Annotated in this window: 43 protein-coding genes (1 of these 43 running past the window's edge); 21 read left to right on the plus strand and 22 right to left on the minus strand. The window is 62.1% G+C overall.

All coding sequences use genetic code 11. The features are described from left to right. Positions 1 to 278, plus strand: partial view of a chemotaxis protein CheD gene (locus tag ACYQ6J_RS03875; RefSeq protein WP_460182881.1) — the 3' portion only. It extends 226 nt beyond the left edge of the window; only the last 278 of its 504 coding nucleotides appear in the window; the start codon falls outside the window, past its left edge; it ends in the stop codon at positions 276 to 278. A gap of 320 nt (positions 279 to 598) precedes the next feature. Further along, positions 599 to 2056: an FAD-dependent oxidoreductase gene (locus ACYQ6J_RS03880; protein WP_460182882.1), complete on the plus strand. Its 1458-nt coding sequence runs from the start codon at positions 599 to 601 to the stop codon at positions 2054 to 2056. Here the strand turns inward: ACYQ6J_RS03880 and ACYQ6J_RS03885 are convergent. The 9 genes from ACYQ6J_RS03885 to ACYQ6J_RS03925 form a co-directional block, all read right to left on the minus strand. After that, a complete protein-coding gene (locus ACYQ6J_RS03885) occupies positions 2036 to 3169 on the minus strand; it encodes an MlaD family protein (RefSeq protein ID WP_460182883.1) in 1134 nt (377 codons plus the stop codon). The genes ACYQ6J_RS03880 and ACYQ6J_RS03885 overlap by 21 nt on opposite strands. Next, positions 3162 to 4028, minus strand: coding sequence for an ABC transporter ATP-binding protein (locus ACYQ6J_RS03890; RefSeq protein ID WP_460182884.1), 867 nt, complete (start codon positions 4026 to 4028; stop codon positions 3162 to 3164). The genes ACYQ6J_RS03885 and ACYQ6J_RS03890 overlap by 8 nt, the downstream gene beginning before the upstream one ends. Before the next feature lie 51 nt (positions 4029 to 4079). After that, the gene (locus tag ACYQ6J_RS03895) at positions 4080 to 4958 is read right to left on the minus strand and encodes an MlaE family ABC transporter permease (RefSeq protein WP_460182885.1); all 879 of its coding nucleotides are present in this window, start codon (positions 4956 to 4958) and stop codon (positions 4080 to 4082) included. 318 nt (positions 4959 to 5276) lie between these two features. After that, entirely contained in the window at positions 5277 to 6005 is a 729-nt protein-coding gene (locus ACYQ6J_RS03900; RefSeq protein ID WP_460182886.1) for an SDR family oxidoreductase, read from the minus strand. A gap of 81 nt (positions 6006 to 6086) precedes the next feature. Further along, positions 6087 to 6854: a 3-keto-disaccharide hydrolase gene (locus tag ACYQ6J_RS03905; RefSeq protein WP_460183306.1), complete on the minus strand. Its 768-nt coding sequence runs from the start codon at positions 6852 to 6854 to the stop codon at positions 6087 to 6089. A 188-nt stretch (positions 6855 to 7042) separates the two neighbouring features. Continuing rightward, the gene (locus tag ACYQ6J_RS03910) at positions 7043 to 8122 is read right to left on the minus strand and encodes a sugar phosphate isomerase/epimerase family protein (protein WP_460182887.1); all 1080 of its coding nucleotides are present in this window, start codon (positions 8120 to 8122) and stop codon (positions 7043 to 7045) included. 123 nt (positions 8123 to 8245) lie between these two features. After that, positions 8246 to 8905 (minus strand): hypothetical protein, encoded by a 660-nt coding sequence (locus ACYQ6J_RS03915; RefSeq protein ID WP_460182888.1) that lies wholly within the window; start codon positions 8903 to 8905, stop codon positions 8246 to 8248. 59 nt (positions 8906 to 8964) lie between these two features. Next, on the minus strand, positions 8965 to 9573 hold the full coding sequence (locus ACYQ6J_RS03920) for a sigma-70 family RNA polymerase sigma factor (RefSeq protein WP_460182889.1): 609 nt from the start codon (positions 9571 to 9573) through the stop codon (positions 8965 to 8967). A gap of 373 nt (positions 9574 to 9946) precedes the next feature. After that, complete coding sequence (locus ACYQ6J_RS03925) at positions 9947 to 10918, minus strand: twin-arginine translocation signal domain-containing protein (RefSeq protein ID WP_460182890.1); 972 nt, start codon at positions 10916 to 10918, stop codon at positions 9947 to 9949. Between the two features lie 276 nt (positions 10919 to 11194). Between ACYQ6J_RS03925 and ACYQ6J_RS03930 the strand changes: the two genes are divergently transcribed. After that, on the plus strand, positions 11195 to 12586 hold the full coding sequence (locus tag ACYQ6J_RS03930) for a sugar porter family MFS transporter (RefSeq protein ID WP_460182891.1): 1392 nt from the start codon (positions 11195 to 11197) through the stop codon (positions 12584 to 12586). Positions 12587 to 12678: 92 nt separating this feature from the next. Here ACYQ6J_RS03930 and ACYQ6J_RS03935 read toward each other — a convergent pair whose 3' ends face one another. Continuing rightward, the gene (locus ACYQ6J_RS03935; RefSeq protein ID WP_460182892.1) at positions 12679 to 14040 is read right to left on the minus strand and encodes a TrpB-like pyridoxal phosphate-dependent enzyme; all 1362 of its coding nucleotides are present in this window, start codon (positions 14038 to 14040) and stop codon (positions 12679 to 12681) included. 472 nt (positions 14041 to 14512) lie between these two features. On the opposite strand from ACYQ6J_RS03935, the gene hydF reads away from it, so the two are divergent. The 7 genes from hydF to ACYQ6J_RS03970 all read left to right on the plus strand — a co-directional run bounded on the left by hydF (position 14513) and on the right by ACYQ6J_RS03970 (position 23304). Further along, positions 14513 to 15781, plus strand: a complete 1269-nt coding sequence (gene hydF / locus ACYQ6J_RS03940; protein WP_460182893.1) for a [FeFe] hydrogenase H-cluster maturation GTPase HydF — start codon at positions 14513 to 14515, stop codon at positions 15779 to 15781. Between the two features lie 304 nt (positions 15782 to 16085). After that, entirely contained in the window at positions 16086 to 16694 is a 609-nt protein-coding gene (locus ACYQ6J_RS03945; protein WP_460182894.1) for a riboflavin synthase, read from the plus strand. Positions 16695 to 16725: 31 nt separating this feature from the next. Further along, entirely contained in the window at positions 16726 to 17697 is a 972-nt protein-coding gene (gene rsmA / locus ACYQ6J_RS03950) for a 16S rRNA (adenine(1518)-N(6)/adenine(1519)-N(6))-dimethyltransferase RsmA (protein ID WP_460182895.1), read from the plus strand. Between the two features lie 51 nt (positions 17698 to 17748). Beyond that, complete coding sequence (locus tag ACYQ6J_RS03955; protein WP_460182896.1) at positions 17749 to 18006, plus strand: hypothetical protein; 258 nt, start codon at positions 17749 to 17751, stop codon at positions 18004 to 18006. A gap of 400 nt (positions 18007 to 18406) precedes the next feature. Then, positions 18407 to 19582: a KpsF/GutQ family sugar-phosphate isomerase gene (locus ACYQ6J_RS03960; RefSeq protein WP_460182897.1), complete on the plus strand. Its 1176-nt coding sequence runs from the start codon at positions 18407 to 18409 to the stop codon at positions 19580 to 19582. A 165-nt stretch (positions 19583 to 19747) separates the two neighbouring features. After that, positions 19748 to 20293 carry a KdsC family phosphatase gene (locus ACYQ6J_RS03965; protein ID WP_460182898.1) on the plus strand — a complete coding sequence of 182 codons (546 nt, stop codon included), beginning with the start codon at positions 19748 to 19750 and terminating at the stop codon, positions 20291 to 20293. Next, on the plus strand, positions 20290 to 23304 hold the full coding sequence (locus ACYQ6J_RS03970) for a hypothetical protein (RefSeq protein ID WP_460182899.1): 3015 nt from the start codon (positions 20290 to 20292) through the stop codon (positions 23302 to 23304). The genes ACYQ6J_RS03965 and ACYQ6J_RS03970 overlap by 4 nt, the downstream gene beginning before the upstream one ends. 40 nt (positions 23305 to 23344) lie before the next feature. Here the strand turns inward: ACYQ6J_RS03970 and ACYQ6J_RS03975 are convergent, their stop codons facing one another. The 3 genes from ACYQ6J_RS03975 to ACYQ6J_RS03985 form a co-directional block, all read right to left on the minus strand. Next, positions 23345 to 25123, minus strand: coding sequence for a S41 family peptidase (locus ACYQ6J_RS03975; protein ID WP_460182900.1), 1779 nt, complete (start codon positions 25121 to 25123; stop codon positions 23345 to 23347). Between the two features lie 458 nt (positions 25124 to 25581). Beyond that, the gene (locus ACYQ6J_RS03980; RefSeq protein WP_460182901.1) at positions 25582 to 26604 is read right to left on the minus strand and encodes a Gfo/Idh/MocA family protein; all 1023 of its coding nucleotides are present in this window, start codon (positions 26602 to 26604) and stop codon (positions 25582 to 25584) included. A gap of 79 nt (positions 26605 to 26683) precedes the next feature. Then, a complete protein-coding gene (locus ACYQ6J_RS03985) occupies positions 26684 to 28180 on the minus strand; it encodes a rhamnulokinase (protein ID WP_460182902.1) in 1497 nt (498 codons plus the stop codon). A 248-nt stretch (positions 28181 to 28428) separates the two neighbouring features. On the opposite strand from ACYQ6J_RS03985, the gene ACYQ6J_RS03990 reads away from it, so the two are divergent. Beyond that, entirely contained in the window at positions 28429 to 29538 is a 1110-nt protein-coding gene (locus tag ACYQ6J_RS03990) for an A/G-specific adenine glycosylase (RefSeq protein ID WP_460183307.1), read from the plus strand. A 61-nt stretch (positions 29539 to 29599) separates the two neighbouring features. Here ACYQ6J_RS03990 and ACYQ6J_RS03995 read toward each other — a convergent pair whose 3' ends face one another. After that, positions 29600 to 30055, minus strand: coding sequence for a hypothetical protein (locus ACYQ6J_RS03995; RefSeq protein ID WP_460182903.1), 456 nt, complete (start codon positions 30053 to 30055; stop codon positions 29600 to 29602). A gap of 300 nt (positions 30056 to 30355) precedes the next feature. Here ACYQ6J_RS03995 and ACYQ6J_RS04000 point away from each other — a divergent pair, with 300 nt between their 5' ends. Both ACYQ6J_RS04000 and ACYQ6J_RS04005 read left to right on the plus strand, forming a co-directional pair. After that, complete coding sequence (locus ACYQ6J_RS04000; protein WP_460182904.1) at positions 30356 to 31276, plus strand: tetratricopeptide repeat protein; 921 nt, start codon at positions 30356 to 30358, stop codon at positions 31274 to 31276. 619 nt (positions 31277 to 31895) lie between these two features. Continuing rightward, on the plus strand, positions 31896 to 33326 hold the full coding sequence (locus tag ACYQ6J_RS04005) for a prenyltransferase/squalene oxidase repeat-containing protein (protein ID WP_460182905.1): 1431 nt from the start codon (positions 31896 to 31898) through the stop codon (positions 33324 to 33326). A gap of 82 nt (positions 33327 to 33408) precedes the next feature. Here the strand turns inward: ACYQ6J_RS04005 and ACYQ6J_RS04010 are convergent, their stop codons facing one another. Next, complete coding sequence (locus ACYQ6J_RS04010) at positions 33409 to 34563, minus strand: peptidylprolyl isomerase (protein ID WP_460182906.1); 1155 nt, start codon at positions 34561 to 34563, stop codon at positions 33409 to 33411. A 379-nt stretch (positions 34564 to 34942) separates the two neighbouring features. Here ACYQ6J_RS04010 and ACYQ6J_RS04015 point away from each other — a divergent pair, with 379 nt between their 5' ends. Then, on the plus strand, positions 34943 to 39295 hold the full coding sequence (locus ACYQ6J_RS04015) for a family 78 glycoside hydrolase catalytic domain (RefSeq protein ID WP_460182907.1): 4353 nt from the start codon (positions 34943 to 34945) through the stop codon (positions 39293 to 39295). An 81-nt stretch (positions 39296 to 39376) separates the two neighbouring features. Here the strand turns inward: ACYQ6J_RS04015 and pncA are convergent, their stop codons facing one another. Genes pncA through ACYQ6J_RS04035 form a run of 4 tightly spaced genes read right to left on the minus strand, consistent with a single transcriptional unit; the run spans position 39377 to position 44312 of the window. Continuing rightward, positions 39377 to 40012 carry a bifunctional nicotinamidase/pyrazinamidase gene (pncA, locus tag ACYQ6J_RS04020; RefSeq protein ID WP_460182908.1) on the minus strand — a complete coding sequence of 212 codons (636 nt, stop codon included), beginning with the start codon at positions 40010 to 40012 and terminating at the stop codon, positions 39377 to 39379. Between the two features lie 43 nt (positions 40013 to 40055). Continuing rightward, entirely contained in the window at positions 40056 to 40778 is a 723-nt protein-coding gene (locus ACYQ6J_RS04025) for an NUDIX domain-containing protein (protein ID WP_460182909.1), read from the minus strand. Between the two features lie 10 nt (positions 40779 to 40788). After that, positions 40789 to 42801: an NAD(+) synthase gene (nadE, locus tag ACYQ6J_RS04030; RefSeq protein ID WP_460182910.1), complete on the minus strand. Its 2013-nt coding sequence runs from the start codon at positions 42799 to 42801 to the stop codon at positions 40789 to 40791. Further along, entirely contained in the window at positions 42798 to 44312 is a 1515-nt protein-coding gene (locus ACYQ6J_RS04035; RefSeq protein ID WP_460182911.1) for a nicotinate phosphoribosyltransferase, read from the minus strand. The genes nadE and ACYQ6J_RS04035 overlap by 4 nt, the downstream gene beginning before the upstream one ends. A gap of 457 nt (positions 44313 to 44769) precedes the next feature. Between ACYQ6J_RS04035 and ACYQ6J_RS04040 the strand changes: the two genes are divergently transcribed. Both ACYQ6J_RS04040 and ACYQ6J_RS04045 read left to right on the plus strand, forming a co-directional pair. Continuing rightward, complete coding sequence (locus ACYQ6J_RS04040; protein WP_460182912.1) at positions 44770 to 46542, plus strand: NADPH-dependent assimilatory sulfite reductase hemoprotein subunit; 1773 nt, start codon at positions 44770 to 44772, stop codon at positions 46540 to 46542. A gap of 221 nt (positions 46543 to 46763) precedes the next feature. Continuing rightward, the gene (locus ACYQ6J_RS04045) at positions 46764 to 47306 is read left to right on the plus strand and encodes a hypothetical protein (RefSeq protein ID WP_460182913.1); all 543 of its coding nucleotides are present in this window, start codon (positions 46764 to 46766) and stop codon (positions 47304 to 47306) included. Positions 47307 to 47439: 133 nt separating this feature from the next. On the opposite strand, the gene ACYQ6J_RS04050 is transcribed toward ACYQ6J_RS04045, so the two are convergent. Further along, positions 47440 to 48813 (minus strand): peptidylprolyl isomerase, encoded by a 1374-nt coding sequence (locus tag ACYQ6J_RS04050; protein WP_460182914.1) that lies wholly within the window; start codon positions 48811 to 48813, stop codon positions 47440 to 47442. Positions 48814 to 49573: 760 nt separating this feature from the next. On the opposite strand from ACYQ6J_RS04050, the gene ispE reads away from it, so the two are divergent. Beyond that, on the plus strand, positions 49574 to 50485 hold the full coding sequence (gene ispE / locus ACYQ6J_RS04055; protein ID WP_460182915.1) for a 4-(cytidine 5'-diphospho)-2-C-methyl-D-erythritol kinase: 912 nt from the start codon (positions 49574 to 49576) through the stop codon (positions 50483 to 50485). Positions 50486 to 50511: 26 nt separating this feature from the next. Then, on the plus strand, positions 50512 to 51087 hold the full coding sequence (locus ACYQ6J_RS04060) for a SpoVG family protein (protein ID WP_460182916.1): 576 nt from the start codon (positions 50512 to 50514) through the stop codon (positions 51085 to 51087). A 9-nt stretch (positions 51088 to 51096) separates the two neighbouring features. Here ACYQ6J_RS04060 and hemE read toward each other — a convergent pair whose 3' ends face one another. Then, complete coding sequence (gene hemE, locus ACYQ6J_RS04065) at positions 51097 to 52116, minus strand: uroporphyrinogen decarboxylase (RefSeq protein ID WP_460182917.1); 1020 nt, start codon at positions 52114 to 52116, stop codon at positions 51097 to 51099. A gap of 327 nt (positions 52117 to 52443) precedes the next feature. Further along, the gene (locus tag ACYQ6J_RS04070) at positions 52444 to 53226 is read right to left on the minus strand and encodes a hypothetical protein (protein ID WP_460182918.1); all 783 of its coding nucleotides are present in this window, start codon (positions 53224 to 53226) and stop codon (positions 52444 to 52446) included. Between the two features lie 648 nt (positions 53227 to 53874). Here ACYQ6J_RS04070 and ACYQ6J_RS04075 point away from each other — a divergent pair. From ACYQ6J_RS04075 to ACYQ6J_RS04085, 3 genes are all read left to right on the plus strand, one after another. Next, positions 53875 to 54237, plus strand: coding sequence for a cupin domain-containing protein (locus tag ACYQ6J_RS04075; protein ID WP_460182919.1), 363 nt, complete (start codon positions 53875 to 53877; stop codon positions 54235 to 54237). Between the two features lie 545 nt (positions 54238 to 54782). Beyond that, positions 54783 to 55955 (plus strand): prepilin-type N-terminal cleavage/methylation domain-containing protein, encoded by a 1173-nt coding sequence (locus tag ACYQ6J_RS04080; RefSeq protein WP_460182920.1) that lies wholly within the window; start codon positions 54783 to 54785, stop codon positions 55953 to 55955. Positions 55956 to 56412: 457 nt separating this feature from the next. Continuing rightward, positions 56413 to 57663 carry a DUF1559 family PulG-like putative transporter gene (locus ACYQ6J_RS04085; protein ID WP_460182921.1) on the plus strand — a complete coding sequence of 417 codons (1251 nt, stop codon included), beginning with the start codon at positions 56413 to 56415 and terminating at the stop codon, positions 57661 to 57663. Positions 57664 to 57671 lie beyond the last annotated feature (8 nt).

Below are 57671 nucleotides of genomic sequence, written 5' to 3' on the forward strand. Positions count from 1 at the left end.
CCGCCGTCCCACACTTGGTGCGCATGTTGGAAGGCAAAGGCTGCAACCGAAGCGGGTTGACGGCCAAACTGGCGGGCGGAGCCTGCATGTTTCGAGGCGGCGGGCCGCTCCAGATCGGCGACGACAACATCGCGGCCTGCCAGGCCCAACTCCGTAAGCTGGGAATTCCCGTCGCCGCGGAAGATCTCGGCGGTACCAGCGGACGCAAAGTCACGATGGATTTCGCGAGCGGGCGATTGACCGTCGAAATCGCCGGCAAGGTAGCTCGCGTCATCTAATCCACAACAACCTCATCCCATAACCGCCTCGGTCGTGACCGCCGCGCACCGAACGAATCGGTGGGATGCGACTCCATCGCCGGTCGGCTGAGGCACACCGAAACGCCGCCTGCACCGAAGGGTCGTCTCCCTTTCTTCGTCCAATGCTGCAATCATTGGACGATTCTTCGGGTCAAGCTCCGGGGATGACCGGACCTTCCATCATCGAATACGGCAGCCCGATCCGTTTGCTGCTTGCAACGTCGTCCCCGGTCCGCAAAACTGAAACGTGTTTCGCTGCGGCGATCGTCCCGCAATGCACGTTTCGGATGGAGAAACCCATGCAACACTCTCCTTCACGACGCGATTTCTTAACCCGGACGACCGGTGGATTGGTCGGCGCCGTGGCTATCCGAAGCGGCGCGACCGCGGGTGAGATGGAGTTCGCCGCAAAAAGCGATGAGCCGGTGCCGCCCGGATTCTTTCGAGAACCTTCGCGGGACATTCCCATCGTCGAGACGGCAGACGTCGTGGTTTGCGGCGCAGGTCCGGCGGGGGTCAGTGCCGCCATCACCGCCGCCCGCGCCGGCGCCCGCGTCCGACTACTGGAGGTCCACGGGTGTCTGGGCGGCGTTTGGACGTCCGGGTTACTGTCATGGGTCCTCGACTACCGCAATAAGTCGGGCATCATGAGGGAAATCGCCGCGCGACTGGAGAAGCGGCAAGCCGCCGTTCGCTATCCCGAGGGGGCCGGCGCCGCCCTGGCCTATCGCCCCGAGGCCATGAAACTGCTGCTCGAAGAAATGTGCGAGGAATCCGGGGTGCAAGTGCAACTCTTCACGCGCGTTTGCGCAGCGGACGTCGATGAGAGCAAGGCACTGCGTCTAGTCGTCACCGAATCCAAGTCCGGTCGACAGGCCTGGCAAGGCAAGGTCTTCATCGATGCCACCGGCGACGGCGACCTGGCGCAATTGGCGGGATGCCGCTTCGATTACGGCGGAGAAAACGGCGGTCCGGCCCAGCCCATGAGCTTATTGGCGATTCTCACCGGGTTGGATCCCGAGCAGGCGGCCCCGTTCGTCCGCGGCTTGGCGGAACCCCTCGGTGAGCGGAACCCGAAGGCTAGGTTCCTTGCCGAGATTCGACGCGGGGGAGTCGATCCTTCGTACCAGGCGCCGACCCTTTTCTGCTTGGGGCACGGGTTCTTCGCCATGATGGCCAATCACGAGTACGGCGTATGCGGGTTCGACGCCGCCCAAGTCACGGCGGCCACGATCCGCGCCCGGCGGGAAATCCACCGGATCATCGACGCCCTGCGAACCTTGGGAGACCCTTGGAGCAACGTCGAAATCGCGGCCACCGCTGAACAAATCGGCGTCCGTGAAGGGCGTCGTCCCTACGGGCGATATCGTGTCACCGCTTCCGATTTGATCCGAGGCACCCGACACGAAGACGCGGTATGTACCGTCACGTTTCCGGTAGACATCCACTCTCCCGACCCGACCAAGAACAAGGCCATCGAAGCCCGAGGTTTTCGCGCGCAGCCCTACGACATTCCCTTCCGCGCTCTGCTTTCGGCGGATATCCAAGGGCTGCTTTTCGCAGGCCGCTGCATCAGCGGGGATTTCACGGCACATTCCAGCTATCGCGTTACCGGAAACGCCGCGGCGATGGGCGAGGCGGCAGGTGCTGCGGCGGCCTTGGCTGCCGCTCGCGGAATCCCTCCCCATGAACTGGCCTGGCCGGATGCAGCACAACTGCGAAGCGAACTCGCCCGATCAGCGGAAGAGGCCGGGTAGAATCCGCCCCTCGCTGTCGGCCGTGCTCGGAACTTGCGGCACGCCCTTGGTCCCGGCGTTGCGCTCCAAGGCTCCGCGGACGCCGAGAACCTCGGGATGCCGCGCGATCTTGTCGCTGAATACCCGCATGTCGCTGATGATCGGACGCAAGTCTTGCGTCAGTTGCTGGACGTTGCCCATCGTGCGATCGAGTTTTTCGTACAACTCGGGGTCGCGAATCAACCGTCCCAGTGTGCCGTCCTCTTGATTCAGGTTTTGGCCGAAAGTCTCCAATTCCGCCATCAACTGATCCAACTTCTGCAAGCTGCTGTCCAGTCGCTGAACGATGACGGGACCTCGCTCGGAAAGACTATCGGTAAAACTTCGCAGATTCTCCAGGTTACCCCGGGCGGCGCCGATGGTCTGATTCGTTTCGTTCAACGTCGCCCGGATATCGTCCACCAAGCTCGGGATGCGGTCCAGGGCCTCTTTGAGTCGCGCCTTCAGTTCCGGATCCCCCACCAGGTCATTGGCGTTTTTCACCGTGGATCGGGCCTCGAGAACCGTGTCGTTGGCATTGCGGACCAAATCCGCCACTGCCTGCCGATTGTCGTCGATCACGTTGCTGACGGAGCGGACGGTTCGCCCCAATTCGTCGCTTGTCCTCGTTACCGAGTCGATCGCCGTGACGAGACGCTCTTGGAGGTTCGTAAAGACCACGACGGGATCCGGAGGAACGATGCCCTGCATCACGTCGCCTTCGCGGACGGGATCCGTCGGCGCGTTCGGGTCCGGCGACAGGGCGAATTCCAGCATCGAGTCGCCCAAAATGGCGCGGTTCAATCGGCACACCTCATTTCGTCGCAACAGGTATTGGCGTTCGATCCGGGCCGTCACCATGACCTCGCCCTCCGGAGTCAGTTTGACGTCCGTCACGCGTCCTATCACGATTCCGCTCTTTCGCAAGGGAGAGCGCTCGGCCACGCCGGGGGCTTCCGCGAACTTGATGTAGATCGTGTATTCGGAGGGAAAAGGCCATCGCCACTCGCCGAAGGTGACGACCAGAATGGCGGCGATCATGATGCTGGCCAGCACCATCACGCCGATCCGAAACTGCATCAGGCGTTCATCCATGGTCGGCCTCTCCTTGCGCGTTGCGTCGGCGCCGCATTTCCATAAGCCGTTCGCCCGCCTCCCCCCGAACGAATTGGATTACGCGGATGTCGGCCGCCTCCTCGATCGCGCCGGGCGGGCCGTCATAGAGAATTTGGCCTTCACCCGGTTCCAAGCGCGGCAGGGGATACAACATCACGACGCGATCCGCCACCTTGACGGCGGTCCGCATATCGTGCGTCACGATAATGCTGGTCACGGAGTGCGCCGACCTTGTTCTCAGCATCAATTCGTTAATGACGTCACTCATGATCGGATCCAAGCCGGTGGTCGGCTCGTCGTAGAGCATTACCTCCGGTTCCAGGGCCAAGGCCCGGGCCAGTCCCACCCGTTTCCGCATGCCGCCCGACAACTCCCCCGGCTTTTTCGTCAGGACCGATTCCGGCAATCCCACTTCTGCCAAACGCCTTAGGACGACGTCGGCGATCTGCTGCGGACTCATGGCGGTATGTTGCCGCAGCGGAAAAGCGATGTTTTCCCCAATCGTCATGCTGTCGAACAGGGCGGCCTGTTGGAAGACGAAGCCGAAGCGTGTCCGCTGCCGGGCCAATTCGGCCGCCGGCAATTCCTGGAGATTCCGACCGTCGAAGAGCACGCGTCCCGCGGTGGGCCGCTGCAAACCCACGATGGTCTTTAGCAGCACCGTCTTTCCGCAACCGCTCTCGCCGAGGATCGCCACCGTCTCACCGCGGCGGATTTTCAGGTCGATATCGCGCAGCACCGTCTGCCGGCCGAAGCGGACGTGCAACCCTTCGATTCGCAACAAGGGCGAATCGCCGTCGGCCGACGTCGTCGTGGCCTCCGCCGTGGACACCGCCATGCGTCAGCAAACCCTCTCCCGTCAAAAAGCGTCACCGCCGTCTCGATATTTCTACACCAAACGCGGAGCCGTGGACCAAAGCATGCCGTAAATCGCCTCCAACATGATTCCCAAGATCAGGTCAAGCAAGAGAATCGCCACGAAAGAGTGAACGAAGGCGTAGGTAGCGGCGCGACCCACCCCCTCCGCGCCCGGTTCGCAGTGAAACCCGTGGTGGCAGGCAATTACGGCGATGGAGGCACCGAAAAAGAGGGTTTTCGCCGTCCCCGCCGCCAGATCGAACAGCCCCACGTATTCCGCCGAGTTTTGCAGATAATAGTACGCGTCGATATTGAGGACGTGCACGCTGTAGAAGTAGCCTCCCACCACGCCCATGAAGTCGGCCATCAACGTCAGCGCGGGGATCAGGAAGAGGCAAGCCAGAAACCGCGGGACCACCAGATAATGAATGGGGTCCGCTCCCATCACGGTCAAGGCGTCGATTTGCTCCGTCACCCGCATGGTCCCCAATTCGGCGGCCATGGCGCTTCCCACCCGCCCGGCCAACATGGTAGCGGCCAAGACCGGCCCCAATTCGCGGACCAGCGACATGTTGATCACCGCTCCCAGCCGCGTCTCCAGGTTCAGCATTTTGAATTGGGCGTAACTTTGAACGGCCAAGACCATGCCGATAAACATGCCGGTCATCGCGACGACGGGCAGACTCAAGACGCCGATATGATAGAAATTCCAAATGATCGTCTCGCGCTGCGGGCGCTTGCTGACGAGCCAACGCAGCATCCGTCCGGCAAAGATCGAGACGCTCCCCAGGGCGACCAACCAATCGATGGTGCGATCCCCGACATCCGCCACCCATTGGGCGAGGTCGTTGATAAGGGAACCGGGCGCCCCCGGCAGACCATCCTTGTTAACCTCCGTTCCCGAACTCATAGGGTATCGTTTCCTCGGCAAGTCCCGGCCCAGTCGCCTCGGGCAAATGGTGCAGCCCTTCCGATTGCGCGTCATTAGCGCAGCACGGACCGGCCGGGTACTCTTTACCAAGTCATTCTTCGTCGTATCCGGCGGTTCGACTTGAACCAATCACACCGGAATAATCGAATAGCGCGAAAAGGAAATCTGGGCGGGATATTGCCACACGATCCAGCGAATCAACGCGATTAGAACCATCGCAATGAGAAGCCTTCGGTCTGCGTTGAAACCTGGGAGGTCGATCATCGACGGCGCAAGGCTGAGATGTGCGCCCCCCGCTCAGGCGTATTCCTGATAGAGCGGAGTCATGATCACCTCCCAAACATGCGCCCGGGGAGGCAGTTCCGCGATGGTCGCCACCACTTGAGCGATATCCTCGCCCTGGAGCATGGCAGCGCGGCGCTCCTCGGGAACCGGGGTTGGACGCTGTTCCAAGATGGGCGTATTGACCTCGCCGGGACAGATGTTCGTTACCCGAATCCCGTTCTTGCGTTCCTCCAAACCCACCGCGTAGCTGAGCGCGGTCAAGGCAAATTTGGAGGCGCAGTAGGCCGTTCCCGCCAACTCCAGCGCCCGCTTGCCGGCGATCGACGAGATGTTGACGATCAGGCCGTCACGCCTGGCTCGCATGCCGGGCAAAACCGCCCGAATGCAGTTGTACGCCCCTGTGGCGTTGACGGCGAGGACGCGGTCCCAATCCTCGGGAGCCAACTCCGCCATCGCCCGGCGGACTACGTTGATTCCCGCCGCATGAACCAAGATCGCAATCCCGCCCAATTGGCGCGTGACGGACTCGACCACCCGCTCCACGGCGGCGCGGTCGGCAACGTCACAGGGGAAGGGATGCAAGGGCCTATCGGGAACAGTCGACGCCGCGAGTCGTAATTTGTCCGCCGATCTGCCGACGATTGCGACTCGGGCACCGCGTTCGGCCAAACATCGAGCGACGGCCAGGCCGATGCCGCTCCCTCCCCCCGTCACCAACACCGTCTTATCCTTCAGAGTCATCGGCGCCGGTTCCTTCTCCGGGCTGATTCCGAGGCCGGGCGAAACACCGCAAGCGCTCGGTCGACCTCCGGCAAATAACGGTCAGCGGCACCGGGCGCGGCTTCGCAAGCGTGCGATCCATCGGGCCAAAAGTCCGCAACGCTTCGACGGGGCGGAGGCCAACGTCGTCAAGTCGCGGACCCAAACGTTGCGGAACTCGACCAGATGCCCGTGGTTCTGCACCGAAATGTAACCGCATAAGGGCTTGTTGCGAATCTCCTCGATTTGGCTCTGATCGACGTCCTGCACCAACTCGCCGTTCAGGACCACGCGAATCCTCGTCCCGCGGGCCGTAATCTCCACCACATTCCACTCGCCCGCCGGCTTGATGGCATTCTTCTGCGGGGCTACATAGCGATAGAGCGACATGCTGGAGTGGACATCCGGCGTCTTTCCGGCGTCATCGAAGATTTGGACTTCGAATCCTGACATCGAGGGGCGCGTGTCGGGCTTCTTGGGGTTGTACTTGTCGCCTCGAATGCCGATCCCGCTATTGCAATTGGGGGACATCCGGAACTCGAGGTGGAGCGTGAAATCACAAAAGGTACGGTCGAAGCGAAGGAACCCGAAGCCCTTGCCCGCACACACGATCTTGCCGTCCTCTACGAACCAGTTCGGCTTTTCCTGATCACCGTCCTTGTAAACGGCGGGACCTTCAACCACCCAGCCCGACAGGTCCGATCCGTTGAAAATCGCTTCCCAGGCAGGCTGGACGAGGGTCCCGCAGCGCGGCCTCGCCTCGGAAATCGTCCCCAACGAGATCACTGCCGCCAGCGCAGGCATTACTCCGCAAAGCCATGCTCGATACATCACGGTGCCGAATCCTTATGCTGAAAAAATCGAACCAAGCGCGCTCCCAAGACGATGCAGGGCGCATCACTTCACTATAATTCGTTGCGACCGCCAATTCTCGGGTCGACCTCGGACCGCATCACGACGTCCGCCATCACGTCCAGCGCCCGGAGGACTCCGACGGCGCGCGATGCGCGAGTCGGTCCTCACGCCCGCGCCACGGGTGAGAAGCGACCGCTTCGCGTGATCGTAGCCTGAAGGTTTTTCAAAAGCCGGACCTCGCGCGACACCGTTTCGACAGCCTGCTCCGGGGTCAGCTTGCCCAGCGCCTCGTTCTCGATGCAGAGGTCGTTGGAATAACCGGCCTTGCGGAGGATGGCAAGCACCCGACCGAAGTCGATGTCGCCGCGGTCGATCGGACAATGGAACTCGGCGTAGCGGTATCCCATCGGACGCCGACGCTCGCGGTCCTCGGGCGGATAGCCGATGCTCTTGCAGTGCGTGTGGAAGGCGCGAGGGGCGAAGGTCTCGTAGATTCCGTACAACTCGCTCAAGGGATGGCCGAACCAATAGAAGTTGCCGGTATCGAGCGTCAGCCCCAGATTCGGCGACCCCACCGCGGCGAACAGATTCTTCAGAAATTCAGGATCATTGGTCGTATTCCCGTGGTTTTCGATCGCCCAGCGGACTCCGGTCTCAGCCGTGGCCGAGGTGACCTTCTTCATCATTTCCGCAGCGAAGGCCGGGAACTCTTCGCGGGAAAGTCGGCGTGGAACCACGTCAATGCGGATGGCCGGAATGCCCATCGCTCGCGCCGCCTCGGCCGTCCTGCGGCACCATTCCAACTCATCCTCGGGGCGCTCATCGAAGCGGTTGTGCATGCACAAGGCCGTGATCCGCCGACCCGATTTTTGCAACGCCTCGCGAAGCTTCGCCTGCTGATCGTCGTCGGCCAGGCCGTGCGCGAGGTCGCCCTCAAAAAGATTGGGGAGCTTCAATTCCTCCGTAACATCGCATTCCACGCCGTCCACGCCGAAGGCCTCCATCGCGGCCCAGCAGTCGGACTTGCCGGTTCGGCGGAGCATTACGTCGCGGCACGTGACGGGCCAGACCTTCGCCTCGCCGCCGCTCGCCTGGGCCGTCTGCCGCGTTTCCGCCGAAGCCGCGCGGCCCGCCCACACTGCGTATGCCGCGGCCCCGCACGCCGCCGACGCAGCCCAAAAGTCGCGCCGAGAAATAACTTCGGATTTCACACGAGTCGATTCCGCACGGTCCATGCTCTTCATGGTTGCGATTCCTCGAAGGGAGGGAGTGGAAGATCGCCGACATAGCCGACAGCCCCGCGAATATAACTGAGCCTGCACCGACTCGCGTATCGCTTGGGCCGACTGGGGTCCTCTGATGCCCCATTATCGTTGTGCCGCCAGCACAATCAATAGGATCAGGCCGCCCACGGTCACAATCGCCGCCGCGATCGCCCATTGCAGCCAAAAACGCGCGGCACGCTCGGCTTCGCGGGACGCCCGTTGCTCTTGTTCTCGGCGATGCTCCAAACTGTTCCGATATTCCAAACGAAACACTTGGCCGCAAAACGGGCACATGGCATCGCGTCCCAACATATCCTGGGGGGTTTCCAGGACGTGCCCAGCGGGACAGGGGATGTGCAACGCTTCCGGTCCTACCGCCGCCGACTCCAACGGCGGCCTATCTCCAAAGAAGCTCTCCGCGCTGCCCGATCCAAGCTCCGTAGCCCCGGAATCCGCCGACGTTTCGCGATTGCTCCCCGAGCCATCGTCCGTCCGCGCTGCGGTCGCCTCTGCGTCCAATGCGAATTCCGGAGGCGGTGCGTCCGGACCGGCGAAGAACATCGCTTCCCTTGCCTGCTGAGAGGGCGGGCTTCCATCCGCGACCGCCGTCCCATCGGTAATCTCGCCAACCGGTCGCGAAGATTTCCGTGCCGCAGGGATGCGGAGCGTCGTATTGCAGTACGGACATACCGCCGCCCGACCAACATGCCGCTCGTCGGCTTGCAAGAGATGCCCCGTCGGACAAAAGAAATGAAACGGCATGGTCGGCCCCGCCTGTGAAGACTCCGAGCCTCAACGCTCACTCCATCGCCGCGTTCGGATCAAAGCGTCTCCTCCTCCGCGACCTTAGCAGCGTCCTCCAATTGCAGACGCTCGCGGACCAAGGCCAAGACCCGATACACGGTACGCTCGGAGCACTCCATCCGGTCGCTGATCTCTTGGATGGAAAACCCGGCCAAACGCAACAGACAAATACCCCGCTGGGGCTCGTCCAACCCTCGGGTCACGTACTCGATCACGTCTTGGGCCGCCGCCGTCTCATCCGGCAAAGGCTGGTCCACTTGAAACTCGTAGTGCCGCTCATCGGGATACGCTCCCGCGAGCTTTTCACGGCGAATGTCGCGTCGCTGGGAATAAAACCGGCGGCGATATTTGACGCATTTCCTCCTCGTCAATCGCGCCAGCAGTCCCCACAATTCGTCGGTGTTTTCCAGTTCAGGCCGCTTTTTGGACTGAATCTGGGCCAAGGTGGCAAAGACCGATTGAAGGATATCCTCTTCGTCCACCTTGCGACGGACACCCCGCCCCAATTTCCGCCTCGCGAACGCCAACAAGCGCCGCGCGAATCGCTGGAATATCCGGCCGATCCCGTCGCCGGCCTTTTCCGGCGGTTCGAGGTGCGGTTGACTCGCACGCCTCTGTTCCGACACGCGCACTCCCTTTCTCATCCAAAGCAGCCCAAACCGGGAAGCAAGGGAACTCCTCCTAGTCAAACCCCAAACCGGTCCAAATTCCACCCCCCCGAGGGGAGCACTGGGGTTTTTCGGGGATTTCGGCGGTTTTGTGGCAGGTTCTTGCCGTGTTTTGCCATTAAAGAAGAGGGCGGCATTCCAGTCCGCCGTTCGATCAACAAGCGAGGCCAAAGGCGAAGATGCCACACAGGGCCGCGATCTCCTAACACCTGTTCTCACGATCGGGGTGGGGGCGGGGCAGGACGGGTGTTAAGGACCGCGGCCTTTAATTTTTGCGCTCTTGCACGCAACGCGGCAAGCGGCCGAATACTGGGAGAAAACCGGGGCATTGCTAAAAGATTTCGTGGGCCTTTTCCTCCCACGCCGCCGCCAATTGCGCGTCCTCCGCCCGCCGCAACAGGTCGTAGTACGCATAGGGGTATTTGAACACGTGCCCCAAACCGACGGAGCGATCGCCGCGATTCTTCCAATACACGGCTTGGTTCGGCCGGAGTTTGCTCGGCGGATGGTCGGGGATCCGCCGCGCATCGGCGTCAGGCCCCCGCCGCGTGACCGTGACGTACTTCCGAAAGGCCGTGCGGCAACTCTCGGCCCAGCGAACGTCGCCCGTGGCGGCCAACTCGATCAACGCCTGACCGAACGTCAGCATATGCCCTGCGAAACCCTGTCCGTATCCGCGAAATCGGTCCACCGCCGCGAGCGCCTCGCGCAGGACGAACCGCGCCGCCTCGCCCGCATCGGAAAACGGCGGCGGTTGGACGTCTTCGTCCGGATCCACGTCCCGCCACGGTTGGAACGCTCGGATCATTCGACAAACGCCCTCGACCCGTTCCACGGTGGCGGCTTGCGGTAACAGGCGAAATCCCTTGATCGCCAGCATGGCGAAAATGGCGTTGTGCCCGACCTGCCGGAGCGTCTCCCCGCCCTCCGCCAACGCTTCACCGATTCGGCTCAGTCCTGACTCATCCGCCTCGCCGTCCGGAAACGATTCGCAAAGCGGCGTGGATGACCAGTTCTTGTCGCAGATTTCCACGATCCGCGCGGCGGTTTCATCGTCCAAGGCGTTGTCGGCGCAAAGGCAATGAGCCGATATCAGCGCGGCGCCGCGATGCCCGTCCGCGAAGTAGTCGAATCGCCAGGCACGCGCCAGGGCGTTTAATCCCAGCAGAACCAGTCGTTTTCCCGTGATATCCGGGTTCTCAGTGACGGCTTCTCCGCCGCACAACACCGACCCGGCCATCAGTCCGCCGGCGACACACGAGGCTTGCTTCACGAAGTCTCTTCGATCGATCGGTCCGGTCATGATGTTCCTTTCCTCCATCGCGAGTACGGCGCCCGCCTCGGATTCGAAATTGCCGCCGCCCGAAAGTGCTCACCGAGCTATTTTACGTCATTCCGACGACTTCTTCATGCAAAGGCCCGTCCGCACCGTTTGCGAACCTTTAAGATGCGGTTCGCGGCGTTTTGGCCTCCAACCCCCACCCCCTCGCCCTTGCGATCCGCCACACGTCGGCTACGATGGTTTCCATTCGATGCCGCATACGCTCGATCGCTTCCGCACGACCGTGAGGGACTTTCCATGACCGCCGCCGCCCCATCCGCCTCGTCGCCTCCGCCGTTTGAAGGCAGTTTGCCTTATATTCTGCTCCTGACGGTAGTCGCCGCCCTGGGCGGCCTGCTGTTCGGCTACGATACGGCGGTGATCGCCGGCGCGATCGATTACTTGCAGGAAAAGTTCGCTCTCTCGCCCGGCATGAAGGGCTGGACGACGTCCAATATCCTGCTGGGGTGTGCGGTGGGTGCCGCATTTGCGGGGCCGCTCAGCGATGCGTTCGGCCGCAAACGAATTTTGATTCTCGCCGCCGTCCTATTCGCCATATCCGCAGTCTGGTCCGCCGTTCCCAACACGCTGACGGAATTCATCTTCGCGCGATTCCTAGGCGGCTTGGCGGTCGGCGCAGCGGCCATCGTCTCACCCCTGTACATCGCGGAAATCTCGCCGCCGCATCTTCGCGGTCGACTGGTCGCCCTCCAACAGATCGCCATCATTTCCGGGATGGTCGTGGTCTCCATCGTCAATTGGATCATCGCGCTTCAAGGTGATCACGCGTGGAACGTGGAGACGGGGTGGCGTTGGATGTTCGGGTCGGAGACGCTGCCCGCCCTACTCTTCCTCCTTTGCCTGCTGGTCGTACCCGAAAGCCCCCGCTGGTTGCTGAAGCGCGGCCGCGAAACGGACGCCCTTTATGTGCTGACGCGTCTGGGAGGCAAGCTGCGCGCGGCCTGGGAGGCTGCCGACATCCGCCGTACCATCGCCGAAGAAACCGGTCGCTTGGATGAGTTGCTCCGCCCCGGCTATCGTCGCCTGCTGGTCATCGCCGTCATCCTGGCCATCCTACAACAAGTGACCGGCATCAATGCCATCGTCTACTACACGCCGACGATTTTCCGCAGTTCGGGCAGTACCGACGCTTGGGCCTTGTTCTGGACCATCATCACCCAGGCCGTCAATTTGGGTTTCACGCTGATCGCCATTGCGATCGTGGACCGTCTGGGCCGGCGACCGCTCCTGCTGCTCACTTCCGCCGCGATGGGCGTATCGCTCGTGCTCTTGGGCGCCGCCTTCTACGCAGGACTGCCCCAACTTTGGGTGGTGGCGTTCGTCTTGCTCTACATGGCCTCCTTCGCCGTGGGAATGGGTCCCGTGGTCTGGGTGGTTCTGGCGGAAATCTTCCCCACCCGTACCCGGGGTTTGGCCATGGGAATCGCCACGGTCGCCCTATGGCTGGCGGACTTTCTTATCACGCAAACGGCACCCATGATGTACGCCGCCTGGGGACCGGCTTTCGCCTTTTGGAGCTACGCCGTGATGTGTGCGGCGTGCCTGGTCTTCGTGTCCGCATTTCTGCCCGAAACCAAAGGCAAGACGCTGGAGGAAATCGAGCGGATGTTCCTCCACCGCGAGGCCTAAACGCTCTCGGGATTCCGTGCGCAAGAGCGGCCGCCAGCACCGCCAACCGGCGGCACTGCGACCCCGAGTTCCCGAACGCCGCAGCGGCCATCTCAAGCGATCTGCGGCAACTCCGCCAAGGCCTGCCGGATGCTCTCCTGCGGCAACTCGAAATCCTCCAGTTCGCCGCTGAAATAGCGGTCGTACGACCCCAGATCGCAGATGCCGTGACCGCTGAGGTTGAAGAGGATGCACTTCTCCTCGCCGGTCTCCTTGCACTTGAGCGCCTCGATGATCGCGGCGCGCACTGCGTGGGACGTTTCGGGGGCGGGAATGACGCCTTCGGTTCGGGCGAACATCAGCGCCGTCTCGAAACACTCCCGCTGATGCAAGGCCGTCGCTTCGATCAGACCCAACTTGGCGCCGAAACTCACCATGGGCGCCATTCCGTGATAGCGGAGTCCGCCCGCGTGAATTCCCGCCGGCACGAAGCTATGGCCCAAGGTATGCATTTTCAACAGCGGCGTAAGCATGCTGGTATCGCCGAAATCGTAGCGGTATTCACCCCGCGTCAAAGAGGGACAAGCCTTGGGTTCCACGGCAACGAAGCGAATTTCCTTCCCGGCGATCTTGTGCCGCACAAAGGGAAAAGCCAAGCCTGCGAAGTTGCTTCCTCCGCCCACGCATCCGATGACCACGTCGGGAAAGTCGCCCGCCTCTTTCATCTGCTGCTCGGCCTCCAAGCCGATGACCGTCTGATGCAACATCACGTGATTCAACACGCTGCCCAGCGTGTAATGGGTGCCGTCATCCTTGAGCGCCACCTCCACGGCCTCGCTAATGGCGATCCCTAGGCTGCCGGGGCACTCGGGGTCCTTCTCCAAAATGGCGCGACCGCAATCGGTCTCCTGGGAAGGACTGGGACGCACGGACGCCCCCCACACGTGCATCATGGAGCGACGATAGGGCTTCTGGTAGAAACTGACCTTGACCATGAAGACCTTGCACTCCAGATCGAAGAAGGAGCAGGCAAAGGCCAGCGACGACCCCCATTGCCCGGCACCGGTCTCCGTGGAGAGGCAGCGAATCCCTTCCTTCTTGTTGTAATAGGCTTGGGCCACCGCGGTGTTGGGCTTATGGCTGCCCGGAGGACTGTGACTTTCGTCCTTGAAATAGATTCGGGCGGGGGTTCCCAAGGCCTTTTCCAGGTTTCGTGCGCGGACGAGCGGGGTCGGTCGCCAGATGGCGTAGATTCTGCGCACCTCCTCCGGAATCTCGATCCATCGCTCCGTGCTGATCTCCTGACGCACCAATTCCGCCGCGAAAATCCTCTCCAAATCCCGGGGATTCAGCGGTTGCTTGGTTGCCGGATGCATCGGCGGGGGAAGCGGTTCGGGAAAGTCGGCCAGCAAATTGTACCAGGCCGTCGGCAGGTCTTTTTCGCCCAACAAGATGCGTTTTTCACTCTCCGGCATGTGTCTCACCTTCCGCTACGGAATCCGAACATTGAAGGATTGGGAAGCTTCCATGCCCGCAAAACTTTCGGCTGCCGGTCTCATCGTGTCGAGATCGACGGACAAGACGATTTTCACCGGCGGCGGGAGGGTCCGACTCGCATCCTTGGTCGTCCGCCCGCATGGCCGATATCTCGGACGATGCCCCCTGTTCCGCAAACCCTTCAGCCTAATTGAACGCCCCGAGTTTGTCGATTGGGTGGCAAGCCGCCGCGAGAACCGGTGGTACCGCGACCGCAAGCAACCTCGGCCCCCAAGAGAGCGGCCTTTCGCCAAGACCGAGCGGACAAGATGGGTGGAATGGATTCCCGCCGGGGCGAATCAAACCGTCCGTTGCGGCGGCAAAGACGAACAGCAGTTTTCGCCGGGCCGTAGAATAACAGGGTTCGTTCACTTGTGCGAAAGACGGTCCTCCGTTCAAGCGAGAAAGTCCATGTCCGCAACCCGCCAAGCCCCCAAAAGCTTTCGACTCCATATCGGGATTTTCGGTCGACGGAATGCCGGAAAGTCCGCGCTCTTGAACATGTTGACCCGGCAGTACGTCTCCATTGTTTCCGACGTACCCGGGACGACGACCGACCCCGTCGAAAAACCGATGGAGATGCTGCCGCTGGGACCGGTGTTGTTCATCGACACGGCGGGCGTGGATGACGAAGGAACGCTGGGTGCCGCACGCGTCGCTCGCACCCGCCAGGTCTTGGAGCGTACTGACTTAGCACTGCTGGTGCTCGACGCCGGGCGTTGGGATGCCTTCGAGGAGCAATTGCTGACGGAATTGCGCGGCCGAGGCCTTCCGGTGATTGTGGTCTGCAACAAGTCCGATCTGGCCCCGCCTTCGCCTCAACTCGTCGCAAGACTGGAGTCCGACGGAATACCGTGGGTCCGGACCGCCGCCGCGACGGGACAAGGGCTGGAAGATGTGCGATCGGCCCTGGTCCGCTGTGTGCCGGAGGAATTCATCAATGCTCCGCCCTTGATCGCCGACCTGGTGAAACCCGGCGATACGCTAATCCTCGTCATCCCGATCGACAAGGAGGCACCCAAAGGCCGGATCATCCAACCTCAAGTCTTGGCGATACGCGAACTGCTTGATCACGGTTGCCTCGCCGTGGTGGTTCGGGACACGGAACTGAAACAGGCGCTGGACCGCTTGACGGTTCCCCCCGCCCTGGTCGTCACAGACAGCCAGGCCTTCCACCGCGTCGCCGCCGATACTCCGCAAGAAATCTCGATGACTTCGTTCTCGATCCTCATGGGCCGCCAAAAAGGCGACCTCACCCAATTCGTGGAGGGAGCTTTGGCCATCGACGACCTGCGACCGGGCGACCACGTCCTGGTGGCGGAATCCTGCTCGCACCACCCGATCGCCGACGACATCGGTCGTGAGAAGATTCCGCGATGGCTGCAAGAGTACGTCGGTGGAACGCTGCATTTTACGACCGTTCAAGGCCGCGATTTCCCCGAGGACCTCTCGCCGTACAAACTGCTTGTCCATTGCGGGGCCTGCATGTGGACCCGTCGCGAAGTCCTCAACCGTCTGCTTCGCTGCCGAGCGGCAGGCGTCCCCGTGTGCAATTACGGCGTCACCATCGCCTACACGCTGGGCCTGTTCGAAAGGGCCTTGCGACCCTTTCCCGAAGCGGAGAAGGTCTACCAAGCCGCCCAACTTCGGCGTGCCGCTTCCGTTTCGTCGCGTGCATGACGTCCGCCGAAAGGGTTGCAATAGCCCGTTACACGGTTCACCCGACTCGCGACGCCCACGACGTCCTTGCCCGACTTGCCGGGGCGACCGCTTTTCCGCCGCGTCGATTCCCGATAGCATCAACGTGATGGAGCGCGTGGCCGAGATCGGCGGCCCGCGGCAATCACCGGACTTCATGAGTCGCAGGAGACGGGCTTGGGGCGATCGGTTGTGCCCAACCGCACCCTTGCCTGGGCATTCACGCGCCGACACCTTCCTTCGCCGCCATTTTGTCGCATCGCAATCGAGCATCGAGGAGTTTTCCATGTTTTCCGGAATCGTTGAGGCCTTGGGAACGGTCGCGGACATGCTGGTCGAAGGGCCGGGCTGCCGACTCGTCGTTCGAGAGCCGCGCATCGCCGCCGAAACAAAAGTCGCCGACAGCATTGCCGTCAATGGTTGCTGTTTAACCGTCATCGACGTCGCCGGCGACACATTCGCCTTTCAGGCCGGTCCGGAAACGTTGCAGCGGACCAATTTGGGCGACCTGAAGCCGGGAAGCAAGGTCAATTTGGAACGTTCCCTCAAAGTCGGCGATCGCTTGGGGGGCCATTTCGTCACCGGCCATATCGACGACGTCGGCTACTTGGCCGATCGCCGCGACCACGGGGAATGGTCGTTCTTCCGCTTTCGCATCCCGCAACGCCTCAGCCTTCAAATGGCATCCAAAGGCTCCATCGCCGTGGACGGCGTCAGCCTTACCATCGTGGACAGCGAACCCGAAATGTTCAGCGTCGCGCTGATCCCGTACACGCTTGCAGTCACCACGCTCGGACCGCTCAAGGTCGGAGGCAAGGTCAACCTCGAAACCGACGTCCTCGCCAAGTACGTTGAGCGTCAACTTCAGGGCCTGGTCCGTCGTTCCGAAGGCTGAACCGGACCGTGCCCGCGGAGCCTCGCCTTCCATGTCCGAGACGCCCCCGCCCAACTCGCCGCGACAAACGCTGACGTTCCTTCGCGAACGCTTGGCCGCCGAAGGCATCCGCCCCAAGAACGACCTGGGTCAAAACTTCCTCATCGACTTGAACCTGCTCGACCTGCTCGTGGACACGGCGGCGGTCGGTCCCGACGATATTTGCCTGGAAGTCGGCACCGGCACGGGCAGTCTCACCGCATTGCTGGCCGACCGCGCGGACGCGGTAATCTCCGTGGAAGTCGACCCTCGCATGCACCGGTTGGCCGCCGGTTTGCTGGGAGACCGCCCCCACGTGCAACTGGTGCTCCACGACGCGCTCCGGGGCAAGAATCGCTTGCACCCGGCGCTGCTCGAAACCTTGGACAAGGTTCGCGCCGAACATCCCGACAAGCATTTCAAGCTGGTCGCGAACCTGCCGTATAACGTCGCCACCCCCTTGATCGGCAATCTATTGACCTTGGACCGCCCTCCCGAAACGTTCACGGTCACCGTGCAACGCGAGGTGGCCGAGCGACTGACGGCGCGACCGGGCACCAAGGATTACGGAGCCCTCAGCGTCTGGGTACAAAGCCAGTGCACGGCGAGCATCAAAAGGGCTTTGCCACCCCAGGTCTTTTGGCCCCGACCCAAGGTCTTTTCCGCGATTGTACACCTCGAATTTCGACCGGCATGGCGGGCAAGAATCCACGACGTCTCCTTCTTCCATCGCTTCGTCCGCGAACTGTTTCTCCATCGCCGCAAACTTCTCCGCGCCCAACTGGCGGCGGTTTCGGGCCGGCGATTGGAAAAGACCGCCGTGGACCGAATCCTGGCCGATGCCGAACTCGATCCGCTGTCCCGCGCGGAGGAATTGGGCGTGGAAGACCTGATCCGCCTGTCTTCTCGCTTTCAAGCTGCGCTGCACATACCCTCGCCCGCGGCGCGGACCGTTGACGACGCCGATTCGTCCAGACTAAGGTAGGAGTTATCCGCGGCAGGGACGATGGGTTCTATCGCTGCCGGATCGAGACAGGTGAGTTTCCCCATAGGGCACGGCGAAGCCATGCAGTTTATCGAAATGTCGGGAAGGCAATTGTTGCGTCTGGTGACGGAGGGAGGCCCCTCCCCTGAAGAGTTAGCTCAGATCGGTCTGAAAGACGACAGCGTCGTTCGCGTTAATCGGCAAGGCGATATCGAACTTCGCCGATCGGACCGCTGGGATCTGATCGGCGGCTTGATCGGAGACTTCGAGACCCGAATCAAGCGCGAGACCGGCCTCGACTGGGTCTAATCTTACGTTTACCGCTTATACAACCGAATAAGCGCTGTTTGCCCAAAAAACCAGCTTGACCCATACAACACGAAATTGGCATGTTGCCACAGATCCGGCTCGCTGCGGGCCGATGAACCCTTTAGGCAACCTTATTCCGGCGTTGCCGTGAGGGACGCGAGCTTGCGTCCGTTCTGAATCGGCTATTCCAATCCCGTTTCTTCCGCCGTCTGCGTCCACCACCGTCATAAGAGCGATTCTCTCTTCAAGCGGACGCGCTAAAACTACGCAATGAGTCGCGTTGTGGCTCTAGCGTCTTCCCGTTACAATACCGGTCGCCTGGAAGGGCTTGGTGCGCCCTCCGGGCGCAGGATCGGCGCTCAAGTTCTGTCTTCACCCCGCGATCAAGGATGGATCGTCGATGGGCACGGATGCGGCACGCTCGTTACACTCGCCCTTAGAGCAGATTCGCTTCGGACGGGATGTCTTGCTCTACGAGAGCGGTATCCTGGCCGATCTTGCCCGGCGGCTTGACCTGTCTTTTAGCCAGGCCGTGGAATTGCTCTTCGCCTGCCGGGGCTGCGTGATCGTCTCCGGCATGGGCAAGGCGGGAATCATCGGACGCAAGATCTCGGCCAGCCTGGCATCCCTGGGAACGCCCAGCCACTTCCTTCACCCCGCTGAGGCCGTCCACGGAGATTTGGGACGCATTCGTTCGGAGGATGTCTCCCTGATTCTTTCGGCAGGCGGCGAGACCGAGGAGGTGTTGCGACTCCTGCCGATTTTGAAGAATTGGGGCGTACCGATTATCGCCCTGACATGCCGGGCGGGGTCCACGTTGGCCCAGCAAGCGGACGTCACTCTCTGCCTGGGTGAAATCGAAGAGGCGGGACATTTGCGTTTGGCTCCCAGCGCATCCACCACCGCCATGCTTGCCGTGGGCGACGCCCTGGCCCTACTCCTCAGCAAACTACGAGGATTTCAAGCGGAAGACTTCGCGCGTTTCCACCCCGGCGGCAGCCTCGGTCTCCGGCTGAGCAAGGTGGAGGACCACATGCGACCGCCCGCCGAGTGCCGCACGGCGTCCGAGGACGCCACCGTGCGCGAAGTAGTGGTCGCCACACGCCGTCCCGGTCGCCGGACGGGCGCCGTCATGCTCGTTGATTCTACGGGGCGACTGACCGGACTATTCACCGACAGCGACCTCGCTCGGATTTTGGAGCGCAGAGACGAAAACGCACTGGATCGCCCGATCAAGGATTGCATGACGAAAGATCCCATTTGTGTGACCGCTGGCACCTTAATGTCGGAAGCGGTCGGCATCTTGGCGCAGCGAAAAATCAGTGAATTGCCGGTCGTGGACAGGGATCATAGGCCGGTGGGAATGATTGACATCACCGACATTATCGGCCTGTTTCCCGATCATTTGCGGGCGACGGATCGCGAGGAGCGTTCCGAACCAAACCTGCCGTCAAATCGCAAGAGGTACAAAAAGATTGGAACCGAGGAGGGGGAAAGGTGGCGAATCCGCATCCCTACCCGTGAAGGCTCGCACCCCTCCGCGGACGGCGGACCGGACCCGGACGCGGGGGCGTAAAACCGCGAATCGGGGCTTTGCGTTGACCGCGCAAACGCCCTATTACCGCCGGTGCCCCAACGTTGCAAGCAGAGTGCTGATTTGGCCTCGGCGACCAAAGTCGTTGTTCGATAGGAATCTTGGATCGCAACCCATCGCCTGCTTCGAGTGACGGGAGAGATTTTCATGGACGTCGTTGCGCGGTGCCGAAACGTCGAAATCATCCTCTGCGACGTGGACGGCGTTCTCACGGACGGACGGCTATTCTTCGACAATCAAGGGATCGAAACCAAGGCTTTTCACGTTCGCGACGGTATGGCGGCCCAACTCTGGAAGCGGGCGGGGCGACGCATGGCCTGGATTACCCAGCGGAGTTCGCAAATCGTGCGCATGCGCGCGGCTGAATCGGGCGTCGACCTTTTGCGGCAAGGCGCCGGAGACAAATTGTCGGCCGTCTTGGAGGTTTTGGCCGAATTGGGGTATTCCGTCGATCAAGCGGCCTATTTGGGCGACGACCTCCCCGACTTGCCCGTCCTCCGCGAAGTCATACTCAGCGTGGCCGTAGCGGATGCGGCGGAGGAGGTCCGTGCCGCGGCACACTACGTGACGCGAGCGCCGGGCGGAGGGGGCGCACTCCGCGAGGTGGTCGAATTGATTCTCAAGGCCGACCGTGTGTGGGAATCGGTGATTTCCGCGTACCAAGGCCGGTGGGTACCGACGGGCGAGCGATGAAGCGACGCGGGATCAGGGCCGTCATCAGCTTCGCGGCGGTCGCCGTGTGCTACACGGCGTACGCGCGGCTCATCGTCCCGCTCATCGAACCGCCCCTCGATCTCGCCGCTCGCAACCTCGGCCAACTGGAGCCTCTCTCCGATGTCATCCTCGACGCCCGGTTGGCCGAACTGGCCCCGCTGTTTCCGCGGCGTCCCGACATGCTAAAGAATGCGAAGCTCTTGGAAAGCGATCAGGTCAAACTTCTATTGCAGGATTACCGCAACCTGGGCGACGGTCGAGTCCTCATCCGGCCTTGCGTGCTGGTCATGTACCCCGATCGCGAGACCGCGGCGGGCGGTACCCAAGCCTCCAGGCAAATCATCATTTTGGAAGCCCCCGAGGGAGCGGTATTCCAATTCGATCGACCCTTTCAATTAGGCGCGGGCCGCATCGGACGCTTCGTCAGCGGCCAACTGCAAGGGGCCGTCGTCCTCCGCAGTGCAGGAGGCCAACCCGGCGAAGATACGGCCATCCGCGTCACCACGCGCGACATCACCATCACCGAGCGACGCATCTGGACCACGCAACCCGTCGAGTTCTCTTGGGGACGCAACCGCGGGAGAGGTTCCGGCATGGAACTTGTCTTCGCCGGCGGCAGCAGCCTATCGCAGGTCACGGACGCAGGCTGGCACTCGTTGGGTTTGGAGCGATTCGTCCTTCGCCACGTCGATCGCCTGCACCTGGAAACGGCCCCCTCCGGCGACGTTGCCGCGGACGCACCGGATCGCAATATCGGCGACGCCCGTCGGATTGTGGAAGCCGCATGCCGGGGACCGCTCTCCTTCTTTCCGCAACAAGGCACGCTGACGTTGCAAGAGGCCGTCGAGGTGGGATTCAGTCGCGGCGACGGACCGAGCAACCGTCTGCAATGCGACCTGCTGACCGTCTTTCTGACGAAACCGCCGCCCCGACCGTCCGCGACCAATCAAGGGACCGCGTCCCCACCCTCGTCGCCCCCCCCTTCCCCCGCGCAAGCCGCTGATTGGCAAATCGAAGGGGCGGTAGCAACGGGAAGTCCGGCCGTCGTGACGCTGGGACTTTGGAACGCCGAAATCCGCTGCGACACGCTTCGCTACGACGCGATCAGACAAGTCATTCAGGCCGAGGCCGCGGACGGCGTGCAGTTCACCCGGTCGGGCAGTCGTCTCCGCGCACCCGTCGTCAGCGCTCAATGGACGGAAGCCCCCGAAGGCCCGACGCTGTCCCGTGCCGTCGCGGAAGGCGGCGGTGAATTCCGCGTGGAACTGTCTGGGAAGTCGGGCGACTATGTCGAAGGCTCGTGGAAGAAACAATTGTCGGTCCAACGCGAGGGCGACGAGTTTGTCTCCTGGATGTCGGGCGACGTCCGCGTGGATTCATCGTGGGGCAACCTGGCCGCGAACGATTTGTGGATTTGGCTGGGCCGACTTGCCTCACCTTCGCCCGCCGCATCTGCCGCCCTCTTGCCCGATCTCTCACCGCGGCGGATGCTGGTTCGCGGCGACGTCACCCTGCGATCCCCGCGATTGGACGCCGACGTATTCGAGTTGCAGGCTTGGTTCGTGCCGCCCGCGCCAAATTCCCCAGGCGGCGAACTTTCGAAGTCGAACGGTCCCGGATCCCAATCCGCCGCCAACCTGCGGGGGTCTCCGACCGCGCCCCCGGGCCAATCGCATTACAAGACGTCGGGGCGTATCCTCCGCGCCGAACTCGCGCTGGCCCCCGCGACGGCGATCCTCAACGCCGTTTCCATGGACGGCGACGTGCGAATCGAGGAAGACGTTCTGCCTTCGCCGCAACTACTTCCCATCCGCCTGCGCGGCGAACACGTGGAATTGACGGACGTTTCGGGACCGTTCCTCACTTTGTCGATGACCGGCGGGCCCGCCGCGATGGAAGGCCGCGGCTTCGCCCTCAGCGGCAACCAAATCTTTTTCGAGCGGTCCAGGAATCTGCTGTCCGTGGCGGGTCCGGGCGGCATGCGGTTGCCTCGCACTCATGCGGGGAACTCCGGCGCGATAGGCTTCCTCGACTTGGCCTGGGAGGAGGGGATGTCGTTCGACGGTCGCATCGTCTCGGTCCGCGGAAACGTTCACGGCAATTCCCCGCCGCAGCGTATATCGGCCCGATCGCTCGAAGCACGGCTTCGCGAGACCGTTTTCCTGGGGGACTTCGACACCGCGCCCAAGCCGCAATTGGCGTCGCTCTCCGCGGACGGTGATGTGCGTCTGGAAAACGAGCGAATGGACGAACAAGGCCGCCGCACGGCGTTGGACATCCTGGATTTACCCCGCGTGGAACTCGACATGATCAGCGGGGCGGTCGAATCACCGGGACCGGGCCTGCTCCGCACCCTACGCGACCCCAACGCCATACCCGCCTCGATGCCGCCTATCCCCGCGACCGGCACCGTCGGCGCCGACGCTCAGCCAAGCCCCCCGGCGACACCGAGCGGTTCGCCCGTGCCGGTCGCTCCCTCCGGCGAAGTCACCGCCCTGTTCGTCCGCTTCCACCAAGCCCTTCGCGGCAATCTCTTACAGCGCGAGGTCACGTGCCTGGGACGCGTGACCGTGACCTATGGCTCCGCGCCGTCGTGGGAAACCACCGAATTGCCGAGCGATCCCGCGCAACTCGGACCTTCCGGCATGATTTTGGAATGCCGCGAACTGACCGCCCGGCAAATCCCCGACCCGGCAACGGGGCGACCGCACTTGGAACTCGAGGCCGTCGGAAACGTGACGGCGGAGGGCACGACGTACACCGCCCGCGCGGATCGCGCCGCCTTGAACGAATCGAAAACGCTCCTGATCTTGGAAGGCGGCGGTCAAACGGCGGCCGAACTGTTCCGGCAGGAGTACGCGGGCGGACCGGTCCAAAAAACAGCCGCAAGACGCATCTTTTACTGGTACGGCACGCGGACCGTAAAGATCGACGGCGCCCAATCCCTGGAACTGAGCGGCTTTTCCGAACCCGATCGGTTCTCGCGCTGAACAAACCGCCACACCGCCCGGGCGTCGCGCACGGCAAGATTCACGGAAGCATGCGACCGCCGGAGGAATCCCACAGCGACCGACCGGCCGAACGCGCGACCATTCCTCGCGCCACGTTCAAACCGGCCTGAAGGATCGTGTCCTCGCTCGGCGACGCAGCCTCGTTTCGGTCCGTCGCGGCGTTTTCGCGCCCCGCTCCGATGGGTCGCCACCCGTCCACGGGACGCGCCGCCTGCTGGACGAGCACGTCCGGTTCCACACCGCGATGGGCGTACGGCCGACCCTTAGGTGAATAGAACTTGGCGGTGGTCAGACGCACCCCGGCTTCCGAATTCGCCAGCGGGAAGATCCCCTGAATGGAACCTTTGCCGTAGCTGCGAGTTCCCACCACGGTCGCCCGACCGTTCTCTTGCAAGGCCCCGGCGAAAATCTCGGCGGCGCTGGCGCTCTCGCGATCCACCAAGATGACCACCGGGAATCCCCAGCGGGCCGGTCCTTGCGCCGAGTAGGTCAGATTCTCTTGCGGCACGCGACCGTTGGTGGCGACGATGATGCCTTGCGGCAAAAACCGATCGGCCGCCTCCACCGCCGCCGTCAAGAGACCGCCGGGATTCCGCCGCAAATCGATGATCAAAGATTGCATCCCCTGCCGCGTGAGTTCACCGATGGCTTCATCCATCTCCTTCGGCGTGCCGCGTTGAAAACCGACCACGCGCATGAAACCCACGGCAGCGGCGGAATCCAACATTCGCACGTCGGTAACGCTGGGGACATCGACGCGGGCACGCTCCACGCGCACCGACTTCGAGGATCCATCGGCCGCCAGCACCTCCAATTGCACTACACTTCCCTCGGGACCTTGCAGCATGTTGGCGGCCTGGTCCGTCGACATTTGGTCCAACGGTTTGCCGTCCACCGCCACAATGCGGTCGTCGGCCCGGATACCGGCTTGCTCCGCGGGACTTCGCGGAATGACCCGCACGATCAAGAGGGAGCCTGCGTCCGCCTTCAATTCCACTCCCAATCCCACAAAACGCCCCTCGATCTGCGAATAGACCTCGGAGAGTTGGCCGGGCGTCAGATAGGCGGAATAGACATCCAGGGAATTCGTAGCGCCGCACAGATACTCCAGAACGGTCGCCGAAACGGGCAAACCGATCCGCTGATGGAGTCGCCGCGCGATCTGGGCCACGAACTCGCGTGCTTCGGCCCGATTGCGAACCCAATCCGCGGACGCCGTCCGCCGCAATTCGTCGGCCAAGGCCATCGTCGCCGCAGGCTCCAGCTTCAAACCGTTGCTGGACAGAAACTTCGGTTCCAGAAGGGCCAACTCCAATTCGTGGGTACCCTGCTCGACGAGATAACGCCACCGAGGTGCTTCCACGTAATGGGACTGGATTTTCAGCAGCACTTCGTCGTACAAGCCAAGGGCGGCCGATTCGTCGATCTCGCCTATCAACGACAGAAAAGTGGGATCGCTGTAGCGTCGCGCCACGTCGTGCCGCAACCGCACTTCGTGGAAGCGGCTTTGTAGCACGGGGCTTTCGGGAAACTCGCGAAGGGCTTCCTCGTACATCCCCAACGCTTCGCCCCAGCGCGATTGTCGCTCCAACCGCAATCCTTGGTCGATGACCGATCGCACTTCCGGAGGCTCACTCTCATCGAGCGACGGAATCGGCGGCGTCGGCGATGACAGCGAGGGAGCGGCCGCCTCGGAGGAAAAGACCGGCGGTAGCGGCGGCACTGCGCCCTGCTGCCCCGCCGCTTGCCAACCGCGGGTCAAGATCAGCCCGACGGCGATCGCGATCCAGAACCGCATCCCTCGAATCCCTGTCCAAGCCGCGGTGCGTTTGCCTATCATCACGGTGTCAAATCCTTCGAGGTCACGGCGATGAATTGGGGATGAACTTGGCGTTGAATCCGGTCATGCAATGGAGGGACTGCAAACCGGCGAGAGACTTGAATCCGGGCGATCAGCGACTCATGCGTCCTTCACCGGCACGCATCATCGCGCAAGGCTAAAAGATGAACCGGGAACCGCGTGCAGTGTCCCCCGGGAATATAGCCCACGGTTCGCGCGCGGTCAAAAAAACGCCGTAAAGAATCCGCCCGAAACCTCCCCGCGATGCGTAAATCCCCACCCCATCGGATCGCTTTTCTCGGACGGCGCAAAATGTAACGGGCGGTCCCGCGCTATGGCCGCCCGGATCCGCCCGATGCTCGCGAAGGAAGAGGCCGGTCGGAGTGATGGATCGCGACCGGACGACTGCGTTTCGTCTAGACTTTGACGGGCCGCCGCTTGACGATGGACTCCGTTTGCTTGTGCGCCAAGAGCAGCGCATCCCGAGCCAGCGTGCCGTCCAAGAATTGCGACGGCGTACCGTCCTTGACACAACGAACGACCTCGGCCATTTCCGCGGCGAAATCGTCCACCGGATCGCGAGCGGGGATCTTCGGTCGCTTGACCTTGCCGTCCTCGGTCAGCACGGTCACCGGCATATTCATCCACGAATCGAAGACCAACGTGGCCTTTTCCAGATGAATCTCGTAAGCGTTCGTGAACGGTCGCCCTTGCTGCCGGATGACCCCGCTGGTCGCCGACACCGTCCATTGCGGATCGTCGTACAGGAAGTGCGAGTTGAAGAACTCGGCCACCTCGCCCCGCATCCTGCCCACGGACTGCACGCTCTTGGGCATGCCGAACAACAGACGGATGAAGTGGGCGTCGTGGATGTGGAGATCGACCGCCGGTCCGCCGCAGACGTTGGGATCATAGAAATCCTTCAGCCAAAGCGGATCCGAGATGACCCGAGTGAAATGCCCTCCCAACGGTTTGCCGTACTTGCCGCTCGTGACCGCTTCGTAGGCGAAGCGATAGGCCGCGAAAAAGGGCAAGACATGACCGATCAACAGCATCTTGCCTTTCTTCTTGGCGGTCTTGACCATCGCGTCGGCGGCGGTCGTGGTCAGGGCGATCGGCTTTTCGCAGAAAACGTGTTTACCCGCTTCCAGGCCCGCCACCGCGGCCTCGGGGTGCAACGAGGGCGGCAGGCACACGTCCACCACATCGACGTTGGGATCGGCCAAAAGCTCGTGCAAGTCGGAATACTTGGCGATACCGGAAAGGTCCATCTTGCGACCGGCAGGACCGAAATTGCCTTTGATCCCGCGCCAATCGCCCGCCAAACGCTCGGGAATCTTTTCGCAGATGGCCGTGACCTTGACGCCGCGCACCTTCTGGTACGCCAGATAGTGGATCATCCCCATGAAACCGATGCCGACGATGCCGACGCGAACCATGCGTCACCTCCTTTGCACGTGTGCACGTAACCAATCGTTTCCGGACCGAATCCCAATCGCGGGGCCTCCGCCGCATTCCTCATCCCTGGGAGGTCTTTTCCAGAACTTCCAAGAATCGCGGGTAGGCGTCATCCCAGGCGGCGGTATTGCGGGGCACGTATTCCTCCAAGGGGAAACTCTCGCGGATGACGCTGCGAGCCTGGGCGATGTCGGCGACTTCGCCCGCCGCCACGGCCTGCATCATGATGTTTCCGATGGCGGTGGCTTCGACGGGACCGGCCAAAACTCTCCGCCCGCACGCATCCGCCGCGGCCTGGCACAGAATGCGGTTCTTGGTCCCACCGCCGACGATATGGATGGTTTCCAGTCGGCGCCCCACCAAGTCCTCGCACATACCCAATACGTGCCGGAACTTCATGGCGATACTGTCCAAGGCGCAACGGAGGACCTCCCCTTCCGTGGCCGGCACCTTCCCGCCGGTGCGTTCCACGAACGTCCGAATCGCCGCCGGCATATCGGTGGGAGCCAAGAACTCGCTCGCATCGGGATTGACGAACGCCGCCAACGAAGGCGACCGCTCGGTGAGGGCGTTGAGGTCCTCCCAATCCCAGCTCTTGCCGCCTTGATTCCAAACGCGCCGGCACTCTTGAACCAGCCACAACCCGGTGATGTTCTTGAGAAGGCGAATCGTCCCGCCCACGCCGCCCTCGTTCGTAAAATTCAACTCCAGCGAGCGATCGTTGATGATCGGTTCGGGAACCTCAACGCCCATCAAGGCCCACGTCCCCAGGCTGATGTAGCACCAATCCAATTCCTTGCCCGCGGCGGGCACGGCCATCACGGCGCTGGCCGTATCGTGCGAGCCGGGCAGCACGACCTTCGCCCCCGTCAGTCCGTTTTCCGCAACCAGACTTTCCCGCAACGGACCCAAGACCGTACCCGGCGGGACGATTTCGCCCAGAATGCGCGTGGGAAGTCCGAGTTGCTCCAACAGTTCCACGGCCCAGCGTCGTTCCCGCGGATTGTAGAATTGCGTCGTGGTGGCGTCCGTGAATTCGTTGACCTTTTCGCCGGTCAGCATCCAATTGAACAGGTCGGGCATCATCAAGAGCCTTTCGGCCGCATCCAAGAGCGGCGACCGCGACGTCTTCATGGCCAAGAGTTGATACAGCGTGTTCAATTGCATGAATTGAAGACCGGTCTGGCGGAAAACCTCCTCCCGAGGCACGGTTTGGAACGCCAGTTCCATCATGCGGTCCGTGCGCCGGTCCCGATAGTGATACGGATTGCCCAACAGTTCGTCATTGCGTCCCAGCAAGCCGAAATCGACGCCCCAGGTATCGATTCCCAGGCTTGCGACGGCGGATCCGAATCGGGCCCCGGCGGCGTGCATCCCGTTGCGAATGTGCGTCCATTGGGCGAGCAGGTCCCAATACAGCCTGCCCAACACCTCCACGGGACCGTTGGGGAAGCGATACACTTCCTCCAAGCGAAGACGTCCGCCGCCCAGGGAACCAACGACGTGCCGCCCGCTGGACGCTCCCATGTCGATCGCTAAGAATGCCTTGTCGGCCATAACCAACCTCGCATCGCGACACCGTAAAGATAATCCCCTCGCCCAGCCTGCCGCCGTCGCGTCGCCGCGGCGGCGCTCGGGTCGGTCCACAACCCCTGCGGCGTAGCACTAACATAAAGAAAAGCATGCCTCCGCGAAAGCCCTACCCAATACCGCGCACGCACAATCACCCTTCAAACCGGTTGTCCGTCGCGCCGCTCGATCCCGCATTCGACGGACGACGCCGCGCCGCCTTCCAGCGGCGGCTCATCGCATGGTTTCGCCGCCATGCGCGGTCTTTTCCCTGGCGAGAAACGCGGGATCCGTATGCAATTTGGGTCAGCGAGATCATGCTCCAGCAAACCCAGACCGCCACGGTGGAGCCTTATTTTCGCCGGTTCTTGGCACGGTTTCCGGACGTGGCAACGCTCGCGAACGCCTCGCAGGATGAAGTCCTGCGATATTGGGAGGGGCTGGGTTATTATCGCCGCGCACGATCGCTGCACTCCGCGGCGCGTCGCATGGTCGAACTGCACGGCGGGCGCGTACCGGATGATCCCGAGACGTTGCAATCACTTCCCGGCATCGGACGTTACACGGCGGGGGCCATCCTCAGTTTCGCCTTCGATCGAGCGGCGGCAATCCTCGAAGCCAATAGCCGTCGCGTGCTCCGCCGCGTACTGGCCGACCCCGAACGCCCGATCGACCTGCCCGAAACGCTGCTTTGGAAGGCGGCGGAACGCCTGGTCCCCGCCCGCCACGCCGGCGTCTACAATCAGGCGCTGATGGAGTTGGGGAGCCTCATCTGCCTGGTTCGGAATCCGCGGTGCCCAAGCTGTCCGATCCGCGTCGACTGCAATGCCTACCGATTGGGTATTCAAGATCAGGTCGCCGGATCCCAAGCGGCGTCTCGAACGACCGCCGTCCATGAACTGGCGATCGCCGTCCGTCAGGGCCGAAGCGTGCTTCTGCTTCGCCGGGGCGAAGTCGGGCGATGGGCCGGGATGTGGGATTTCCCCCGCCTCGATCTTGCGCGAGAGACCGCTCACGCCGATGGGCAATCGAACCTTATCCCTACTCCGGATCGTGTGGAAGAGTCGGTCCGCCAATCGTTCGGACTATCAATCCGCCTGGGAGCGCACTTCCTCCGCTTTCGATATGCCGTGACACGATTCCGAGTCACGGTCGAGTGCTTTCTTGCAGAGGTGATGCCCCACCGGCGGAAACCGCCCAAAGTGGAGCTTTCTGGACCGGAGTGGACCGAAGCGGCTTGGCTGCAACCGTCGTCCCTGGAGCGTATTCCGCTTTCCTCGCCCGGTCGCCGTATCGCAAATGCCCTGCTCACGAAGCGGCGGACGACAACCGGTGGGACTTCGTAACGAAACTTTGATCCATCCTTTTCGACAAGGAATGCGAACGCCGCCCCGAAGCGCGGCGCAATTACCCCCAGTACGAGAGTTTGGGGATAAAGCTGAGGCAACTGGCCGTCAGTGCCTGAAAGACCCGGTCCAAGGTCTCGAAATCGCGGTCCACCGCTTGGCAAAAAAAGACGAAAGTGCCGCGATCGGTGCTCACCGCCAAGACGCGCGAAACGCACACTAGGTCCAGGTAGAAAAAGTTCATCTCGGCACCGACCATCCGCCACCCTTCCACGCTCCAGGAATACGGTTCCCACTCCAGGGAATCGTATTCCTGACGCATGGCCGTCACCGCAGCTTCTACCATCCCCTTCGGGTCGGCGTGGCGCGGATGGAGACTGACGGTCCAAAAAGCGCCGCTCGGGCTCTGGGCCGTCACCGAATGCTTCCCTTCCAGGTACCCCTCTTCTTCCACGGACCAGTTGCCCGGGTAAAGGAAGCGGATTCCGTGATGATTGAATTCCAGCAGATCGCTCACAATCGTCTCCGCCCGTCGAAAAGCACCCCCATCGGGAGGGCAAATCCGCAACCCCTCGCAGGACTGCTTCCGGCACAAAAGGCCGCCACAAGTCGCCCGGCGCGGTCGAATTTGTTTCAAAAATGAAGCTCGAAAGTCAACTAGCCGGATCGGCCATTCTATGTTACCATCCTGCACCGAACCATCCGGTCGAACAAGCGGCACCCCTGCGCGCGGCCCCCTCTGCACAGGGGATATTCCGCCTGGTCCGCGGAACGCATCGCCAAAGTATTCACCCCCATGCGCCGGCGCGAAACACTTGTGCACAGGACGGCATTTTGGACCGCCCTCGCGGCCCTGTGGCTGTCCGGTTGCAGTCTGGTCCAGCGCCACATGCGACCGGTTCGGGAATTGGAGGTCAGTCGCCAACTAACTCGAGAGGCCAATTTCGCCTTGGAGCGCGGCGATCTGCAAGAGGCGGATCGACTGTTGGTACAGGCCTTGAGGCAATGCAAGACCGACGCTGAGGCTCGCGCCCTTTACGGGGAAGTGCTGTGGCGACTGGGGAAGCGCGAGGCGGCGATTGAACAGTTGAAGTCGGCCGTCGAGCAGGCGCCCGACCAGGCCCCCATCCATCTTCGTTTGGCCGAGAAGTATCTGGCTTCCGGCAACGTCGAACTCGCACAGCGGCACACGGAGACGGCGATTCGTATCAGCCCCGGCAGCGGCGCCGCCTGGCTGATGCACGGCAAGGTCTTGCAGGCGCGGGGGCAAACCCGTAGCGCGATCGCCGCCTTGCAGCGATGCCTCGATTTCAACCCCGACAACGCGGAAGCCTCAGCCCGTTTGGCCGAGTGCTACCAACTCTCCGGACAACCGGACCGGGCACTGGCCGAGTGGCACGCCGCTCTCGAAAAATGCCGGCCGGGTCACGAACCCGTGGAATGGCTGACTGCCGTCGCTCAAGTCTATCAATGGATGGGACGGCACGCTAATGCCGCCGAATACTACGCCCAAGCCGCCGAAAGAGACAACGGCAACCCCGACCTCCTCGTTCAATCCGGTCTGGCGCACATCGCGGCGGGAAACCGCCTCGGCGCGCTGGGCGCCTTGCGTCAGGCGCTGGCGAGCGATCCCCAAAACCCTGCCGCCCAGCGCTTGCTCCGGCAATTGAGCACGGACCAGGTAATTCTCACATCGGGCGAAGAATCGGCTCCCTCGGCCCTCCCCCCAAACCGCTAACGCAAGAGCGAGGAGACGACCCCGGTTCGTCACGATGCAGTAATGCCGGCCAATATCCGTGGGTCGGATCGCACGACGACGGATTCGGCGCACCGCGACAGGCCTCCCGATTCCGGCCGACTTGACGTGCCTTTTCCATCGGATCGCACCCTCCAGTCAACGGCAAAGCCGTCCCTGTTTGACATTCCACACTGCGGGATCGTGCCGATAATGCTTCATAGGGGACAGTGCGCTCGGATGCCTTGAAATCCTGAGACCCGTAAACGCCCGAAAACCGGCCCCGAGGTTGACGCGAACATTGGATTCCAGGCCGCCGCATTCCAAGAAGTTCGAAGAAGAACCGCATCCCGCCGATTCGGTGCAGGGTGCCGACCCTTCCGCGCGCCATCAAGACGACACCATCGACGAGGGAATACAACGAGACATAGCACCCCAGAAACCGCACCCAACCCATTCCACCCAGACATCCGAAAGCGAAAAACCGATCTCGCGAGCGTCCAAGGCGGTTTCCGAAGGCTTGTACGCCCCGATTGCTCCGCCCCAAGCGGGGGTGTCGGGCAATTCTACGCCTGAGCGTTCGCGCTTGGAATCTGAAGGCAAGGCGGGCGTCCCAGAGCCAATGACCTCGCGTCTCGATTGGGAAGTCCTGGGGCGTCCCTGGGTGAGCGGCATCATCAGTGCCGTCGTTCACGCGGCGGCATTGATCGTGTTGGCCCTGATCTCGATTCACATCGAGCGAGGATTGGGCGAGAGCTCGCTTCTCGCGACAAGCAACTCCCCCGAGGGAATCGAAACACCGGCGGAGGACTTGATTTTGGAGACTCGCGAGGCGGCAACCGAACTTGTGAATCCTCCCTCAGACTCCACGCCTTCGCCGACCGACTTTTCCAACCCGCTGGACGGCACGACCGCCCAAACCGACACCCCCGCCGTTGACGACGTGATCACCGAGACGGGCACCCTCCCCATCGATCCGCTTCGATCCTACAGTCGTCCCCGAGGCGGCGGACTGGATGGGCGCTCGCCGGAAAGACGTGCACAGCTTGTTCGCGATGCAGGCGGCACGCCCGAGAGCGAGGAGGCCGTGGAACGCGGCCTGCGCTGGATTGCGGCCCACCAAAGCCCCGACGGCGGATGGACCTTCGACCTGAAAAAAAGCTATTGCGCCGGTCTATGCGCCAATGCCGGCACGGAAGCCAGCACCACCGGCGCCACGGCGATCGCACTGCTGCCTTTCCTGGGTGCCGGTTATACGCATACCCAAGGAGAGCACCGAGAAACCGTCCGCAAGGGCCTGTACTACTTGCTTCGTCGGGGTCGAACCACGCCGGAGGGTCTGGATCTCCGCGAAGGCACCATGTACGCCCAGGGATTGGCCGCCATCGCGCTCTGCGAGGCGTACGCCATGACGCAGGACGAGGCGCTCCGCGATCCCGCTCAGTCGGCGATCCGCTACATTCAGGCCGCGCAAGACCGGCGCGGCGGAGGTTGGCGATACGCCCCCGGCGAACCCGGCGACACCACCGTGACCGGATGGCAATGGATGGCCCTCAAGAGTGGGCAATTGGCCGGTTTACCGGTCTCGCGGTCCACGCTTTACGCCGCCGACCGCTTCCTCGATAGCGTGCAATCGGACGGCGGTGCCCAATACGGGTATTTGACCCCGGAACCTCGTCGCGCAACGACGGCGGTGGGCATCCTTTGCCGCATGTACGGCGGTTGGACGCGAGGGCATCCCGCCCTGGCCCGGGGCGTTTCCCTACTCTCCACCTGGGGCCCCTCGCCCGCCGACATCTATTACAACTACTACGCCACCCAAGTCCTGCGGCATTGGGGCGGATCGGATTGGAAGTTCTGGAACCGCCCGATGCGCGACTACCTCGTTTCCACCCAGGCCGTCAAAGGCCATGAGAACGGAAGTTGGTACTTCGACGACGAGCACAGCCGCGTGGGCGGTCGATTGTACACCACGGCCATGGCGGTAATGATCTTGGAGGTCTATTACCGCTACCTGCCGCTCTACGGCGAAGAGGTCTTCCCACCGTTTTGAGACCGTTTCGGCTCCTGCGCAGACCACAAGCCGACTTCCCAAAAGCGAAGCCTCTCCACGGCAGCCGAGTCCGACGGGAAGATCAGGAGCCTAGCTTCTTCACGGCGTATTCGTGGGGGCGTTTGCGTAACACCTGGGCCGAAATGATCTTGTCGGCTTGCGGTGCGCTCGGATCCTGCGGATCGCGCGGCTCGAGCTTTTCCACCACATCCATACCCGACACGACCCGACCGAAGACCGTGTGCTTACCATTCAGGTGCGGAGTCGGCATGTAGGTGATGAAGAACTGCGATCCGTTGGTATTCGGGCCGCTATTGGCCATGCTCAAACTGCCGCGGTAGTGCCTTCTTGCGTTGGGGGCCGAGCACTCGTCCGCAAAGCGATAGCCCGGATCCCCCGTGCCGTCGCCCTTGGGGCAACCGCCTTGCGCCACAAAGCCGGGAATTACGCGATGGAACGTCAGGCCGTTATAGAATCCCTGCTCGACCAACTGAACGAAATTGGCGACCGTATTGGGAGCTTCGTTCTCGAACAACTCCAGTACAACGTCGCCCTTCGAGGTCTTGAGCAGCACGCGCGGCAAATCGTCGGCCTTAGCCTCGGCGTCGCGAATCGCCTTTTCCTTGGGCCAATCGGCGCCGTAATCTTCCGATGCTTTTTGAAAGTACTTCAATTCTTCCTCCTCGATACCGGCATCAGCGAGTTTCTTGAAATAGGCCTGTGCCTGGCCGAAATCCTCCATCCCAAAAGCCGCCTTTGCCATCGCGAAATGGACGGGCGGCGTATCCACCCCTTTCTTGATCAACTTTTCCGCGAGTGCCTTGGCCTGCTCGAACCGCCCGCTCTCGGCATGATCGACCGCCACGTCGGAGAGTAGGTCCACCAAATCGCCTTGGGTTTGCGGGGCCTCATCGAAGGCCGCTTCCGCGGCGGCGATCAGTTTCGGCAAGTCGGCCTGCGCCTTCTGCACGCCGGCCTCATACTGCGCCCGCAATTGAGCCATCTCCGCCGGGCCCGCCGAACGATACTTCAGTCTCAAGTCTTGAAGTTCCGCCAAGAGGGCGTTCCACTCCTTAAAGATTCTTTGGAATTCCGCGTTCTTCGGACCGGCGGCTGCGGATGGGGCGGGTTGGGACGCCGCTTGAGCCCAGGCCGCATCCGTTTGCATGCCCCACCACACCGCGCCCGCAACCGTGACGCAAGACAACACCGCCGCACGCAACGCAAGATTTTTCATGGGAAAACAACCGTATCCAGAACCGGAATCTCGAACGCCGCGGGGCCCGACCTCTTTTCCGCCTCACGCGGGTCGATCAGGTCGCGAACAACGAAACGCTACGCTTACGCTAACAGATATCCCTCCACCCGACCAGTCCTGCCGCGGGAATTCGCCCGTCTCCCCGCAGCAACCCTATCGCGAAGCGGCAGAAAACCCACGAGACATGACGCGTGAATCGGCTGCTTCCGGCACAGACTCGGCAACTCGCCCAACGCACCAGGCTAGGCTATAATCTTCGAGCATCCGCGGTCGGCATCGCGATGCGGCGGGGCTGCTCCCCGCATCGCCGTCGTTGCCCGCTCAAAATCTCGCGACTATTGATGAAAGGCAATCTCCCATGCAACGCTCCCGCGCGCCACGTCGCACCATCCTACGTCTTGCTTTTGCGCTTTTGTTGATGCCCCTCTTGGCCGCCGGAAGCTTGGCAGGGCCTTGCTTGGCGGAAGAAGTCATTGTGCGGGTGGTGAACCCACGGTGCGAGTATCGCGTCGATCCCGTTGGAATCGATTCGCCGCATCCGAGGCTCAGTTGGCAGATCGTGTCGCCCCGACGCGGCGAGGTCCAGACCGCCTATCAAATCTTGGTCGCCTCCTCGGCATCCGCTCTGGCTGAGGATCGAGCCGATCTTTGGGATAGCGGCAAGGTGGATTCCGACCGATCCATCCAGGTTTCGTATCAAGGAAAACCGCTCACGAGCGGTCGAGCGTGCTATTGGAAGGTCCGCGTCTGGGACCGAGACGGTCGGCCTTCCGCTTGGAGTCCGGTCGCTCGCTGGACCGTCGGCTTGATGTCCGCCGAGGATTGGAAAGGCCGCTGGATCGGCAAAGACGAAAAGGAGGCCGATTCCGTTTTAATCCGCGGCGTATCGTGGATATGGTACGGCGACGATCCCAAATCCCCGCCGCCGGGAAAACGTTGGTTCCGCCGCCGATTCGAGCTTCCGGAAACCACCGCATTTCGTAAAGCGCAGCTTTGGGTGACCGCCGACAATTTCGCCCAGGTCTTCGTCAACGGCCAATCCGTCGGACGTGCCAATAACTTTCGCGCCGCGGCCGATCTGGACGTTCTTGGCTCGCTCCGACCGGGCAAGAACGTCTTGGCCGTGGAAGTGGAAAACGCGGGCGATTCCCCCAACCCCGCCGGCCTATTGGTTCGGTTGAGCGTGGAATTGGACGACGGTCGAACCGTCCTGCTGTTAAGCGATGACACCTGGAAATCGTCGTCCCAAGCGGCGGACGGTTGGCAAGGCATCGATTTCGACGACGGCGGGTGGAAATCCGTCGCGGTGTTAGGAGAGGCGGGGATGGCGCCTTGGGGCGACGTCTCCGCGCCCGAGGCTGACAGTCGTCGCTTGCCCGCCCGCTGGCTTCGCAAGGAATTCTCGCTCCAAAAGCCCGTAAAGCAGGCATTCGCATACATTAGCGGCCTGGGGCTTTCCGAATTGTACTTGAATGGTGAAAAGATCGGCGACCACGTCCTTTCGCCCGGTCTGACGGAATATCCGAAACGCGTCTTTTATGTGACGCACGAGGTCACGCAACAACTTCGACCGGGACAAAACGCCGTGGGCGTGGTTCTGGGAAACGGTCGGTATTTCGCGCCGCGTCTCCGCGAACCGACGCTGACTCTAACCTACGGATTCCCCAAGCTACTGTTCCAACTGGACGTGGAATACGAAGACGGCACGCGCGAACTGATCGTCAGCGATGGAAGCTGGAAGTTGACCGCCGCCGGTCCGATCCTCGCCAATAACGAGTACGACGGCGAGGAGTACGACGCACGGCTTGAAATGCCGGGCTGGAATCGCGCCGGCTTCGACGACGGAAAATGGCAATCGGCTCAACTCGTGGAACCGCCTGCGGGACGGCTCGTCGCCCAAAACATGGAGCCGATTCGCGTCACGGAGACGCTGCGGCCCAAGTCCGTCCGCGAGGTCCGTCCCGGCATGTTCATCTTCGATATGGGCCAAAACATGGTCGGATGGTGTCGCCTGCACGTCGAAGGCCCGCGCGGGCAGGTCGTCCAACTCCGTTTCGCCGAGACGATCCGCGAGGACGGTTCCTTATACCTCGACAATATTCGCGGGGCGAAGGTGACCGATCGCTACGTCCTGAAAGGCACGGGACGTGAAGTCTGGGAACCGCGATTCACGTATCACGGTTTTCGCTATGTCGAGGTCACCGGCTATCCCGGTCGCCCGGACCTGGACGCCCTCGAAGGCCGCGTGGTCCACGACGACATGCCGCAGGCGGGGGAATGGGCAAGCTCCAACGAACTGCTCAACCGCATCTACCGCAACGTATTCTGGGGAGTCCGCGGCAACTATCGCAGCATTCCCACCGATTGCCCGCAACGCGACGAGCGCCAAGGTTGGCTCGGCGACCGCTCCGCCGAATCCAAGGGGGAAACCTTTTTGTTTTTGAACGCGCCCTTGTACGCGAAGTGGTTGCAAGACATGGCGGACGCCCAGAAGGAAAACGGCAGCGTTCCCGACGTGGCTCCATCGTACTGGCCGCTGTACTCCGACAACGTCACCTGGCCTTCCAGCCTGATCATCATACCGGGGACGCTGATCGACCAATTCGACGATCGCGAGGCCTTGGCTCGAGTTTACCCGGCCATGGTGCGATGGATGGACCACATGGCCGGATTCCTGGAAGACGATATCATGCCGCGAGACCAATACGGCGACTGGTGCGTTCCCCCCGAAGCCCCGCACTTGATCCACTCCCAAGACCCGGCCCGGCGGACCGCGAAAGCCGTGTTGGGAACAAGTTATTTCTATCACTGTGCTCGGCTGATGGCGCGTTACGCCCGCGTGCTTGGGCGTCCCGAGGACGCCGCGCGATTCGATGCGTTGGCGGACCGATTGGAACGGGCATTCAACCGGCAATTCCTGGCGTCCGAACGCGATCATTATGACAACGGTTCCCAGACATCTTCCGTTCTTCCCCTGGCCTTCGGATTGGCGCCGGAGGCCGATCGCCCCGCGATTTTCCGTTATCTGGAACGCAAGATCGTGGAGGAGACGCACGAGCACGTCGGCACGGGCCTCATCGGCGGGCAGTGGTTGATGCGGACGCTGACGCGCAACGGACGAGCGGATCTCGCCTATAAGCTGGCGACCCAAAAGACCTATCCCAGTTGGGGGTACATGATCGAGAAGGACGCCACCACGATTTGGGAGTTGTGGAACGGCGATACGGCCGATCCGGCCATGAACTCCCACAATCACGTCATGCTGGTCGGCGACCTGGTGATCTGGATGTACGAACACCTCGCCGGAATTGCGAGCGACCCCAATCGACCGGGCTTCAAGCACGTGCTGATGCGTCCGGAGACGCCGGGCGACTTGGCTTGGGTCCGCGCCGTGCACCGCGGTCCTTACGGCGAAATCGCCAGTCACTGGCGGCGGCAGGCCGAGCGATTCGAATGGAATGTTGTCATCCCGCCCAACAGTTCGGCCACGCTATGGGTACCCGTCGGAACGGGTGAGGTCCTTGAAGGCGGCCAACCCGTCGCTCAGCGCGACGGCATCCGCTTCCTCCGCCGCGAAGGCGACCGCATGGTACTGGAGGTCGGATCGGGCAGTTATCACTTCGAATCGGGAGAAGGCGCCGCAAGCAGCGCGGCCCGAGATTCCGCCCAAGCCCACTCGGCGTTCCAGGCCGCTCCGCCCAACCGCCCCGGCGACTCCGACGCCGTCCGCCTACCTCTGCCCGTCTTGCCGACCGGATTCGCGATGGAGGACGAAACCCATCCCACGTCGCCCGCGGGTATCCGCCTCGGTTGCCCCGACCCAGCGGTCATCGCCGATGACGAAGGGGGCTATTGGATCTTCTCGACGGGCAACGGCATCCCGATTTGGCACTCCAAAGATCTGAAGGCTTGGGAGAACGTCGGTCGAGTTTTCACGGAACCCGTGCCGAGTTGGGCCAAGCGAATCATCCCCGGCGCGCGAAACATTTGGGCACCCGACATCCGCTTCATGAACGGTAAGTATCACCTGTATTACTCGGTCTCGACTTTCGGCAGCCAGCACTCCGTTATTGGATTGGCCGTCAACGAGACGCTGGATATAAGCTCCCCGAACTATCGCTGGGAGGATCGCGGACTGGTGCTTGAGTCGCGACCCAACCGCGACGACTTCAATGCCATCGATCCGGCCTTGTTCGTCGATTCAGACGGAAAGGCCTACCTGTTCTGGGGATCGTACTGGACCGGTATTAAGGCCGCGCCGATCGATCCAACCACGGGCAAGTTTGCTTCGGATCCGCCGCAAATCACCCCCGTCGCCGCGCGTCCCGGGCATAATCCGCCGGCCATTGAAGGGGCCTACGTCATTCGCCGCGGCGACTGGTACTACCTATTCGTGTCCTACGACTCCTGTTGCGACGGCCTCCGCAGCACGTACAACATCCGCGTCGGACGCGCGAAGGCCGTGCTTGGACCGTATGTGGACAGAGAAGGCCGACCCATGCTCGAAGGCCATGCCACGCTCGTCTTGGAAAGCTCCGACCGTTGGCGCGGCACCGGCCACAACAGCTTTCTGAGCACGCCCCAAGGCGACTGGCTGGTACACGCCTGCTACGACGCCGAAGCCCCGCGCCAAGGCCGAATCCTCAACGTGCGACCCGTGCAGTGGGTCGATGGCTGGCCTACGGCGGGCGAACCCATCAATCGCTCCTGACGATCCCGGAACCGGGGTCATATGCGTCGCGATGGCGGTTCGGGATTTCCATCCGAGAGGACAGGCCCCATCCGCGCGAAGTCAATTCCCGGCGAGGACGGTCCGGGACTGCACCAAGTCCGCGCCCGCGGCGACCATCTCCCGCAAGGCTCCCTCCACGTCACCCGGTTGAAGTTCCACTCCGCGACAGGCATCGACGATGACCGCCACGCGATAGCCCAGCGCGAGGGCGTCCAGTACGGTCCACTTGACGCAATAGTCCGTCGCCAATCCGCAAACGTACACCCTGTGCACTCCCGATTGTCGCAGGAACTCGTGTAGCCCCGTGCCGCGCCGCCGCCGGTTGTCGAAAAAACCGCTATAGCTGTCGATGCGGGGATCCGTGCCTTTGCGAAAGATTCGGGCGAAACGACTCGCGTTCAAACACGGGTGAAAGTCGGCCCCCGGCGAATCCTGCACGCAATGAACGGGCCAGAGAATCTGCGGTCCATCCTCCAGCGCGACGACGTCGCCCGGTTGCTTGCCCGGATGGTTTGCCGCGAAGCTGACATGATCGGGCGGGTGCCAGTCCTGCGTGGCCGCCACGAGCGGGAAACGATCCGCAAGGGAATTGACGATCGGCACGATTTCATCGCCTTGCGGCACGGGCAAGGCCCCGCCGGGGCAGAAATCGTTTTGCACATCCACCACAATCAGTGCCGCACTGTCGGAAAACATGCACTTCACCGGATATCCGCCCGAACTCCGTCTCCCACCGACCTCACGATTGCAAACCCAGTCCGTCGAAACCAAGTCTCTCCCACTTGCGGTAGCTCGCCACATTCCAACGATAGCGTCCCGGTTCGGCATCTTTCCGACCGCGACCGGTCGCCCGTCGCAGGAGGCTGTAGCGCAGCAGGCCCGCCAAAAGCTGATTCAACTCCAGCCCGCGACCCAGAACCGCGCGATAGACCCAGGCCAAAGTTTCGGCGTCGAAATCGCCGGACAGCAATTCCAACCCGAAGGGACCGCCGCGCACGGCCCGACGCAGCGCCTGCCACGATTCCCGAACGATGGCGTCATGATCGAACGCCAAAGCCGGCAACCGATGTAGCGGAAACCAACGCGCCGCCTCCGCGTCGTCGCCCGCCGTCGGAGCATGCTCCTCCGTCCAAACCACCGCGCGAAAAACCGCTGAAATCGTGCGACCGCGAGGATCTCTCCCGGGGTCTCCGTACATGCCGAGGGGAACCAGTCGGGCGGGAGCAATGCCGGTTTCTTCCAGCAACTCGCGACGCGCGGCCGGTTCCAGCGGTTCATCGATCTCCACGAAACCGCCCGGTAAGGCATAGCGTCCGGCGAACGGATCGCGGAGACGCCGAATCAAGAGCACATCGAGTCGCGGCACACGTCTTCGCGAAATGCTCCGCGCCGGGGCGGGAATCCCGAACACCACGCAATCCACGCACACCGCGGGACGGGGATATTCATACGTGAACGGCACAACCTCAGTCCTATCCTGTTCCGCCGGCATCGCCGGTCAAATCGCTCACCACTCGCTGCAACTGCCGCAACTCGCGCTCGAATCCGCCGGAGAGGATCGGAAAACGGCACCACGTCTTGGGATCGAGGTTCTCGTCATCCACATGGAACGACGGCGCGTAACGCTCCCGTTTCCACTGATTGCGGCACCACAAGCGGAAGAACCGCTCCACCCAAATCCCCATTTGCGACGGCGCATACTCGGGAAAGTGCGCCTGCGCCAAGTGAAAGACCTCCACCGGCGGCAGCTTGTCCAAAATGGATGCCCGTTCGATGAAATCCAGCACCGCGTAGGGCATCAAATCGCCCTCGTCGGTCTGACCGGATTCGCCGGGACGCAACTCCGCGGTCGGCGGCAATCGATTCACCGCCGCTAAGGCGGGGACGGGATGCAACCCTTCCGGCCCCTGCTTCTCCAACCACCGCAACCACTCCCGCAGATACGTCTTATTGATGCCCGCGATCGGACTCAGGCTGCCGCACGTGTCGCCGTCCATGGTGGCGTAGCCGACGGCAGCCTCCGATCGATTGCTGGTGGCCAAAAGCAATGCTCTCTTCACGTTGGCCAGCAGCCAAACGCCGGGGCCTCGAACCCTGGCCTGAATGTTTTGCAGCGCCAAGTCGTCTTGTTCCCAGGTCAGTTTTCGCCCTAATACCCCTTCGATCATCGAAACGTAACCGCGAACCAGCGCCTCCACGTTCACGCAGGCCATGGACGCCCCCAGAGAGCGAACCACTTCCTCAGCGGCTATCCGAGTGGTCTCGCTGCTGTTGGCCGTGGCCTGGTACACGCAGTGCACCAATCGGCTGATCCGCTCGGCATGATCGTCGGTCCGGCGCAAATCGGGGATATGCGCAAGCGCGCGGCAAAAGGCCTCGTGCCCCAATTCTTGATGAGCCGCCTCGATCGTGAGGCAGGCCAAGCAAGCTACCGCCGAAGAGTCGGCCCCGCCGCTGACGCTGACGACGAATCCTTGCGAGCGACTCTTGCGGAGATAATCGAACAGCCCCAACATGACGGCCCGCGCGAATTCCTCTTCCTTGACATGCGGACCGGTCTCCCAGGCCGCAAATTGGGGCGACTGCATGTACGGATCGATTCGGGGAAACTGAAAGGCCGCCGTCGGATCGGCTCCGCCCGGTGAAAAGTCAGGCTCGAATCCGCCGTTGCGGGCTCGATTCATACGGTTCACGGCGGTGTCGAAAACCGCGCCCGTCACCAGCACGGGTCGGAAGGAAAACCGCGGCCCCGCCGCCGCCAATCGCCCGCCCGTCCCGATCAACACGCCGCCGTCGTAAATGATCCGTCCGGCCTCGTTTCCCAACAGATTCGCGTAGACATATGCCACGTGAAACGCCCGCGACCCCTCGGCCACGAATCGCTTACGGACGTCGTGCTTACCGAAGGCGAAGTGGCTGGCGCTGGGGTTGAGGATGACGTCCACTCCGCGTCGGGCCATTTCTCCGCCGGGACGTTGAGCGACCCAAGCGTCCTCGCAAATCTCGAACCCCACGCGCACGCCGCCCACGTCGAACACCAAGTCGCCGATGGGATAGTTCCGACCGCGAACGGTCGCTTCGTCGCAAACGCCGCGCGGCCAAGGTTTGAACCACCGCGGTTCATAGTGCAGCCCGCTGCCTGCCAAGTGCTGTTTGGGACGAAAACCCACGATTCGTCCGTCCACAATCAGGCAAGCCGTGTTGAAAAGCGCCGTCTTGTGATAGATCGGCATGCCCACGGATACGGCGATCCCTTCGGTTTCCGGAAGAATCTCTTCCAAGATGTCGAACACCGTTTCCTGCATTTGCGTGCCGTGGAAGGCGTCCTCGCACCCGTAACCGGTGATGCAAAGCTCGGGCAGACACAAAATGCTGATGCCTTCCCCCCGGGCAAGTCGGATCGCCTCCTTGATGTTGTGCGCATTTCCCTCCCAATCCAAAGGCGTCTGATTGAGGGCCGCACCTCCCACCTTCACCCATGTCATGGCGTCTTCCTCCGGACCTTCGTCGCGGCGACCCTTCTCCTGCGGCGCACAGCCTCACTCTCCACCACCGGATATCGCTCCGGTCGCCGGAAACGCAAAACCGCGTCCGGCAAAGTCGCGAGTTGCGCCCGGGCATAAGCTCGGACTTCCCCCAGCGGGCGAGCGGGCTGCGCCGGGCGTCCCTCGTTCATCATGGGAACGAGCAGGTCCTCGCCTCGACAGTCGCCGCTACGCAGCAGATATTGCGATCCGACCTTCGCCCGCAAACGCTTCGCCGCGTCCGTCGCCTCCGGCGGACCGTCGCGCCGATCATAAACTACGTCGCATATCGCGCGCTCATCAGCGTAAAAGCGATACACGCCGGATAGTCCCGGCAGACTGCGCTTCGCTCGATCGTCCGAAATCTTCGCGCGATCCTCCCACTCGCCGCGTTCGTTGACGACCGCCGAAAGCTTATAGACAACCGACAACGCCGGTTCATCGTAGGCCGTCACGAGTCGCGTTCCCACACCCCAGGCGTTCACGCAGGCCCCGCGCTCTTTCAACCGGAGGATGCGATATTCATCGAGGTCGCCCGACGCCAATACGGCGACATGGGTCAGGCCGGCCTCATCCAGTCGCCGCCGTGCCTCGCGACTCAACCGCGCTAAGTCGCCCGAATCCAGTCGCACACCTTGAATGCCGATCCCGTGCCGCCGCAACTGTTCGGCAGCGGCCAAGGCATGAGAAAGGCCTTGCTCGGAGTCGTATGTATCCAGCACGAAAATGCAGTTGGCGGGAACGGCGCGTCCATAGGCGGCGAAGGCATCGGTTTCGTCGTCGAAGGCCATCACCCAACTGTGCGCCATGGTACCGCGGACGGGGATTCCAAAAGTCTGCCCCGCCGCAACGTTGGACGTTCCCGCACACCCCCCGATGTACGCCGCCCGCGACGCCGTCAGGCCTGCCAGCCAACCTTGGGCACGCCGCAAGCCGAACTCCACCACGGGATCGTTCCCCGCCGCCCGACAAATCCTCGCCGCCTTCGTGGCGACCAACGAAGGAAACCCGATCAGGTTGAGGAGGGCGGTTTCCACCAATTGCGCCTGTAGTAACGGACCCTCCACTTGCAAGATGGGTTCGTTCGCGAAGACGGCCGTGCCCTCGCGGACCGCTCGAACATCGCACCGGAAACTCATTTCCGTAAGAAATTGCAAGAATTCCGACCGAAACAAAGGTCGCCCGTCTCCGCCCCGTAGCGATGCCAAGTAATTGAGATCGTCTTCACGGAAGCGGAATCTCTCCAAGAATTTCCCGGCGGCCTCTTGCCCGCATGCGAGCACGAACCCTCCCCGAAAGGGGTGCTTGCGAAAAAACAGATTGAATACCGCCCGGCGCTCCGCCCAGCCCAAAAGCCAGTAGCCCTGGGCCATCAGCAACTCGTACAGGTCCGTTGCCAACGCCGGGGGCAGGGTATCCCCCGCGTCCCAAGAAGAACCGGGATGTTCGCCAAATGGCAGTGAATCCGTCATGAACCGCAACCCGCGATCGTGAATCGCTCTGCGACAAAAACCCCTGCCCAATTCTAGAGCAAACCACCCGCGGCTTGAGAGTACCATGGCTGCCGAATCCGAAAAATGACCACCTTGCCGGAGAAAAACCCGATAGGTAGAATAACATGAGCATAATTACTAGTAATGTGATAATATCAGTAATGCTTCATCGGACATGGTGGAAACTAATGGTCATCCTTGAGTCCTCGACGGCACCGGTTGCCAATTCGGGGGGGTGACGGGACAATAGTCGAATTCCGTCCGGCAGAATTTCGCGGCTCAGGCGGACCGCACTGCCGCGATCCGCCGCAAGGCTTCGTACGTTTTGCCATAGACCGTCTCCATTCGCTGTACGTTCGACAATTGCAATCACACGTGTGATCCCGCACACGAACATATTTTTCCGTGGAATACCTCTTTTTCCGTGGAATACCCCATGAGTGAAAAGCCCAAACGCAGTCATGTTGAAGAACTGAAAGAGGCCAGTCGATTTCTTCGCGGACGACTGGCGGAGGAGTTGACCAACGATCAGCCCGCCTTCACGGAAGACACCGCCCAGATCCTCAAACACCACGGATCCTACCAACAGGACGATCGCGATCGGCGGAAGGACAAAGGTCCCGACGGCAAACCGCTGGGCAAAGCGTATTCGATGATGGTTCGGGTCAAGGTGCCCGGCGGAAAATTGACCTGGCGTCAGCTTGTCGCGCAACTAGATCTGTGCGACGAGTTGGGTAACGCCACCGCCCGCATCACCGATCGCCAGGACCTCCAATTGCACGGCGTGGTGAAGGGAAATCTCCGCGAGACGATTCGTCGCGTCAACGAGATTCAATTGACCACGCTGGGGGCGTGCGGAGACGTGGTGCGGAACGTGATGACCTGCCCCGCCCCGCTTCACCACGACGGCATTCGCGAAGAGTTGCAACGGGCCGCTCTGGAAATCACTCGGCATTTTCTCCCGCGCTCAGGCGCCTACCACGAAATCTGGCTTACCGATCCCGACTCGGGCGAAAAGCAGCGAGTGGACGAAGAACCGCAATCGCCCGCCGGAGAGGTGGAGCCTATTTACGGCACGACGTACCTCCCTCGCAAATTCAAATTCGCCTTGGCGCTTCCCGACGACAACTGCGTGGACGTTTACACCAATGACGTGGGGTTTCTGGCCGCCACCGAACAAGGCCGCGTCGTCGGCTACAACGTCCTGGTCGGCGGAGGCTTGGGCGTAACTCCGAGCAATAAGCGGACGTTTCCCGCCCTGGCTCAACCGTTGGCCTACGTACCGCCCGAGAAACTCATTCCCACGGCGGAGGCGATCGTCAAAGTGCAACGCGACTTCGGCGATCGCACGGATCGGAAACGGGCCAGGCTGAAGTATTTGATCGCGGATCGCGGACTGGACTGGTTCCGCAGAAAGGTGGTCGAGTACTTGGGCGAGGAATTGGCGCCGCCCCTGCCGCTTAGGGTCACCGATCACGACGACCACATTGGATGGTTCGCGCAAGGCGACGGCAAGTGGTTCTACGGTCTCAACGTCGAAAACGGACGGATATTGGATCGCGACGGTTTTCGGCTCAAATCGGCGCTCCGCGAAATCTGTAACCGACTGCAACCGGGCATTCGGTTCACCGCCCATCAGAGCATCCTATTCTGCGACTTGGAGGAAAGCGACCGGCCCACGCTGGAGGATATCCTGCGCCGGCACGGGGTCCCGCTGAGCGAGGAAATTTCCACGGTGCGTCGTTGGTCGATGGCTTGCGTCGCCCTGCCCACCTGCCCCCTGGCCGTCACCGAAAGCGAGCGCGTCCTCCCCGAAATGATGGATCACTTGGAGCGAGAATTGGCGGCGCTCGGCTTGCAGGATGAGCGATTCACGGTTCGCATGACGGGATGCCCCAACGGTTGCGCGCGACCCTACAACGCCGACATCGGCCTGGTCGGCAAAACGCTCAACAAGTACACCATCTATCTGGGCGGGCGATTGTTGGGCGACCGACTGGGGCAGATATATCAAGACGTCGTGCCCCTGGACGCCGTCGTCCCGACTCTCGTGCCGGTCTTGCGACTCTTTGCCGCGAATCGACTCCCCGGCGAATCGTTCGGAGATTTTTGCCACCGCCTAGGCATGGAGGCCATCCGTGCCGCCTGTGCGCCCAACGGAACGGGCGAAGCGGCGGTTGTGGAAACCGAGACCGAATGCGAGTCTTGAGCCGCGATCCGACGACGGCCTCGCGTCCATGGTATGATGAAACAGGCGTCGGCGACCGCCGTCGCACGCGATTCGAACCCGGCGGCCCCGGTTTGCGTAAGGATCGCACCCCATCACCGACTTGACGGCGACCCCGGTGGAGCATTTCCCCTTGTGCCGCCGTTCGCCGCGGCGAGCAAAGCAGTATCAACCGCGATCCCACGGGCGCAAGGTGACGATTCATGTCCTACCGTTTGCAGTGCGAATGCGGCCGCGAGCTTTTCGTCGATCTTCACCAAGCCGGCAGTGAAGTTCGTTGTGAATGCAGTCGAACGCTGCTGGTACCCTCGCGACGCGCCTTACAATCGCAGGAGTCCGTCACGGAAAGCCTCGCGGAGAGCGATGCGGAAGACATCAACCCCGCCATCATTTGGGCGAAGCGATTCCGCGCCATGGGTGCCGCGATCCTGCTCATCGCCGTCGTGGGGGCCGTGCTCTTGTTCTTTACGAGACCGAAAAAACCGACGATCCTCGGTTGGACGCCCGCCAATACCTATCGCTTTTTCCGTAGCATTCAAGGCGGCATCGACGGTCCCCTTTTCAACATCGAGGCCGATTACCTCAAACAGGTACGATTTCACGCCGCCATGCAGCGCGTCAATCTCCTGCTGGGCGTGCTCGGTTTTCTACTGGCGGGCGCGGCGAGTCTGGCCCTGTGGTTCGAAAAACGCACCCCGCCGCCGGAAGAGGATTTGGACGTCGGCGAAACAGATTTGGCGGATTGACCTCCGCGAAGAAATCCGGCCGGGACTTTTGCCCGCCGGTGCGTCCGATTGCCGCCAAACTCGAGGAAGCAATACGTCGTCAAGCAGCTTTACGCCAGGAGACCGCGAAGGCGAACCGTAACCTCATCTAACCTCATCGGGTCGAGACCCCGTCGGTTGGGCGATTCGGCGAATCGTAGATCGTCCAAACCGGGATCTCGCGGCGCAGCTTGTCGAGGTACTCGACGATCTTTTCCTTCTCGCGCTGCTCTTGGAGCTTCTCCCGGATTTCAGGCTGGGCCTCTTCGAACGGAATTCGCCGGGCGTCTTCCCGTTGAACGACGCGGACAATATGAAAGGCGTTATCGTCCTCCAAAATCGGGCTGAGTTGTCCTACCGGCAATTGGAATAGGGCTTCCTCGAGGACATGAGAACGCAGGCTGCCCTGAACGGTCCATTCACGGATGCCGCCTTGAACCGCGGTCGGCCCTTCGGAACCGCTTCGCGCCACATCCGCGAACGACTCTCCCGACAACACGCGATTCCCCAAGGCCGCCAATAGATCCCGGGATTGGGCGTCAGGGCGATCCGGTCGTTTGCGGATCATGAGCTGCTCCCATAGCACTTTGCCGGGACGTTCGAACTCGGCAAGATGGGTTCGGTAGTATTCCAGCAACTCCTCCGGATCGACGGCAGTCACATTCTTGGGCTTCTCGCCGCGTTGCTGCTGAAGCCATTGCCTGGCGATCACGCTTTCGATGAACGCGATCTTCTCTTGCTCCAGCGAACTGCCAAGGGACTGCAATTGCTGCTCCAATTGCTGTCGTGAGTTCAGTCCCAGGGACTTTAAGCGCCGCGGGATTTCTCGTTCCTCGAACTCCTTGCCCAATTCCTCCCGAAATCGCTGGAGCGCCTCCGGAGGGATGCTGCGGGCCGCATCTTGATAGATCAGCTTGGCCTCCAAACGGCGGCGGAGCAACTGCTTCATGACCATTTGCTTATAACGCTGCTCTTCGCCGGGAGGAATTCGATCCTTCATTTCCTCCAGAATCTCGTTTGCCGCGCCCAGCAATTCGCCCGCCAAAATCACATCCGAGCCGACGCGCGCCAGGAGCGTCGCCCGTTCGTACGGCACGTACGTTGGAAGCGGCGGTTCCGTGGATAAGGCGAAACGGTCGCGATTTTGGGCGGCGACTCCGTCCTCCGCAACCGCGAAACCGGCGGGCTCGCCCGTATCACCGCCTGCTTCGAAACCTGCCGTACCCACGACGGGATTGGAGGCACCGGATCCGGCATTCCACGCTTGAGGTTGGCCCGCCGGACCGCCGAAGCCGCTCGCACGACCGGCGCTCATCGGCGTCGTGCCCGTTGTCATGCCCGTCTCCGGCGATTCGACGGATGGCCAAGGCGGCGATCCGGACGTAGTCTGCGCATTGGCGGCGGGAAGTACCGGTCGTACCCACGGCGGATCGGGCCGGGAAGTCGCCGGATAAAGCATCTCACCGCCGACGGTAGCCTGCTCCTCCATCGGTTCCTCGAAAACAACCTCGGGTATTGCGGGGTCAGGTTGTCCAAGCCGCGACGGGGACACGGCGGAACGAATTGCCCCACTTTCGACCGCCGGCGCCGCGGGGGGTGGCGAAACCCCCTCGCGCGAAAGTTCGCCCGCACTATCGAAGCGTGGGGGCCAACTCGGGCGCCGCAACATCGTGTCCCAATCTCCGCGGCGGTACGGGCTAGGTGACAACGCCGAACGCTCATCTGTCCCAATGGACCCGGCGGGCACGGCCATTCGGTTTTCTTCGGCACGCGCAGCGGTGAAGATGCCCGGCAGACAGCGCACGGCCCAATCCGGCCATTGGCCGTCTCGTCCAAGAATGCGCAGCCCAAGCCCCGCTGCGATCAAGATACCAGCCAGTAGTATGCCTCGGATTCCACGCACGCCGGAGCACTTCCTAGATTACGGACGAACGTCGGGGTTTCCGACCCGGTTCGTCGCTTTTGTTCCCCGCGCGGCTCGGGCGTCCACCATTCAGCGCTGGATTCACGCTCGGCCGACGGGATTCCACGAATCCAACTTCGGGGCGGGATTATAAGTCGGCCCGCCGAGATGCGGCAATGCCGAATCCGCTCCATCTACGAACTTCCGCGAGGCGTCAACTTCGGATTGCGATCACCGACCCGCGATCGGAATCCCCCCTTCCGTATTGACTTCCCCTCCACGCGATTGCTAGAATCCCGAAAGTTCGGAAAGGGGATCGGATCGTCCCTAAAACGGCGGACAAGGAATGCACGTCCGACGTACGGAAACAGGCTGGGAGATTCATACTCCCGCCAAATTGAATCTCTTCCTAGAAGTGGTCCGTCGCCGCTCCGACGGCTACCATGACATAGAGACCCTCGTCTATCCCATTGATCTTTTTGATACCCTCGTTTTTCGAAGAAATCCTGATTCGCGAATCGAGTTAACGGTGCGATGGGCAACGCACCACGCTTTTACGGCACCGGAAATGTTGGGCCATGTTCCGGCCGACGCCGCCAATTTGGCGTATCGCGCGGTGCAGCGAGTCCGAGAAGCGACGGGCGTCTCCGACGGCCTGAGTCTGGATATCTACAAACGGATTCCGTCCGGCGCCGGACTGGGGGGCGGCTCCTCCGATGCTGCCGCCGCCCTGCTCGGCGCATGCTTGACGTGGGAATTGAAGCACGATCTACTACCGTTACCCGATTGGGCGGCCGAACTCGGCAGCGACGTTCCGGCTTTCCTCCAAGCCGGGCCGTGCGTCTGTCGCGGGCGGGGGGAACGGGTAAAGCCGGCATCGGGCACGGGGCGTTGGCACGCCGTCGTTGTTCGACCACGATTCGGATTATCCACGGCGGAGGTATATCGGGCATGTCGTCCGCCTCAACATCCGCGAAGCGTCGAAGATTGCTTGCATGCCCTGTCGCTGGGCGGACGCGGGCAACCGACCGGCGGCCTTTTCAATCGCTTGCAAGAGGCCGCCGAGAGTCTTGCACCGCAACTCATCGACGTGCGACGCCGCCTCGAAAAGCAAGGTGCCTGGGCGGCAGGGATGACGGGCAGCGGATCCTGTTGTTTTGGACTGTTTCCGCATCGGGCATCGGCTTGGGCGGCCGCACGCCGGTTGCAAGCCGATCCTGATTTCGCCGCCGTTTTTGTCGTCCAGGGTTACTGCTAGTGCTCTCGGAGGAAGGGAGGTCGGCCGTGAAGATCACCGAGATTCGCATCAAGCTCATGGACGAACCGGGGGAACGCCTCAAGGCCTTCTGCTCCATCACCTTCGACGATAGTTTCGTGGTCCGCGATCTCAAGATCATCGAGGGGGCCGGAGGGTTATTCGTCGCCATGCCCAGCCGCAAACTGACGGCGCGGTGCCCCGCCTGCCGCACCAAGAACCACTTGCGGGCGCAATACTGCAACCAGTGCGGCATTCGGCTCAAAGAGCAAACCGTGGCCAAGGACGAGGAAGGCCGGGCCAAACTCTACGCCGACATCGCCCATCCCATCAACTCCAGATGCCGGGAAATGATCCAGACTCGGGTCATCCAGGCCTATGAGGAAGAGAAAGCCCGATCGCTGTTGCCGGGCTACGTCCCGTCGTACGACGACTATGACGAGGAACGCACCGCCGAGGCCGCCGAGCCGATCACCCGTCCGGAATCCCAGCACAAGGCCCACGCCGACGAGCAGGCGGTTCCCCCGCCGCCGCACAAACCGCCGGAGACTTTGCCTCAGAGGAAGCGCGAGGGCGATCTGGGAACCGAAGCATTCGAATCGTAACGGATTCCTTCACGGCAATTGCTCGGGATCCCAGTCGCGGACGGTCTCGATCAGGGCCAGTACGTTCTCCACCGGCGTCGAGGGAAGGACGCCGTGGCCGAGGTTGAAGATATGACCGGGTCGGCCGCGCGTCTCGGCAAGCACTTCGCGCGTTCGACGCCGCACCACCTCTTCCGGCCCGAGCAGCACGGCGGGATCCAAGTTGCCCTGTATCCCGCGATCTTCGCCGATCATGGCCCACGCCTCGGATAGGCGAATTCGCCAATCGACGCCGATCACGGTCCCGCCCGCCTCCGCCTGCAACGGAATCAACGCGGGATTTCCCGTCCCGAAGTGGATAACCGGCACTCCCTCCGGCAAAGCCGCCAACAATCGCTGCGTGTGCGGCAGCACATAGGATCGGTAATCGTCGGCGGACAGACACCCCACCCAACTGTCGAAAACCTGCAAGGCCTGCGCGCCGGCCTCGTATTGGGCGATCAAATAGCGGGCTACGGACCGCTCCAACTTGCCAAGCAAATCATTCCACGCTTCAGGGTGCGAGTACATGAAACGCTTGACGTTCTCGAAGGATCGGGAGGTGCGCCCCTCGATCGCGTAGGCGGCGAGCGTGAAGGGCGCGCCGGCAAAACCGATCAGCGGCATCTCCTCGGGAAGACCGGCCCGGGTCCGGCGGACCGTCTCCCAAACGAAATCCAACGAGTCCGGATCCTCCCATTCCCGAAATCGTGCCACGTCCCGCGGGTCCCGAATGGGGTTTCGCAAGGTCGGCCCTTCATCCGGGCCAAAGCGCAATTCCAACCCCATCGGCTCCAAGATCAGCAGTAAGTCGGAAAACAGGATCGCCGCGTCCACCGGCAATCGCTCGACGGTGACGAGCATGGCCTGGGCCGCCAAACGCGGGTCGCGGCACAGTTGCAGAAACGAAACCTGCTCGCGAATCCGCCGATATTCCGGCAGGTAGCGTCCGGCCTGCCGCATCAACCAGATCGGGACGCGGTCCACGGGTTCGCGGCGGGCGGCCCTCATAAAACGACTTTCAAGCCAGGCGGGGGCTGCCATGGTCGGCCTTTTTTTCCTCGGAGTTCTCGGTGTACCGCGGATTCCACGCCGCCGGAAGCGCTTGCGTATGAACGGACGACGTCGTCCCGCCCGGCGGCCCTTGAACGTATCATACCTTCGCGACCATCCACGGGACAGAACGACGAAGCCGCTGTCAGGCCGCCTCGTTTGCGCATCGCGCCTCGCAAGAAAAGGCCGTCGCCCACGAAGCCGAAGGCTCATGGGCGACGCGTCCGATTTCTCTGAAGCTCACCGGCCCCCTCGTGAGTCAAGGACCGGGGCGTGAGTTACGGATCACGCATCCGGAGTCGGAGCCGCAGGCAGCGGGGCCGCGCCGTTCGAAGGGGCGGCGGCGGGGGCGGGCTGGGCGCCGCAACCGCAGTCGCTGACCGGGGCGCACGCGCCGCACTTGGGCCGCGGGCCGAACACGTTCTTCAGGAAGTTCAGCACCGGCCGATCGCAGCGATCGCCGCAGCTCGGTTCGCAGGCCGGTTCGCAAGCCGGTTCGCAAGCCGGTTGCTCGCAAGCAGGCTCACAAGCCGCCGGGCCGCAGGCGTTGCAGTCGCCCAAGGAACCGATCTTGCGGAGCAGGTTCCGGACCGGTTGCGGATGGCACTTGGGGCAACCGCAGGCCGGTTCGCATGCAGGCTCGCACGCCGGCTTTTCGCAAGCGGGTTCGCAGGCTGCGGGGCCGCAGGCGTTGCATTCGCCCACCGAAGCGATCTTGCGGACCAGGGCCCGAACGGGTTGCGGACGGCATTTCACGCAGCCGCAGGCCGGTTCGCAGGCCGGTTCGGGAGTTACGCACTTGGCCGGTTCGCAGGCCGGGGCTTCGCAAGCCGGCGCGCAACGGCGGCAAGCGAACAAGTCCTTCAGGCCGGCAAACAGATCGCAGCGGTGCCGAGGTGCGCAGACGTCGCAGCCCGGTTCACAAGCAGGCTGCTCGCAAGCCGGCTTGGCGCACGCCGCGCAGCCCTCATCCAAACTCACCATGCGGCCGATGAGATCGGCTCCCTGGCTTCGGCCGCACAGCATAGCGCTGACCATCAGCGCTCCAAGCAGCAATTTCGTCTTCATTGAGCCTTCACTCCTTTACATCTAGGGGGGACGTGGTGTTCCATTCTGTCGGCCCAACCCGAGCTCCGCACACGGCCGTTGCGCGACGCGCTCCTGATCGGTCAGTGGGTTCTCCCATGGGTTAGAACCGACTGGGATGGATTAGGGTCACAGAGCGGGAAACACCCACGTCTCTCCAACCCGACCGGACCGGCGTCAGCGCCGTCGGACCAATCCATGATCCGATGAGAACCCTCGGCCTTCTGACGCGTGCGAGACGGTGCGTTCTTTTCGCTTCTTTCGACCGCTCGCGTGGTTGCCTCAGTAACCGTCATCGGCATTCCAATCGAACCCCCTTGAACGTACGTAAGTGCTTTCCAATAAAAGGTTTAGTATTACGGAAAGGAAGCCTTTTCCGCTCCCGAAGCCTGGGCATGTCTGGCAATCTTTAACGCACCACTACGGCCTTCAAACCGGCCATACGCCCGACGTTTGCGCTAACGTCTTCGGAATCGCTACAATTTCACAGGCGTTCTCCGTCTGCCGATTTCGCCGCTTCGAAAGGTCTCGTTACCATCGACCGAGCAACGCAACGATCCGGTGCTCGAAGAAAGGTGCGTTTCCGTAGACGATTCCTCCCGGCGCGTTCGGCGTTTAAAATGAAACACCATGGAAACGCAACGACCCACTTATCACGTGGTGAATTTTGACGATCTGCCCGGCACTTCCTGCCCTTGCGGCATCGCCCGCCGCGCGTTCACCGAGTTGGCGGACTATCCCGCCACGCTGCACCGCACCCGGATCGACGGCGAGGCGGCGGCGCACTACCATCGCCGCCTGACGGAGTTGTATTACATCTTGGAATGCGACCCGACCGCGGTCGTGGAACTGGACGGGCAGCGCGTTTCCGTCCGACCCGGCACCTGCGTCCTGATCCCGCCCGGCGTGGTCCATCGCGCCATCGGACGCATGACGATCTTGAATTTCGTCACGCCGAAGTTCGATCCGGAGGATGAGTTCCCGGTCGACTGACGCCTGCCGCTTTTCTTGATAATTCGAAAGATCGCCGGCCGCGGCTATCCGAATCGCGTGTTCGCCGCGCGCCGACTTCGATCGCCTTCCGCCGGACGTCATTCATCTTCGTTACGGCGGTCACGCCTACCACACCGGGCCATTACCAAAAGCGCCATTATTTATTCACTTTTTTGCACATTTCGACCGCTCACGCCAGCCGAAGACCTAAATCCATATTTTTTCGAAATTAAAGAAAATTGATTGAACGGCGATTTCGGTCGTTTGAACCCCAATTGGAATTGCGAAATCGATAATTGCCAAAAAAGTTTTAACAGAACTCTAACAAAACCTTAATAATCCCCTAACAATCGACTGCTAGAATGAGCCGCGAAGGAGCTGAAAAAACGCGGCGGCAAAGGCTCAAGCACAAAGCCGAAAGCCGCCTACGAAACCCCGAGGGAAACGTACGAATCGCCGCTTGATCCATCGAAGCCGAACGGGTACGGCGTCGATTTTTCGACCGGAAGATACAAAGGCCGCGGACGAGAAAAGGAGGCCGAACCATGGAGTCTGTACGATCGCGGCGGTTGCGACGCAGTCGCACTAACTGCCCGCCGCGTGCCCGGCGAGCCATCACGCTGATCGAGATGTTGACGGTCATCGTCATCATCACGCTGCTGGTCGCCATCCTCCTGCCGGCCTTGAACGCCGCCAGGGAATCCAGTCGCCAAGCGGCCTGCGCTAGTAACTTGCGGCAAATCGGCATGTCGCTCCAATCGTTGGCGCAGGCCGAACGCGGCTTTTTGTGCACCGGCGCCATGGACTGGCAACGCGACGGCAGCGTGACCGCGATCGGTTGGGTGGCGGACCTGGTCGGCAGCGGAACGCCGGCGGGAAAGCTCCTTTGTCCCAGCAATTCCGCCGTCCTTACCGAGGCCTACAACGACCTGCTGAATCTTGACGTGACAAGCTGGCAGACGGAGGATCCGACCGCCCCCATCACATGGTCCTGCGGCGTCAACCACAAAGGCAAGTCGCCCGAGGCCCTACCCGACGGAAGCCAAAAGCGAGACCCGTGCGAGGAGATCATCAGCCTCCACGCCGTCCCTTCCAGCGACCGCGACGCCTTGGTGCTCGAGCGCATTTATAAGGAACACTACAACACCAATTACACGGCCTCTTGGTTCCTCGTCCGGTCCGGGGTCAAGCTGGATTCGACGGGCAATTTGCCGTCAGCGGGCCCGGGTTGCGAAGTCAGCCCCCTGGCTCGCGGAAGCACCTACGGACCGCTCAACCTCAATCTTCTATCGGCGGGAGCGGTGGCCAGTTCCTTTATCCCGCTGATTGGCGACGGGCAAGTCGCCGCTCGCCTGGAACGCCCCTTCGGTCACTTCGTTGCCGGCGCACCTTTGGTCCTGTCCTTCACCCGCGGACCGGTTACCAATCCCCAGATGCAATTTCTCTCGGTCCCGCCGAATACGCCCCGCGAGGGCGCGAACGGATGGTGGGCTTTATGGAACGCCACACGACAAGACTACCGCGGCTTTGCTCCCGTCCATCGCGGCTTGGCCAACATCCTGATGGCCGACGGCAGCGTGCAATCCTTCAAGGACGCGAACCGCGACGGACAACTCAATAACGGCTTCACCGCCGACCCCGCCAACGGTTATCAAGATTCCTCTGAGGAATTGCCCAGGACCGAATTCTGGAGTCGCTATGAACTGCGGCAACCTTGAACCGCGGAACCAACGAACGACGGGAGAGAGAAATGACCTGATCGGAAGCAACCCCCGCGGACGCACCGCGAGCATACTCGGTGCGACGCCACGAGCCGAGCGACATGGGGACGTCGCTGGGCATACCGGCCTGGAACCGGAAGGGCGTAAGAGGCAGGGAAGCGCAGGTCGACAAGCGGAAGAGGCGCCGGTCCGCCAACCGACGCCTCCCCGGAAAGCACCGAACATCACGAAAGGAGGACCTCTCGCAACATCCGGAAAACTGATGACAGCCTGAAAAAATTCTAGCCCAATGGGCAATCGCGAGCAAGCCGAAAATCGGCGGTCGCATGGGGGTACCGGCGTCGGCCCCCACGAACAAGAATCGGCGCCCACAAAGTTTCAAAGAGTCTGCCGCACGACCGATTGTCTCGGCGGCGGCAAGCAAAGTGAGTTTCACTCTACCAGGAGAAAAGTGATGAGACGTTCTACGCCTCGCAAAGCGTTTACGCTGATCGAGATGTTGGTGGTCATCGGGATCATCGCGATCTTGGTGGCCTTGTTGTTGCCCGCATTGCAGGCCGCCCGCGAGCGTGCCCGCGCCGCCACCTGCCAAAGCAATCTGCGGCAGTTCGGCCTGGGCTTGCACATCCATGCCGATCGCGACCCTCAGGGCCGATTCTGCTCGGGCGCCTACGACTTCCGCCGTGACGGCTGCCCCGACACCTACGGTTGGGTCGCCGACATGGTGAACGGCGGTATCTGCCAACCCGGTAAGCTCCTCTGCGTCAGCAGCTCGCTCCCCGGCCTGGAGAAACTGAACGACCTGATCGGGATCACGGGTTCCAGCAGCCCCTCCGAGGGCGTCATCGTCAGCGAGATGCTGACCAACGCCTGCGGACAGTTGGCTTATGGGACCGGAACGCCCGGTACGGATGGCTACGAGACGGGAGCCATAACTTATTCCGGTACCCCGGACGTTCGCGCCGCCACTATCGCCGACCGCCTCTTGGCCGCCGGTTACAACACGAACTACGCGGCCAGCTACTTCCTGGTCCGCGGTGAACCCGTATTGCAGGTGCAATCGGTTTCCAGCGTGCCGTTCGTGCAAGCCGGAAACGCCCAAACTCGGTTGCCGTCTGGCACCCTTCATAACTTCGGCACAGGCAAGTACAAAGGCAAAGAAGATTCCACCGGCCCGTTGAGCCGCAGCGCCCTCGACGGCTCCACGATCCCCAGCTCCATCGTCCCCTTGCTTGGCGATGCCGGTCCCGGCGACGTGAAAGAAGCCGTCCTGACCAACACCATCGTCGACAAGAACGGCAAGGCCTATGCCAAGCAGGGCGACCGGCTCGCCGAGGCGTTCAACGACGGTCCAGCCTATGTCGATACGCCGAACACCCGCCTCACTTTGCTTTCGCCTAACCAGGGTCTGCAAATGCAGATGGACGCCGAGGCCGGCTTGATCGACCTCGGAAAGGCGGATGGGGTGGCATACTCTAGTTACGTCAAGGACGGTCAGACCGCCCCCGTGGATCAGTACTTCTACCGCCAGGACACCCGAGACTGGTACGCCGTGCACCGCGGTGTGGCCAACATCCTGATGGCCGACGGCAGCGTGCAGGAGTTCGCGGACCTGAACGGCGACGGCTACCTGAACCCCGGTTTCGAAATCCCTGTTTGGGAGAGCCGTTTGCGTTGTAAACTTTTTGGCGGGGGAGTGAGTTAAGAGCGCGA

The sequence above is a fragment of the Thermopirellula anaerolimosa genome, assembly GCF_054657335.1.

Coding starts and splice junctions, on each gene's coding strand:
- ACYQ6J_RS03880 (WP_460182882.1), top strand. CDS start 599: ATGCAACACTCTCCTTCACGACGCGATTTCTTAACCCGGACGACCGGT.
- ACYQ6J_RS03885 (WP_460182883.1), bottom strand. CDS start 3,169: ATGGATGAACGCCTGATGCAGTTTCGGATCGGCGTGATGGTGCTGGCC.
- ACYQ6J_RS03890 (WP_460182884.1), bottom strand. CDS start 4,028: ATGGCGGTGTCCACGGCGGAGGCCACGACGACGTCGGCCGACGGCGAT.
- ACYQ6J_RS03895 (WP_460182885.1), bottom strand. CDS start 4,958: ATGAGTTCGGGAACGGAGGTTAACAAGGATGGTCTGCCGGGGGCGCCC.
- ACYQ6J_RS03900 (WP_460182886.1), bottom strand. CDS start 6,005: ATGACTCTGAAGGATAAGACGGTGTTGGTGACGGGGGGAGGGAGCGGC.
- ACYQ6J_RS03905 (WP_460183306.1), bottom strand. CDS start 6,854: ATGTATCGAGCATGGCTTTGCGGAGTAATGCCTGCGCTGGCGGCAGTG.
- ACYQ6J_RS03910 (WP_460182887.1), bottom strand. CDS start 8,122: ATGAAGAGCATGGACCGTGCGGAATCGACTCGTGTGAAATCCGAAGTT.
- ACYQ6J_RS03915 (WP_460182888.1), bottom strand. CDS start 8,905: ATGCCGTTTCATTTCTTTTGTCCGACGGGGCATCTCTTGCAAGCCGAC.
- ACYQ6J_RS03925 (WP_460182890.1), bottom strand. CDS start 10,918: ATGACCGGACCGATCGATCGAAGAGACTTCGTGAAGCAAGCCTCGTGT.
- ACYQ6J_RS03930 (WP_460182891.1), top strand. CDS start 11,195: ATGACCGCCGCCGCCCCATCCGCCTCGTCGCCTCCGCCGTTTGAAGGC.
- ACYQ6J_RS03935 (WP_460182892.1), bottom strand. CDS start 14,040: ATGCCGGAGAGTGAAAAACGCATCTTGTTGGGCGAAAAAGACCTGCCG.
- hydF (WP_460182893.1), top strand. CDS start 14,513: ATGTCCGCAACCCGCCAAGCCCCCAAAAGCTTTCGACTCCATATCGGG.
- ACYQ6J_RS03945 (WP_460182894.1), top strand. CDS start 16,086: ATGTTTTCCGGAATCGTTGAGGCCTTGGGAACGGTCGCGGACATGCTG.
- rsmA (WP_460182895.1), top strand. CDS start 16,726: ATGTCCGAGACGCCCCCGCCCAACTCGCCGCGACAAACGCTGACGTTC.
- ACYQ6J_RS03960 (WP_460182897.1), top strand. CDS start 18,407: ATGGGCACGGATGCGGCACGCTCGTTACACTCGCCCTTAGAGCAGATT.
- ACYQ6J_RS03965 (WP_460182898.1), top strand. CDS start 19,748: ATGGACGTCGTTGCGCGGTGCCGAAACGTCGAAATCATCCTCTGCGAC.
- ACYQ6J_RS03970 (WP_460182899.1), top strand. CDS start 20,290: ATGAAGCGACGCGGGATCAGGGCCGTCATCAGCTTCGCGGCGGTCGCC.
- ACYQ6J_RS03975 (WP_460182900.1), bottom strand. CDS start 25,123: ATGCGGTTCTGGATCGCGATCGCCGTCGGGCTGATCTTGACCCGCGGT.
- ACYQ6J_RS03980 (WP_460182901.1), bottom strand. CDS start 26,604: ATGGTTCGCGTCGGCATCGTCGGCATCGGTTTCATGGGGATGATCCAC.
- ACYQ6J_RS03985 (WP_460182902.1), bottom strand. CDS start 28,180: ATGGCCGACAAGGCATTCTTAGCGATCGACATGGGAGCGTCCAGCGGG.
- ACYQ6J_RS04005 (WP_460182905.1), top strand. CDS start 31,896: ATGACCTCGCGTCTCGATTGGGAAGTCCTGGGGCGTCCCTGGGTGAGC.
- ACYQ6J_RS04010 (WP_460182906.1), bottom strand. CDS start 34,563: ATGAAAAATCTTGCGTTGCGTGCGGCGGTGTTGTCTTGCGTCACGGTT.
- ACYQ6J_RS04015 (WP_460182907.1), top strand. CDS start 34,943: ATGCAACGCTCCCGCGCGCCACGTCGCACCATCCTACGTCTTGCTTTT.
- pncA (WP_460182908.1), bottom strand. CDS start 40,012: ATGTTTTCCGACAGTGCGGCACTGATTGTGGTGGATGTGCAAAACGAT.
- nadE (WP_460182910.1), bottom strand. CDS start 42,801: ATGACATGGGTGAAGGTGGGAGGTGCGGCCCTCAATCAGACGCCTTTG.
- ACYQ6J_RS04035 (WP_460182911.1), bottom strand. CDS start 44,312: ATGACGGATTCACTGCCATTTGGCGAACATCCCGGTTCTTCTTGGGAC.
- ACYQ6J_RS04040 (WP_460182912.1), top strand. CDS start 44,770: ATGAGTGAAAAGCCCAAACGCAGTCATGTTGAAGAACTGAAAGAGGCC.
- ACYQ6J_RS04045 (WP_460182913.1), top strand. CDS start 46,764: ATGTCCTACCGTTTGCAGTGCGAATGCGGCCGCGAGCTTTTCGTCGAT.
- ACYQ6J_RS04050 (WP_460182914.1), bottom strand. CDS start 48,813: ATGGAGGAGCAGGCTACCGTCGGCGGTGAGATGCTTTATCCGGCGACT.
- ispE (WP_460182915.1), top strand. CDS start 49,574: ATGCACGTCCGACGTACGGAAACAGGCTGGGAGATTCATACTCCCGCC.
- hemE (WP_460182917.1), bottom strand. CDS start 52,116: ATGAGGGCCGCCCGCCGCGAACCCGTGGACCGCGTCCCGATCTGGTTG.
- ACYQ6J_RS04070 (WP_460182918.1), bottom strand. CDS start 53,226: ATGAAGACGAAATTGCTGCTTGGAGCGCTGATGGTCAGCGCTATGCTG.
- ACYQ6J_RS04075 (WP_460182919.1), top strand. CDS start 53,875: ATGGAAACGCAACGACCCACTTATCACGTGGTGAATTTTGACGATCTG.
- ACYQ6J_RS04080 (WP_460182920.1), top strand. CDS start 54,783: ATGGAGTCTGTACGATCGCGGCGGTTGCGACGCAGTCGCACTAACTGC.
- ACYQ6J_RS04085 (WP_460182921.1), top strand. CDS start 56,413: ATGAGACGTTCTACGCCTCGCAAAGCGTTTACGCTGATCGAGATGTTG.